This window comes from Martelella alba, from assembly GCF_006516955.1.
In the GTDB taxonomy this organism is placed as follows: Bacteria; Pseudomonadota; Alphaproteobacteria; order Rhizobiales; family Rhizobiaceae; genus Martelella; species Martelella alba.
In genome coordinates, this window is the sequence record NZ_VHLG01000004.1 from 57,672 (window position 1) to 115,342 (window position 57,671).

At 58.1% G+C, this 57,671-nt stretch carries 51 protein-coding genes and 1 riboswitch (2 of these 52 cut by a window edge); of the genes, 13 read left to right on the forward strand and 38 right to left on the reverse strand.

Going from position 1 to position 57,671, the window contains the following annotated elements:
* Nucleotides 1–386: the 5' portion of a carbohydrate ABC transporter permease gene (locus FJU08_RS08980; protein WP_407943698.1), read on the reverse strand. It extends 595 nt beyond the left edge of the window; 386 of the gene's 981 nt are visible here — the first part of the coding sequence; it begins with the start codon at nt 384–386; its stop codon lies beyond the left edge, outside the window.
* Between the two features lie 167 nt (nt 387–553).
* Nucleotides 554–1,915: an ABC transporter substrate-binding protein gene (locus FJU08_RS08985; RefSeq protein WP_141148672.1), complete on the reverse strand. Its 1,362-nt coding sequence runs from the start codon at nt 1,913–1,915 to the stop codon at nt 554–556.
* A 291-nt stretch (nt 1,916–2,206) separates the two neighbouring features.
* On the opposite strand from FJU08_RS08985, the gene FJU08_RS08990 reads away from it, so the two are divergent.
* Nucleotides 2,207–3,229: a LacI family DNA-binding transcriptional regulator gene (locus FJU08_RS08990; protein WP_141148673.1), complete on the forward strand. Its 1,023-nt coding sequence runs from the start codon at nt 2,207–2,209 to the stop codon at nt 3,227–3,229.
* 39 nt (nt 3,230–3,268) lie between these two features.
* Here FJU08_RS08990 and FJU08_RS08995 read toward each other — a convergent pair whose 3' ends face one another.
* Both FJU08_RS08995 and FJU08_RS09000 read right to left on the reverse strand, forming a co-directional pair.
* The gene (locus FJU08_RS08995; protein ID WP_141148674.1) at nt 3,269–3,523 is read right to left on the reverse strand and encodes an ArsR/SmtB family transcription factor; all 255 of its coding nucleotides are present in this window, start codon (nt 3,521–3,523) and stop codon (nt 3,269–3,271) included.
* Nucleotides 3,524–3,583: 60 nt separating this feature from the next.
* Nucleotides 3,584–5,176 carry a peptidoglycan L,D-endopeptidase MepK gene (locus FJU08_RS09000; protein WP_181409791.1) on the reverse strand — a complete coding sequence of 531 codons (1,593 nt, stop codon included), beginning with the start codon at nt 5,174–5,176 and terminating at the stop codon, nt 3,584–3,586.
* 335 nt (nt 5,177–5,511) lie between these two features.
* Between FJU08_RS09000 and FJU08_RS09005 the strand changes: the two genes are divergently transcribed.
* Together FJU08_RS09005 and FJU08_RS09010 are read left to right on the forward strand one after the other, a co-directional pair.
* Nucleotides 5,512–7,359 (forward strand): M3 family oligoendopeptidase, encoded by a 1,848-nt coding sequence (locus FJU08_RS09005; protein ID WP_141148676.1) that lies wholly within the window; start codon nt 5,512–5,514, stop codon nt 7,357–7,359.
* Nucleotides 7,360–7,508: 149 nt separating this feature from the next.
* Nucleotides 7,509–8,420, forward strand: a complete 912-nt coding sequence (locus FJU08_RS09010; RefSeq protein ID WP_141148677.1) for a heme-dependent oxidative N-demethylase family protein — start codon at nt 7,509–7,511, stop codon at nt 8,418–8,420.
* On the opposite strand, the gene FJU08_RS09015 is transcribed toward FJU08_RS09010, so the two are convergent.
* Nucleotides 8,405–9,382 (reverse strand): hypothetical protein, encoded by a 978-nt coding sequence (locus tag FJU08_RS09015; protein ID WP_141148678.1) that lies wholly within the window; start codon nt 9,380–9,382, stop codon nt 8,405–8,407. The two genes, FJU08_RS09010 and FJU08_RS09015, sit on opposite strands and share 16 nt — an antisense overlap.
* Nucleotides 9,383–9,693: 311 nt before the next feature.
* Here FJU08_RS09015 and FJU08_RS09020 point away from each other — a divergent pair, with 311 nt between their 5' ends.
* Nucleotides 9,694–11,139: a homospermidine synthase gene (locus FJU08_RS09020; RefSeq protein ID WP_141148679.1), complete on the forward strand. Its 1,446-nt coding sequence runs from the start codon at nt 9,694–9,696 to the stop codon at nt 11,137–11,139.
* 277 nt (nt 11,140–11,416) lie between these two features.
* On the opposite strand, the gene FJU08_RS09025 is transcribed toward FJU08_RS09020, so the two are convergent.
* Nucleotides 11,417–12,514: a 2'-deoxycytidine 5'-triphosphate deaminase gene (locus FJU08_RS09025; protein WP_141148680.1), complete on the reverse strand. Its 1,098-nt coding sequence runs from the start codon at nt 12,512–12,514 to the stop codon at nt 11,417–11,419.
* Between the two features lie 70 nt (nt 12,515–12,584).
* Nucleotides 12,585–12,662, forward strand: a riboswitch (SAM riboswitch).
* A 35-nt stretch (nt 12,663–12,697) separates the two neighbouring features.
* Between FJU08_RS09025 and FJU08_RS09030 the strand changes: the two genes are divergently transcribed.
* Together FJU08_RS09030 and FJU08_RS09035 are read left to right on the forward strand one after the other, a co-directional pair.
* Entirely contained in the window at nt 12,698–13,882 is a 1,185-nt protein-coding gene (locus FJU08_RS09030) for an O-succinylhomoserine sulfhydrylase (protein WP_141148681.1), read from the forward strand.
* 149 nt (nt 13,883–14,031) lie between these two features.
* Complete coding sequence (locus FJU08_RS09035; protein WP_141148682.1) at nt 14,032–14,427, forward strand: ApaG domain-containing protein; 396 nt, start codon at nt 14,032–14,034, stop codon at nt 14,425–14,427.
* A 344-nt stretch (nt 14,428–14,771) separates the two neighbouring features.
* Here the strand turns inward: FJU08_RS09035 and FJU08_RS09040 are convergent, their stop codons facing one another.
* From FJU08_RS09040 to FJU08_RS09055, 4 genes are all read right to left on the reverse strand, one after another.
* On the reverse strand, nt 14,772–16,169 hold the full coding sequence (locus FJU08_RS09040; RefSeq protein WP_141148683.1) for an NAD(P)(+) transhydrogenase (Re/Si-specific) subunit beta: 1,398 nt from the start codon (nt 16,167–16,169) through the stop codon (nt 14,772–14,774).
* Between the two features lie 12 nt (nt 16,170–16,181).
* Nucleotides 16,182–16,595 (reverse strand): proton-translocating transhydrogenase family protein, encoded by a 414-nt coding sequence (locus tag FJU08_RS09045; protein WP_141148684.1) that lies wholly within the window; start codon nt 16,593–16,595, stop codon nt 16,182–16,184.
* Entirely contained in the window at nt 16,595–17,746 is a 1,152-nt protein-coding gene (locus FJU08_RS09050) for a Re/Si-specific NAD(P)(+) transhydrogenase subunit alpha (RefSeq protein ID WP_181409792.1), read from the reverse strand. The genes FJU08_RS09045 and FJU08_RS09050 overlap by 1 nt, the downstream gene beginning before the upstream one ends.
* A 104-nt stretch (nt 17,747–17,850) precedes the next feature.
* Nucleotides 17,851–18,075: an aa3-type cytochrome c oxidase subunit IV gene (locus tag FJU08_RS09055; RefSeq protein WP_141148686.1), complete on the reverse strand. Its 225-nt coding sequence runs from the start codon at nt 18,073–18,075 to the stop codon at nt 17,851–17,853.
* A 416-nt stretch (nt 18,076–18,491) separates the two neighbouring features.
* Here FJU08_RS09055 and FJU08_RS09060 point away from each other — a divergent pair, with 416 nt between their 5' ends.
* From FJU08_RS09060 to FJU08_RS09070, 3 genes are all read left to right on the forward strand, one after another.
* Nucleotides 18,492–19,067, forward strand: a complete 576-nt coding sequence (locus FJU08_RS09060) for a TRAP transporter small permease subunit (RefSeq protein WP_141148687.1) — start codon at nt 18,492–18,494, stop codon at nt 19,065–19,067.
* Nucleotides 19,064–20,836 carry a TRAP transporter large permease gene (locus FJU08_RS09065; RefSeq protein WP_141148688.1) on the forward strand — a complete coding sequence of 591 codons (1,773 nt, stop codon included), beginning with the start codon at nt 19,064–19,066 and terminating at the stop codon, nt 20,834–20,836. The genes FJU08_RS09060 and FJU08_RS09065 overlap by 4 nt, the downstream gene beginning before the upstream one ends.
* A 136-nt stretch (nt 20,837–20,972) precedes the next feature.
* Nucleotides 20,973–21,338: a hypothetical protein gene (locus FJU08_RS09070; RefSeq protein ID WP_141148689.1), complete on the forward strand. Its 366-nt coding sequence runs from the start codon at nt 20,973–20,975 to the stop codon at nt 21,336–21,338.
* 73 nt (nt 21,339–21,411) lie between these two features.
* Here the strand turns inward: FJU08_RS09070 and FJU08_RS09075 are convergent, their stop codons facing one another.
* On the reverse strand, nt 21,412–22,530 hold the full coding sequence (locus FJU08_RS09075; protein ID WP_141148690.1) for a TRAP transporter substrate-binding protein: 1,119 nt from the start codon (nt 22,528–22,530) through the stop codon (nt 21,412–21,414).
* 284 nt (nt 22,531–22,814) lie between these two features.
* Here FJU08_RS09075 and FJU08_RS09080 point away from each other — a divergent pair, with 284 nt between their 5' ends.
* Nucleotides 22,815–23,573 carry a gamma-glutamyl-gamma-aminobutyrate hydrolase family protein gene (locus FJU08_RS09080; RefSeq protein WP_141148691.1) on the forward strand — a complete coding sequence of 253 codons (759 nt, stop codon included), beginning with the start codon at nt 22,815–22,817 and terminating at the stop codon, nt 23,571–23,573.
* A gap of 50 nt (nt 23,574–23,623) precedes the next feature.
* Here the strand turns inward: FJU08_RS09080 and FJU08_RS09085 are convergent, their stop codons facing one another.
* Together FJU08_RS09085 and FJU08_RS09090 are read right to left on the reverse strand one after the other, a co-directional pair.
* Nucleotides 23,624–24,586, reverse strand: coding sequence for a 2-hydroxyacid dehydrogenase (locus FJU08_RS09085; protein WP_141148692.1), 963 nt, complete (start codon nt 24,584–24,586; stop codon nt 23,624–23,626).
* A gap of 122 nt (nt 24,587–24,708) precedes the next feature.
* A complete protein-coding gene (locus FJU08_RS09090; RefSeq protein WP_141148693.1) occupies nt 24,709–25,749 on the reverse strand; it encodes a LacI family DNA-binding transcriptional regulator in 1,041 nt (346 codons plus the stop codon).
* A gap of 323 nt (nt 25,750–26,072) precedes the next feature.
* Here FJU08_RS09090 and FJU08_RS09095 point away from each other — a divergent pair, with 323 nt between their 5' ends.
* Both FJU08_RS09095 and FJU08_RS09100 read left to right on the forward strand, forming a co-directional pair.
* Nucleotides 26,073–27,176, forward strand: a complete 1,104-nt coding sequence (locus FJU08_RS09095) for a CobW family GTP-binding protein (RefSeq protein WP_141148694.1) — start codon at nt 26,073–26,075, stop codon at nt 27,174–27,176.
* Nucleotides 27,176–28,162 (forward strand): WD40 repeat domain-containing protein, encoded by a 987-nt coding sequence (locus FJU08_RS09100; protein ID WP_141148695.1) that lies wholly within the window; start codon nt 27,176–27,178, stop codon nt 28,160–28,162. The genes FJU08_RS09095 and FJU08_RS09100 overlap by 1 nt, the downstream gene beginning before the upstream one ends.
* Nucleotides 28,163–28,172: 10 nt before the next feature.
* On the opposite strand, the gene FJU08_RS09105 is transcribed toward FJU08_RS09100, so the two are convergent.
* From FJU08_RS09105 to FJU08_RS09145, 9 genes are all read right to left on the reverse strand, one after another.
* The gene (locus FJU08_RS09105; protein WP_141148696.1) at nt 28,173–29,648 is read right to left on the reverse strand and encodes a putative bifunctional diguanylate cyclase/phosphodiesterase; all 1,476 of its coding nucleotides are present in this window, start codon (nt 29,646–29,648) and stop codon (nt 28,173–28,175) included.
* A gap of 317 nt (nt 29,649–29,965) precedes the next feature.
* The gene (locus tag FJU08_RS09110; protein ID WP_141148697.1) at nt 29,966–30,367 is read right to left on the reverse strand and encodes a F0F1 ATP synthase subunit epsilon; all 402 of its coding nucleotides are present in this window, start codon (nt 30,365–30,367) and stop codon (nt 29,966–29,968) included.
* A gap of 144 nt (nt 30,368–30,511) precedes the next feature.
* Nucleotides 30,512–31,948 carry a F0F1 ATP synthase subunit beta gene (gene atpD, locus FJU08_RS09115; protein WP_141148698.1) on the reverse strand — a complete coding sequence of 479 codons (1,437 nt, stop codon included), beginning with the start codon at nt 31,946–31,948 and terminating at the stop codon, nt 30,512–30,514.
* Between the two features lie 21 nt (nt 31,949–31,969).
* Nucleotides 31,970–32,854, reverse strand: coding sequence for a F0F1 ATP synthase subunit gamma (locus FJU08_RS09120; RefSeq protein ID WP_141148699.1), 885 nt, complete (start codon nt 32,852–32,854; stop codon nt 31,970–31,972).
* 31 nt (nt 32,855–32,885) lie between these two features.
* Nucleotides 32,886–34,415, reverse strand: coding sequence for a F0F1 ATP synthase subunit alpha (atpA, locus tag FJU08_RS09125; protein ID WP_141148700.1), 1,530 nt, complete (start codon nt 34,413–34,415; stop codon nt 32,886–32,888).
* On the reverse strand, nt 34,415–34,981 hold the full coding sequence (locus FJU08_RS09130) for a F0F1 ATP synthase subunit delta (protein ID WP_141148701.1): 567 nt from the start codon (nt 34,979–34,981) through the stop codon (nt 34,415–34,417). The genes atpA and FJU08_RS09130 overlap by 1 nt, the downstream gene beginning before the upstream one ends.
* A 240-nt stretch (nt 34,982–35,221) precedes the next feature.
* A complete protein-coding gene (locus tag FJU08_RS09135; RefSeq protein ID WP_141148702.1) occupies nt 35,222–35,608 on the reverse strand; it encodes a hypothetical protein in 387 nt (128 codons plus the stop codon).
* 71 nt (nt 35,609–35,679) lie between these two features.
* Nucleotides 35,680–37,890 (reverse strand): primosomal protein N', encoded by a 2,211-nt coding sequence (locus FJU08_RS09140; protein ID WP_141148703.1) that lies wholly within the window; start codon nt 37,888–37,890, stop codon nt 35,680–35,682.
* Between the two features lie 69 nt (nt 37,891–37,959).
* A complete protein-coding gene (locus tag FJU08_RS09145; protein ID WP_141148704.1) occupies nt 37,960–38,871 on the reverse strand; it encodes a GNAT family N-acetyltransferase in 912 nt (303 codons plus the stop codon).
* A gap of 144 nt (nt 38,872–39,015) precedes the next feature.
* On the opposite strand from FJU08_RS09145, the gene FJU08_RS09150 reads away from it, so the two are divergent.
* Nucleotides 39,016–39,951 (forward strand): tyrosine recombinase XerC, encoded by a 936-nt coding sequence (locus FJU08_RS09150; protein WP_141148705.1) that lies wholly within the window; start codon nt 39,016–39,018, stop codon nt 39,949–39,951.
* A 258-nt stretch (nt 39,952–40,209) separates the two neighbouring features.
* On the opposite strand, the gene FJU08_RS09155 is transcribed toward FJU08_RS09150, so the two are convergent.
* From FJU08_RS09155 to sdhA, 16 genes are all read right to left on the reverse strand, one after another.
* Nucleotides 40,210–40,449, reverse strand: a complete 240-nt coding sequence (locus FJU08_RS09155) for a hypothetical protein (RefSeq protein WP_141148706.1) — start codon at nt 40,447–40,449, stop codon at nt 40,210–40,212.
* Between the two features lie 214 nt (nt 40,450–40,663).
* On the reverse strand, nt 40,664–40,912 hold the full coding sequence (locus FJU08_RS09160; RefSeq protein WP_141148707.1) for a hypothetical protein: 249 nt from the start codon (nt 40,910–40,912) through the stop codon (nt 40,664–40,666).
* A gap of 187 nt (nt 40,913–41,099) precedes the next feature.
* Nucleotides 41,100–41,600, reverse strand: a complete 501-nt coding sequence (locus FJU08_RS09165) for a cytochrome b (protein ID WP_141149015.1) — start codon at nt 41,598–41,600, stop codon at nt 41,100–41,102.
* A 100-nt stretch (nt 41,601–41,700) separates the two neighbouring features.
* Nucleotides 41,701–43,107, reverse strand: coding sequence for a dihydrolipoyl dehydrogenase (gene lpdA / locus FJU08_RS09170; protein ID WP_141148708.1), 1,407 nt, complete (start codon nt 43,105–43,107; stop codon nt 41,701–41,703).
* Between the two features lie 111 nt (nt 43,108–43,218).
* Complete coding sequence (locus tag FJU08_RS09175) at nt 43,219–43,854, reverse strand: LysE family transporter (RefSeq protein WP_141149016.1); 636 nt, start codon at nt 43,852–43,854, stop codon at nt 43,219–43,221.
* Between the two features lie 28 nt (nt 43,855–43,882).
* Entirely contained in the window at nt 43,883–44,497 is a 615-nt protein-coding gene (locus FJU08_RS09180) for a LysE family translocator (protein ID WP_141148709.1), read from the reverse strand.
* A 26-nt stretch (nt 44,498–44,523) separates the two neighbouring features.
* A complete protein-coding gene (gene odhB, locus FJU08_RS09185; RefSeq protein WP_141148710.1) occupies nt 44,524–45,726 on the reverse strand; it encodes a 2-oxoglutarate dehydrogenase complex dihydrolipoyllysine-residue succinyltransferase in 1,203 nt (400 codons plus the stop codon).
* A gap of 111 nt (nt 45,727–45,837) precedes the next feature.
* The gene (locus FJU08_RS09190) at nt 45,838–48,822 is read right to left on the reverse strand and encodes a 2-oxoglutarate dehydrogenase E1 component (protein WP_141148711.1); all 2,985 of its coding nucleotides are present in this window, start codon (nt 48,820–48,822) and stop codon (nt 45,838–45,840) included.
* A 179-nt stretch (nt 48,823–49,001) separates the two neighbouring features.
* Nucleotides 49,002–49,907, reverse strand: a complete 906-nt coding sequence (sucD, locus tag FJU08_RS09195; protein ID WP_141148712.1) for a succinate--CoA ligase subunit alpha — start codon at nt 49,905–49,907, stop codon at nt 49,002–49,004.
* Between the two features lie 18 nt (nt 49,908–49,925).
* The gene (gene sucC, locus FJU08_RS09200) at nt 49,926–51,119 is read right to left on the reverse strand and encodes an ADP-forming succinate--CoA ligase subunit beta (RefSeq protein ID WP_141148713.1); all 1,194 of its coding nucleotides are present in this window, start codon (nt 51,117–51,119) and stop codon (nt 49,926–49,928) included.
* Between the two features lie 58 nt (nt 51,120–51,177).
* On the reverse strand, nt 51,178–52,140 hold the full coding sequence (gene mdh, locus FJU08_RS09205) for a malate dehydrogenase (protein ID WP_141148714.1): 963 nt from the start codon (nt 52,138–52,140) through the stop codon (nt 51,178–51,180).
* Between the two features lie 169 nt (nt 52,141–52,309).
* On the reverse strand, nt 52,310–53,473 hold the full coding sequence (gene zapE / locus FJU08_RS09210; protein WP_141148715.1) for a cell division protein ZapE: 1,164 nt from the start codon (nt 53,471–53,473) through the stop codon (nt 52,310–52,312).
* A 178-nt stretch (nt 53,474–53,651) separates the two neighbouring features.
* The gene (locus FJU08_RS09215; RefSeq protein ID WP_141148716.1) at nt 53,652–54,248 is read right to left on the reverse strand and encodes a protease inhibitor Inh/omp19 family protein; all 597 of its coding nucleotides are present in this window, start codon (nt 54,246–54,248) and stop codon (nt 53,652–53,654) included.
* Between the two features lie 509 nt (nt 54,249–54,757).
* Nucleotides 54,758–56,233 (reverse strand): hypothetical protein, encoded by a 1,476-nt coding sequence (locus FJU08_RS09220; protein ID WP_141148717.1) that lies wholly within the window; start codon nt 56,231–56,233, stop codon nt 54,758–54,760.
* 435 nt (nt 56,234–56,668) lie between these two features.
* Entirely contained in the window at nt 56,669–57,448 is a 780-nt protein-coding gene (locus FJU08_RS09225) for a succinate dehydrogenase iron-sulfur subunit (RefSeq protein ID WP_141148718.1), read from the reverse strand.
* Nucleotides 57,449–57,464: 16 nt separating this feature from the next.
* On the reverse strand, nt 57,465–57,671 hold the end of the coding sequence (sdhA, locus tag FJU08_RS09230) for a succinate dehydrogenase flavoprotein subunit (RefSeq protein WP_141148719.1). It continues 1,635 nt past the right edge of the window; the window shows 207 of its 1,842 coding nt (coding positions 1,636–1,842); its start codon lies off the right edge, out of view; it ends in the stop codon at nt 57,465–57,467.

A 57,671-nucleotide genomic window follows, 5' to 3' on the forward strand; every position in this document is an offset into this window, starting at 1 on the left:
CACCAGATGCGGTCGGTGAGCCAGGCGATAACGAGCCCGAAGAAGGTCGACATGGCCGGCACAAAGACCAGCCACAGCAGATTGTTGATTACGGATTCACGGAATTCGGTATCCCCGAACATCCATTTGTAATTGGCGAGACCGACCCAGTTATTGCCCGAAGCATCGCTCAACGAATATCCGACCGAGGCTACGACGGGATAGACGAGATAGACACCGAGCGAGAGAAGCGCCGGGCCGAGAAACAGCCAGGGGCGGATATAGCCAGAGACACGCAGATTGCGTGCGCCGGTGGCCGGATCGGGCGTGTTCGACGGAAAGATCAGGTCCAGAACCTTGTTGGTGACATAAAAATAGGCCACCGCCGCAAGGACACCCACCACCATCGTCGTTAAGGCAAAGAGGATTTGTTGCACGAGTCTTCAACTCCCTAGGTTCGCCTGCTTTCTTCGAGCGGGAACGACACCCATTTGAAAACCTCGCCAGGCCTGAAGCCAACCGGGCCGGTCGAAACCGGCCCGGGGAATTTCAGCATCCTGACAGAACTAGCAGTTTACTGCTTGATGGCGTCCCAGGACTTCTGGATCTGGTCAGCAACATCTTCGGCACTCTGGCCGCCGACATAGTCTACCATACCCGTCCAGAAAGCGCCCGCACCGATCTTGCCCGGCATCATGTCGGAACCATCGAAGCGGAAGGTCGTGGCCTGTGTCAGGATCTCACCTTCGCCGCGCAGCGTGTCATTGGCATAAGCCTCGGGATTGACACCCTTGAACGGCGTCAGGAAGCCCGACTGAGCCATCCAGACTTCATGCGCAATCGGCGTTTCCAGGAACTGGATGAACGCCTCGGCTGCCGGGCTGTCCTTGGTGATACCGAACAGCGTGCCGGCACCTTCTACAGGCGAACCAAGATCCTTGCTCTCATAGGGCGGGAAGTAGAAGAAATCGGCATCCGTGCCAAGCTCCACATCATCCGGGAAGAAGGACGGGATGAAGGATGCCATGTGATGCATGTAGCACTTCGGCGGCGAGGTGAAGAGACCCTTCGGACTGTCGCGGAAGTCGGTTGCGGCAACGGCTGCCGTACCGCCGTCTACGAACTTGTCGTTCTTGGCGAACCAGCCGAAATCCTTGATCGTGTCAACGACACGCGGATCATTGAAGGGGATTTCGTTGGTGACCCACTGGTCATAGACTTCCGGCGGCTGATTGCGCAGCATCAGATCTTCCACCCAGTCCGTTGCCGGCCAGCCGGTCGCAGCGCCCGAGCCAAGCCCGATGCACCAAGGCGTGCCGCCATCGTCAACGATCTGCTGGGTCAGCGCCTTCAGCTCTTCCATCGTCTTTGGTACTTCATAGCCGGCATCGGCAAAGTTGTCCGGCACATACCAGACCAGAGACTTCAGATCGGCCTTGTAGGGGAACACATAGAGAGCCTTTTTCCCGTCAGGACCGGGATAGGTCGAGAGGCTGACCCAGCTTTCGCCAGCAGCGTAATTGTCCTCTAGGAACTTCGCCGTATCGGCCGGAAGCGGCGTCAGCAAGCCCTTGGCTGCAAGGTCAGCGGCAAGGCCCGGCTGCGGGAACACGGCAATATTGGCCGGGCTGCCCGCCTGGGTATCGATCACGATCTGCTGTTCGAACGAGTCCGAGCCGGCATAATTGACCGTGACACCCGTCGCTTCCTCGAAATAGGCCAGAACGCTCGTGAAGAGGTCCTTGTCAGGACCGAGCCAGGGACCGAAAATCGACAGGGTCTGCCCCTTAAGGTCCTGATGATCTTGCGAAAACTGCGTGAAGCTGTCCCAGTTAAAACGGGAATCTTCACCAGGTGCGAATTTGAGATCGGCGGAATGCGCGGCACCAACAAACAGTGCCAGCGTGGCAGCGCCGGTCAGAAGAACTTTTTTCATGTGATTTACCTCCCATCACATTCAGGCCGAAGGGGCCAAATCTTGTCATTAAACGCTTTCTCCAAAGCGCTTTGACAATAGCTGAGAATTCTCGCCTGCGGCCTCCGAGTCAACCCCTTTCGCGTAAAATGACCATTTTTTTGCCAAACACAGTCCAAAATTGCGGAATTTCCCATTCCTTTGTGATATTTTCCCTTTTCCCCTGCCCCATTCCATTGTTAAAAACTCAAAACGCTTTGAAGAATGCGGGAACGTTGGAGCATCTTCGATAGCGTCAAGGAGGATGTGGGAGTGAACCTTAAGCAACTGTCTTCGCTGCTCGGGCTTTCGCCGACAACGGTGTCGCGCGCACTGAATGGCTATCCGGAGGTCAATACCGCGACGCGCGAGCGCGTTTTGAAGGCTGCGCGCGAGACCGGCTACCGCCCGAACCGCACGGCCCAGCGCCTTGCGACCGGAAAGGCCGGATCCATCGGCCTGTTGATGCCCGTCGGCGCGGATGTCATGTCAGACCTCCATTTCGGCGAGTTTCTGAGCGGCGTCGGCGAAACCGCACGCGAGGAGGATTTTCACCTCGTCATCATGCCGTCCGACCCTGCAGACGAGGTCAGCGCATTGCGCAGCCTTGCGACCAGCGGCAATGTCGACGGCCTGTGCCTGGCCTATATCCGCGAGAATGACTCACGCGTCGACATGATGCATTCTTTTGGCCTGCCCTTCATCGTGCATGGGCGCTTCTTCGACACCAACCTGCCCTATCCATGCCTTGATGTCGAAAATGAGAATGCCTTTTATGATGCGACACGCCTGCTTTTACAGCTGGGCCATCGGCGCATCGGCCTGATCAATGGCGATGAACAGTTCGGCTTTGCCATCCGCCGCCGCGACGGCATGATCCGCGCTCTGACGGAAATGGGGCTGAGCCTGGAACGTGAATTACACATGCCTGTCAAAATGACGGAGGCCGCCGGCCAACAGGCCGCCATGACGTTTTTGTCACTTCCTGACGCCCCCACGGCCATGCTGTGCTCCAGCATGGTCCAGGCGCTTGGCGCCGTGCGGGCCGTCTCGCAGGCAGGCCTGGTGCTCGGCCGCGATGTCTCGTTGATTTCCTACGACGATGTCCTGCCGCTTCTGCGGCCGGAAAATTTCATTGTTCCGTTGACGACCACGCGATCATCGCTCAAGGCCGCTGGCAGGCGCATCGCCGAAAGATTGATCCTTCGGATCAATTCTATTGAAAAGGATGATTTTCAGGAGCTGTGGCGCCCCGAGCTTATTGTGCGGGCCTCAACCGGCCCGGCACCGCATTAAGTCTACCCACGGGCCAGCAAGGGCCCGAGGGCAGCCCGGTCAAAACTGGTGAATCCACACACTCAGCTTGGCAAAGCCTTCGGGGTTTATCGAATAGAACCGCTTTGTGCCGACCGGCGTTACGCTGACAAGATTGCTGTCAAGCAGGGCCTTGAGATGCTGAGAAACAGCAGGCCTGCTGATTGGCAACCCGTCAGAGAGTTCCGTGACGGTTTTCGGTTCGCGCCGCAACGCCATCAGCAGATGGCGGCGGTTTGGATCGGAAATAGCAACAAAAGGATCGAATCGGGTCATGGGGCGCAATTTACGTAAAAAAGATACAACCCACAACTAAAATTTGATCGACATGCAACCTTAGAAACGACCGCTGTCGAAGTTCGTGACAGAAGGTGAGCGACGGGGCACATGGCCCGGATCAAGCACCACAGCCGCCTCGGCCCGTGCCGGCCCGAACAGCTGTCTCTTCGGCGTTGCGACAGGTCTCTCAACGGCGACAACAGCATAATCCGCGTCGCTGACGCGTCCGCCACGGTCGACGTTTACATTTCCACTTTGCAGTGCAGCAAGTGCAACATCAGACTGGAAAACGCTTCGGAAATCATCTGCCTCGGCATTTGCGGCGGCAATATTATCCATCGCATCCAGCTGTTCTGCCAAGGCGACACGGGCAGCGACCCGCGGATCGCGAATCGGCATCGGCACATCTGCAGCGTCGGCGAACACGGCGGTCGCAGTCGGATTGATCGCTGTCCCCGCCTCGTCCCCCACACGCGGGCTTGGCAGTGGCACAGCATCGCCACCACGCATGATCGCGGCGTCGGCAGCAGCCTCGCCTTCATCCAGCAAGGCAACCTCAACCGGTGCCCCGGCATCAATCGTCGTCCCCGACGCAGTTTCAAGCGCAGAGGGCCGCCCCGCCGGCAGCGGCACAGCAGCAAGGGCGGCAACGGCCGGCGCAGCTTCCGATGGCGACGGATCGACCAGCGCCAACGCCGCTCCTGCCCCGGTTTCAACAGAACCCGGACGCGCCTGTGGCACCGGCACATCGATACCATCAAAGGAAACGGATGCGGTCAGCACCTCGACCGGATCAGGCGCGGGCGCGGGCGGCGCAGGCTGCGCTGCGACCGCCGCGGCCGGCTGAGGCCGGCTCTGCGGTGCTGCAGGCTCACTCTTGTTGTTGCGACCGAATAGCCGCGCAATCAGGCTCGGGGATTCATCTTCGTCACCATCATCGGCGCTTGCAACGAGAATGGCACCGGGCGTGCTGACAGAGCCCTTGGCCTTATATTCGGCCAGCGCCTCGGCATAACCTGGCAGCGGCTTTCCGTCGGCCGGCAGATGCAGCGTGTGGCCGTTGGGAAAGAGCTGAACCAGTTCCGACCGGCTCATCCGCGGCCAGGCCCGGACGCTTGCCACATCCAGATGGACGAAAGGCGAGCCCGAGGTCGGATAATAGCCGACGCCACCATCCTGCATTTTCATCGCCGTTGCGCGCAGGGTTTTCAGCGGAATGCCGGGAATGAAGAAATCCATCGCCTTGCCCTGCATATGCTGGCTGTTCTTGGCGACACCCACCGTGGTCTTGCGCAGCATCGAATTGGTGGCCGGAGAACGGTAGGCCGAAACGACGTTGATATAATCCTTGGCGCCGACCTTCTGATAAACTTCCCAGACCAAATCAAACAGGCGCGGGTCCATCTTCGTCGGCTCGTTATGGCGCCAGTCGCGCAGGAACCAGTTGAGCTGCTCGAGCCCCTTCTTGTCATAGCGCCCGTTGCGCTTGAAGGTGATCTCGGCCTTCTCGCCGGTGTGAATATAATAGAGTTTGAGCGTGCGCGTCTCCGCCCGTGCACCGGCTGTTCCGAAACCGCACAGGCAGGCGAGCGCGAGCGTCACGATCGCGAGAAGCCTTGCGTGCGTTGCAAAGAATTTACCGATGAGCAAAACCCAAACTCCCTCTCGGGCGCACCAGACCATCTTCGGTTCCCCACACCGGTACAGTCAGTCTGCAGCCACGAATACGCAGTACAATCTCATTGTTTGCCGTTCCAATGAGGCGCAAACGCGGCAACAAAGCCCCCCATCACTTGTCCCAAGTCGTTATGGTCAACATTGGTTTAACGGCATTAGAGGATTTCTACAATCTTATCCTTTAGTAACCGTTAAACGCCGTGACACGTGTCAATGCTTCGAAACATCCCTTGCGAGGGGAACGCCGAAACCATAAATCTGCCTGACGAACGCAATAACACGTCCGATACAGATGAAAGGCAGATCCGATGATGCACCCACATCCCCCCTTCGCCGCGACTGAAACCTCTGCCGGGGCAGAAACGGAAGAGGCTCTGGGTCAGCTTCCCGTCTGGGATCTCAGCCACCTCTATCCTGCACCTGATTCTGTCGAATTCAAGCAGGCATTCGACAATGTCTCCACTCAGGCGCGAGATTTTTCAGCCCGATTTCGCGGAAAACTCGCTGACGCCGCAACGGCAACGGGTCCGGACGGGCTTGGAACGGCCGTTGCCGCCTATGAGGCGATTGGCGATACGCTCGGACGGATCGGCTCCTTTGCCGGCCTGGCCTATTATGCCAATGCGGCCGATCCGGAATTGCGCAAATTTTTCGGCGACACCTCCGCCCGCATCACCGAAATCTACAGCGACCTGCTGTTCTTCGAACTGGAACTGAACCGGCTGGATGAAGAGGTCGTCGAAAAGGCCCTGAAATCCGATCCCGCCTTCGGCCATTACCGCCCCTGGGTGAGTGATCTGCGTCTGGAAAAGCCGCATCAGCTGGATGACAAGACCGAGCAGCTGTTCATGGAAAAATCCATGACCGGCGCCCAGGCCTTCAACCGGCTGTTCGACCAGACCATGGACAGCCTGCGCTTTGACGTTGACGGAACAGAAATGCCGCTGGAAAAGACGCTAAACCTTCTGACCGACACCAAGGAGCCGGTGCGCCACAAGGCCGCGGATGCGATTTCGAAGACATTGCGGACCAATCTGCCCACATTCGCGCTGATCACCAACACGCTGGCCAAGGACACCGAGATCAACAGCCGCTGGCATGGTTTTGAGGATATTGCCGACAGCCGGCATCTTTCCAACCGCGTCGAACGCGAGGTTGTCGATGCGCTGGCAACCGCCGTGCAGGAAGCCTATCCGCGCCTGTCGCACCGCTATTATGCCATGAAGGCAAAATGGCTCGGCATGGAACAGATGAATTTCTGGGATCGCAACGCGCCGCTGCCGGAAAGCAATGAGCGGCTGATCGGCTGGGATGAAGCCCGCGACACCGTGCTTTCTGCCTATGGCGCCTTTTCGCCCGACATGGCGGCAATTGCGAAGCGCTTCTTCGACGAGCAGTGGATTGATGCCCCCGTACGCCCCGGCAAGCGCACCGGTGCCTTTGCCCATCCAACTGTCCCGTCAGCCCATCCCTATGTGATGCTGAACTATCTCGGCAAACCGCGCGATGTCATGACGCTTGCTCACGAACTCGGCCATGGCGTCCATCAGGTTCTCGCTGCACAACAGGGCGCGCTGATGTGCTCCACGCCGCTGACACTGGCCGAGACCGCCTCGGTCTTCGGCGAGATGCTGACCTTCCGGGCATTGCTGAACCAGACGACAGACAAGGCGACCCGCAAGGCGATGCTGGCGCAGAAGGTGGAGGACATGATCAACACCGTTGTCCGCCAGATCGCCTTCTACCTGTTTGAGCGCAAGGTCCACACCGCCCGCCGCGAGGGCGAGCTGACCGAAGACCAGATCTGCGACATGTGGATGTCGGTTCAGGGCGACAGCCTCGGTCCGGCGATCAAGCTCAGCGAGGGCTATGAGACCTACTGGGCCTATATCCCGCACTTCATCCACTCGCCCTTCTATGTCTATGCCTATGCCTTTGGCGATTGCCTGGTGAACTCGCTCTATGCGGTCTACCAGAATGCCGAGACCGGCTTCCAGGACAAGTATTTCGATCTGCTGCGTGCCGGCGGTACCAAGCATCATACAGAACTTCTGAAGCCGTTCGGCCTTGATGCCTCCGACCCCGCCTTCTGGGGCAGGGGCCTGTCGATGATCGAAGGCTTGATCGACGAAATCGAAGCGCTCGACCGCGCCTGATCACACTTTCCACATCGCCTGCGGCTGGACCGTCAAAATCCGGCCGCTGGCACCCTCCGCCATATTGCGCAGAAGCGTCACTTTGCGCAAAACTCCCCTCACATGATCGGCAGCCTCGCCTGGATGCCGCAAGCAGGGGAAATTCAGAAATGCCCGTCGCCGAAGAAGCAAGCCTGCCCCGCCACATGCCCTATGGTGGCACGCAGAGGCCTTTTTCCATCGGCCTCTCCGCCCTGCCCCCGAGCCAGTGGATCGAGCCCGATCACGAACTTTCACGCTACCTCGATGAGAAACGGCAGCTCCTGCAGCAGGATTTTTCAGGCGTGTTCCGCGCCACGGAAGACAGCCAAGCCGCACAGGCCGAGGCGCTTGCCATGCTGGCCGATCATCTCGCCACCGACCATGCCGACATTTACCGCCGCGATGGCGGCCACATGACCATGGCGGGTCAGACCGTCGATCTCTGCGACAACACCTTGCCGCCTCTGCTGCGAGCCGGGTTGATGGTGCAGGACGATCTGGCAATCCTCATTCGCGATCAGGACAGCTGGCGCCTGGCCGCCGGCTTCGTCGCCTTTCCCTCATCATGGTCGCTGGCCGAAAAGGCCGGCCGGCCGATGGAAGAGGTTCACGCCAACGTTCCGGGCTTTCAGAGCGGCACGCGCAACGCAAAGCTGGTGAACCGGATCTTTGACAATCTCCAGACTGATCTGCCGGCAAGCCGCCTCAACTGGTCTTTCAAGGGATCGCCAAGCCTTGCCATGCCGGTTTCCAAACATCTCCGGGATGATCCCTTCAAGCCGGTCTTTCCAATCGAAAACAACTTCCTGCGGGTCGAGCGCCAGACATTGCGCCGCCTGCCGGAGACAGGTGCCATTCTCTTCACCATCCGCATCTATGCCGATCCGCTGACGGCCATTGCCCGCCACCCGGACAAGAGCGCAATCGCGGCAGCGATGATCGCCAAGCTTGAAAATCTCTCGCCCGAAGAACGCAGCTACAAGGACATGTCCGACAGCAATATCGCAGCGCTGATCGCCTATCTTCAAACCTTGCTCTGAGCCTCTGTCAGGCTCTTCGTCGCAGCGGGATCCACCGCGCCGACAATCCGGCGCAGAAGATCGAACCAGAAGGGCGCGCCAAGCGAAATGGCAACGGCCGTCAGCGTGAGGCCGAATATCTTTCGCAACCCGGCCAGCAGCAATTGCCAGCCCCGGGTGGAAAGAAGCGGATCGCCACGCCAGCCGAGCGAGGCCGGCGACACGGCGGCGAGCATCGTCTCAGCCTGTGCCCTGTAACATTTCATCTGATCCAGGTCGCTGTGAGCCGCCTTCACTGCCGGCGTGGCACAGTGATCTGCAAGCAGCCTGTCATTTCCGGCAAAATCCAGCGCCGCCGTCACCATCGCATCACGCGCTCCGGCATCAATGGAGAGATGGTCCACCATGCCCAGCGTATCGGCATTGAGCGCGGTGGCGAGCCCAAATCCCAGCAGAAAGCAGACGAGACGCTGCCGCCGCCGATAGGCATCAGACAGGCGCGTCATCGTCGCATCATACCAGTGGCCGAGATCCGCCTCGACCGCCTTCATCGTGCCTTCCCCGGTAGCCATAATGGCACGGAGCGCGCTGCCGAGATTTGTCTTCTCCGACACTTTGCTGGCCGCCAGCCGCAGCCGCGCGACTTCTGACCCGGCCCTCTGCCCCTCATCCTCCACCGTTTCCATCAGGGCTGAGAGCAGCGCGCGCGCAAAAAGGGCAGTATCGATAAAGGCGGGATAGTGCGTCGTCCGGCCAGCCTTTTCACCCCCGCCACCTGAGGAAACCCCGCCCGGCACGAGACCACAGCGCATGGTCCGCTCGCGTATCACCGCATCATCAATCATGGCCTCGATAGCGCTTCTCAACATTTTCTCCCTGTCACGCAACACCGCCGACAGAACGGAACTAGCTGAGGTCACAACAAGGCTCAGAACAAGAAAAATGGCAATAATAGAAATCGCGACACCGACGTAAATACCCATCAATCCCCCTCGATGGACATGTATTTTTTTGGAAAAATACTACAAAAATGCAAAACATCATTCACATAAAATCGAATTTAATGGATTTTATGGCAAAAATTCAATCACATGAACCGATAATACTCTCTTCTTGATCCGCATTGTCGCAGACAGCAAAAGAGCATCCCGCATCGTCAAATATGCTTTACTATCGCCCTATAGTGTGGTTCCGCTAAGCCGGAACAGACGGCAGGCGGCTGAGCCTTGTCATTGATTTCGCAGCATGTTCAAATTCACCGGTCATGAACCGGGAAGAGCAGAAGGACAGGGAAATGCAAACAGACTACCCGATCTACGCCGAAATCACCGGTCCCATCGTGATGATCGGTTTCGGTTCCATCGGCCGCGGCACGCTGCCGTTGATCGAACGCCATTTCCGCTTTGACAAGTCCCGCATGGTCATCATTGATCCTAATGAGGAAGCTGCGAGCCTGGCAACGGCCCATGGCGTGCGCTTCATTCATGCCGCCGTCACCAAAGACAATTACGAAGAACTGCTCGAGCCGCTTCTGACCCAGGGGGGCGGACAGGCCTTCTGCGTCAATCTGTCGGTCGATACCTCCTCGCTTGATATTCTGAAGCTGTGCCGTTCCGTCGGGGCGCTTTACATCGATACCGTCGTGGAACCCTGGCTTGGCTTCTATTTCGATACCGAGGCTGGCAATGAGGCCCGGACCAATTACGCGCTGCGTGAAACCGTGCGCAAGGAAAAGCGCAAGCACCCCGGCGGCACGACAGCTGTTTCCTGCTGTGGCGCCAATCCAGGCATGGTCTCCTGGTTCGTCAAGCAGGCACTGGTGGATCTCGCCCGCGAAACCGGCCGCGATTTCATCGAACCCGCCGCCGATGATCGTCAGGGCTGGGCGGCGCTGATGAAAGATGTCGGCGTCAAGGGCATTCACATTGCCGAGCGCGACACCCAGCAGTCGAAATTCTTCCGCCCGACCGGCGTTTTCTGGAACACCTGGTCCGTTGAAGGCTTCATCTCAGAAGGCATGCAGCCGGCCGAGCTTGGCTGGGGCACGCATGAGGAATGGATGCCGAAGAATGGCAAGACCCACAAGAAGGGCTGCAAGGCGGCGATCTATCTGGAACAGCCCGGTGCCAACACGCGGGTGAGAAGCTGGTGCCCGACGCCAGGCCCGCAATATGGCTTCCTCGTCACCCATAATGAATCGATCTCGATCGCCGACTATTTCACCGTCCGCAATGACAAGGACAAGGTGGTCTATCGCCCGACCTGCCATTATGCCTATCACCCGGCCGATGTCGCAGTTCTTTCGCTTGACGAAATGTTTGGCAATGGCGGCAACGCACAACCCGAGCTGAAGGTTCTGGAAGAGCCCGATCTTTTGACCGGTATCGACGAGCTTGGCGTACTGCTCTATGGCCACGAGAAGAATGCCTACTGGTACGGTTCGCGCCTGTCGATCGAGGAAACCCGCAACCTCGTTCCCTATCAGAACGCCACCGCCCTGCAGGTAACCTCGGCCGTACTCGCAGGCATGGTCTGGGCGCTGGAAAATCCCGAAGCCGGCATCGTAGAAGCCGATGAGATGGATTACCGGCGCTGCCTTGAAGTGCAGATGCCCTATCTCGGCCCGGTCGAAGGTCACTACACCGACTGGACCCCGCTCACCGACCGTCAGACCCTTTTCGCCGAGAAGCGCGATGAAAAGGATCCGTGGCAGTTCAAGAACATCCTGGTTCAATTCTGAACCGTCACCGCAGGAATGGATAAAGACCGCCGGACAAGCCCGGCGGTCAGACTGCTGACAAAGCTTTCCAATCCCCACTGGCGTCATATCTGTGCCTGACACAGATATCCAGCAGCCGTGCGTCTGCACGGCGAAAGACTCTTTTAGTCCAAGGCCTCATGAATCTGGATCCCCGTGACAAGCACGGGGATGACGACGGTGGGAGGGGCTATTCTACCTCAACCATGCAATATGAATGGCTTTGTCAGCAATCCGAAGACAGCCGCCAAGGCCAGCCTCACCCTGCCCGAAAATGTTTCGACAGCTTCAGCCCCTGGGCCTGATAATTCGAGCCGAGGCCGGAGCCATAGAGATTTTCCGGCTTGTCCATCATATGCTCATAGACCAGCCGGCCGACAATCTGGCCGTGTTCGAGGATGAAGGGCACTTCGTGGCTGCGCACTTCCAGCACCGCGCGCGCGCCGCTGCCGCCGGCCTCCGCATGGCCGAAACCCGGATCGAAGAAACCGGCATAATGAACGCGGAATTCCCCGACCAACGGGTCAAAAGGCGTCATTTCGGCGGCATAAAGCGGCGGCACATGAACCGCTTCGCGCGAGACCAGAATGTAGAACTCGTCCGGATCAAGGATCAGTTCGCCCTTGCCGCGACCATGGATAGGCTCCCAGAAATCGAGAATATCATAGCCTGCCTTACGATCGACATCGATGACGCCGGTATGATGCTTGCCGCGATAACCGATCAGGTCATCACCGTCCCGGCCTTCAAGATCGATCGAAAGCGCAATGCCGCCGCCGGTGATGTTCGGCACATCGCTGGCCACCAGCATTTCCGCCTCATGCAGCGCCAGAAGCGAAACCTCACTCAAAAGCGCATGACCGGCACGGAAGCGGATCTGCGACAGGCGCGACCCCCGCCGGACAATCACCGGGAAGGTGCGTGGCGAGATTTCCAGGTAGAGCGGCCCCTCATAACCCGGCGGAATGACGTCGAACTCCTGGCCATAGTCGCCCATCACGCGGGTGAAGATATCAAGCCGGCCGGTCGAGCTTTTCGGATTGGTGGAAGCCGACATATCATTGCCGAGCTTCAGCCCTTCCATCAGCTCGACGATATAGACACAGCCGGTCTCCAGCACCGCGCCGTCGGTGAGATCAACCGTATGCAGCGAGAAGCGTGCCAGCTTGTCGGCAACCTTGTGCGCCGGGCCGGGCAGAAAGCTTGCGCGCACGCGATAGGCCCTGGCGCCAAGGCGCAAATCAAGGCTTGCGGGCTGGATCTGATCATCATCCAGCGGCGCCTCGGCGTGAAGCGCGCCTGTTGCAAAAAGCGCGGCAATGGCGGTATCGGCGAGAATTCCGGGTCTCTGGGACATAATTTTGCACCTCTTGGCCGACAAAACCAATCTTTGAGAATTGACGCAAGCACCTGAACGGACTATGCCCGATTTATCCCGTGGTGATTTGGCCGGTCGGCTTGCAGCCACGTAAAACAACTTGCTAAAAGACCGGGTGAAGCCGGTCCGTTCAAGACCGGCTTTTTTTGTTTGGAGAATGATATGAAGAAATCCTGGCGTCCCCAGACCAAGCTCGTTCACGGCGGCAGCCTTCGCTCGCAGTTCGGCGAGATGTCCGAGGGCATCTTTCTGACCCAGGGCTTCCTCTACGACAATTCTGCCGCAGCGGAAGCACGCTTCAAGGGTGAGGATGACGGCTTCATCTATGCCCGTTACGGCAGCCCCACCAATGACATGTTTGAAAAACGCATGTGTGCCGTGGAAGGTGCCGAAGAAGCCCGCGCCACCGCCTCCGGCATGGCCGCCGTCTCGGCAGCCCTTCTCTGCCAGCTCCAGGCAGGCGATCATATCGTTGCCGGCCGCGCCCTGTTTGGTTCCTGCCGCTGGGTGATCGAGACGCTGGCACCCAAATACGGCATCGAATTCACCCTGGTCGATGGCCGCGATCTGAAGAACTGGGAAGCGGCAATCCGCCCCAACACCAAGGTTTTCTTCCTTGAAAGCCCGACCAACCCGACGCTGGAAGTGGTCGATGTGGCAGGCGTTGCAGCACTCGCCCACTCGGTCGGCGCCCGCCTGGTGATCGACAATGTCTTTGCGACACCGCTTTTCCAGAAGCCGCTTGAACTGGGGGCAGACGTCGTCGTCTATTCGGCCACCAAGCATATTGACGGCCAGGGCCGCTGCCTCGGCGGCGTCGTCCTGTCGTCAAAGGACTGGATCGAAAATGTCTTTCAGGACTATTTCCGCCATACCGGCCCGGCGCTCTCGCCCTTCAATGCCTGGCTGCTGCTGAAGGGGCTTGAAACCTTTGCGCTGCGCGTGCGCCAGCAGACAGCCAGTGCTGCAAAAATCGCTGATTTTCTTGCGGCAAGCGACAAGGTTGCCCGGGTGATCTATCCCGGACGCGCCGACCATCCGCAGGCCGATATCATTGCAAAGCAGATGTCCGGCGGCTCAACCCTGATCGCCTTCGAACTGAAGGGCGGCAAGGAAGCAGCTTTCGCCCTGCAGGATGCGCTGGACGTCGTGTCGATCTCCAACAATCTTGGCGATGCCAAGAGCCTGATCACCCATCCGGCGACGACGACACACAAAAACCTCTCTGAAGAAGCCCGTGCCGAACTCGGTATTTCTGGCGGAACGATTCGTTTCTCGGCCGGTATTGAAGACACGGATGACCTGCTTGAGGACTTCGCAGCTGCACTCTCGAAGGTCAAAGGCTGAAAAACACCCCCGCATTCTGCAATTTAGCCTTACCAGCATATTGCATTTAACGAATTGCCAGCTATTCTCGACAACACCGTTAAATAGTTACAATATAAGAACCACAACCAACGGGTAAGCGCTAACCATCAGAATGCGGGGGCTTCTGAATGCTTTTTTGTGCGCGAACACGCGATATCGAAGTGAAGGTAGAGCCGCTTTTCCAGACGGATCTCTCACGACCGCAGGACAATTGCTATGTCTGGTCCTGCTCGGTTGAAGTCATCAATCATGGCGATCGCCGCATCTGTATTGTTGCACGGCACTGGCATGCTGCCGATGAATTCGGTCTGGTTCGTGACTTTGGTGATAGCGCTACCGTGATCGGTCAGCCAGTACTCGATCCAGGTCAGCATTTTCAGTATCGCTCAGCCGGTCCGCTGAAAACGCCAAGCGGCGTCATGTTCGGCCATTGCCTGATGCAGATGGAAGATGGCGAACTGCTTGAGATTGCGCTGCCTGGCTGCTCGCTGGATTCGCCCTATGCCGGGCACAGAATGAACTGAACTCTGGCTGACGTGAGCGTTTGCCTGGCAATCGTGATTTTCTGCAAAGAAAGGGCCTGTCTCGCAACCGCCCCCTCAGACTGCGGACAAACCTGGTCCCCTTTTCTAGCGTCATGCCTGTGCTTGGTCCACAGGCATCCAGCCGACGCGCGTCCACGCGGCGAAAGACTCTGCCTAATCAAAGCCTTATGAAACTGGATCCCCGTGACGAGCACGGGGATGACGACGGAGGGAACGGCATTTCACCCCAAACAGGCAATTTGAATGACGTTGTCAGCAATCCGGGGGCGGCCTTTCGACCGCCCTCGATTTCCGTATCCCGTCTGCCATGACGGCTGAATATCTCAGCCCATGGCCTTGACGATATCTTCCGTCATCTTCTTGGCATCGCCAAGCAGCATCATCGTGCCGTCCTTGTAGAACAGCTCATTGTCGATACCGGCATAGCCGGAGCCGAGCGAACGCTTGACGAAGAGGCAGGTCTTGGCCTTGTCGACATCAAGGATCGGCATGCCGTAGATCGGCGAGGTCTTGTCATCGCGGGCGGCCGGATTGGTGACATCATTGGCACCGATCACATAGGCGACGTCGGCCTGGGCGAATTCGGAGTTGATATCCTCAAGCTCGAACACCTCGTCATAGGGCACATTAGCCTCGGCCAGCAGCACATTCATATGGCCCGGCATACGGCCGGCAACCGGATGAATGGCATATTTGACCTCGACGCCCTTTTCCTTCAACAGATCAGCCAGTTCACGCAGCGCGTGCTGCGCCTGGGCAACGGCCATGCCGTAACCGGGCACGATGATGACCTTGGAAGCATTCTCCATCAGGAAAGCCGCATCGTCGGCTGAACCGAGCTTGACATTGCGATCGCCCTTGTCGGCAGCACCTGCCGCCGCCGCGTCCCCTCCGAAACCGCCAAGAATGACGGAGATAAAGGAGCGGTTCATGCCCTTGCACATGATGTAGGACAGGATCGCACCGGACGAGCCGACAAGTGCACCGGTGACGATCAGCGCCATATTGCCAAGCGTGAAGCCGATACCGGCAGCAGCCCAGCCCGAATAGGAGTTGAGCATCGAGACCACAACCGGCATGTCGGCGCCGCCGATCGGCACGATCAGCAGTATGCCGAGCACCAGAGCGAGGATAACGACCAGCCAGAAGAAGATCGGCGAGGCCGTTACCGTCAGCGCGATGATGAAGATGACCAATAGCGCCAGCAGCACGATATTGATGGCATGACGCATGGGCAGCATGATCGGCTTGCCGGACATGCGCCCGTCAAGCTTGGCAAAGGCGATGATCGAACCGGTAAAGGTGATCGCACCGATGGCGGCACCGAGCGCCATTTCGATCAGCGCGCGAAGGTGAATATCCCCGGCAACGCCAATGCCGAAGCTTTCCGGTGCGTAGAGCGCAGCAGCCGCCACAAGCACGGCGGCAAGGCCGACCAGCGAGTGGAAACCGGCCACAAGCTGCGGCATCGCTGTCATGGCGATGGTACGGGCGATATAGGCACCAATCGAACCACCGATCACAAGCGCCAGCAGGATGAAGACCAGTGCGGTGAAAGAGGGCTGCGCCAGCCATAGCGTGGTGCCGATGGCAATGGCCATACCGACCATGCCGTAGACATTGCCCTTGCGGCTGGTCGATGGGTGGGACAGTCCCCGAAGCGCCATGATGAACAGGACAGCGGAGACGAGAAACAGCAAAGCTGCAAGATTAACGGACATTGCTCAAACGCCTCACTTGTCCTTCTTCTTGTACATGGCCAGCATGCGCTGGGTGACAAGAAAACCGCCGAAAATATTGATCGAAACGAGGATCAGCGCGACAAAGCCGAAGCCGGTCGCAAGGCCGCTCGCCGAAAGGCCGACGGCCAGAAGCGCGCCGACAACAATGACGGAGGAAATGGCATTGGTGACAGCCATCAGCGGGGTGTGCAGCGCCGGCGTGACCGACCAGACAACATAATAGCCGACGAAGATCGCCAGAATGAAGATCGCGAACTGGAAGACGAAGGGATCAATCGTCCCTCCGCTTGCACCATGGGCGAGATTGGCGACCGCGCCGGAATCGAGATTGCCAAGCGCCTGGCGCGCCTGCTCAAGCGAATTCACCGCACTGTCGATGGCCGAATTGACATCAGAAACGGACATTATGCATCTCCTTCAGCAGGGACTGCACCAAATTTTGGATGAACCACGGCGCCGCCATGGGTCAGAAGCGTGGCTGCGACCAGTTCATCATCCTGATTGATGGTCACTCCGCCGGTCTCCTTGTCGACCAGCGTCTGGAAAAAGGTGAGAAGGTTCTTGGCGTAGAGCAGGGTTGCACTGGCGGCGATCCGGCCCGGCAGATTGACATAACCGACGACTGAAACGCCTTCGACATTGGCAATGCCACCGGCTTCAGCACCTTCAACATTGCCGCCACGTTCGACCGCAAGGTCAACGGCGACGGAGCCGAGGCGCATGGAAGCAAGCATGGACCGCGAGACGAGCCGGGGTGCCGGGCGTCCCGGGATCAGCGCCGTTGTGATGACGATGTCCTGCTTGGCAATGTGGGATGCGACCAGTTCGGCCTGCTTGGCCTGGTAGGCCGCAGACATTTCCTTGGCATAACCGCCAGCGGTTTCCGCTGCCTTGAACTCATCATCTTCGACAGCGATGAATTTCGCACCGAGCGAAGCCACCTGTTCCTTGGCTGCCGGGCGCACATCGGTTGCCGAGACGACGGCGCCGAGACGACGTGCCGTCGCAATGGCCTGCAACCCGGCAACACCTGCCCCCATGACAAAGACACGGGCAGCCGGCACGGTGCCCGCAGCCGTCATCATCATCGGCATGGCACGATCATAAACGGATGCCGCCTCAATCACGGCCTGATAACCGGCGAGATTTGCCTGGGAAGACAGAACGTCCATCGACTGGGCGCGCGTGATGCGCGGCATCAGCTCCATGGCAAAGCTGGAGAGCCCCTGTGTCGCCATCGCGGCAAGCGCCTCTTCCTGGCCATAGGGATCCATCATCGCAAAGACTGCGGCACCGGACATATAGGAGGCAAATTCATCCGCCTCCGGCCGGCGGACCCTGAAGACAACATCCGCCGAGGATACCGCTTCCGGCCCGGCGATTGTCGCACCGGCGGCCTCAAAATCGGCGTCACTGATCTGCGAAGCCAGCCCCGCACCCGTCTCGATCACGACGGAAAAGCCGAGACCACTCAGTTTCTTGACTGTGTCGGGTGAGGCAGCGACGCGGGTTTCCGCAAGCGCCCTCTCCTTCGGCACAAAAATTGTTTTGCTCACCATCTACTCCCAAAGCCAGGGTGAAACGCTTGTCGCCGGGACGTGCCCGCCCCGACGCTGCACACCAGTCAAAACCTGATGTGACAGACCGGCAGAAAGACCGGTTAGCGAAAACTATAAAGGCCGATTGCGCTGGCGAATATGAAAAGGATCAAACCGCCAAGAAAACCGAACGGGCCGATCAGGCCCGCCGCCATGCCGAGAAGCAGTGCAATCACCAGCACTGTCAGAACCCGCGTCCCGCGCAGGAACATCCGGTAGGTTCGTTCATGTTCGGCAAAATCATCGTGTTGTGCCACTGCGGCATCATTCATGTCAGCATGCTGCATCAAGTCCTCCACCCATGCATTGCCTTCATCCTGGCGGACCGGTTCTCCCTTTGATCCTTCGCGAAACTACCATAACCGCCAGTGCCCCAACAACAACAGGTTTAGCCGCGCGATGACGACGCCAAACATCCATGTCTGATGGACTAAAATGGAAAAATGCTGAAAAACCCGTTTTCGCGGCCGCTTCGCACCATATTTGTTGCCTTTTTGCCCTTGCAGAGCGCCTGCCGATGGCGCTATCAGCAGCTCCGACAATTTGATTAAGTGAAGGTCGACGCAATAAATGATCGTCCTCCGGCATGTTCGCATACCGAAAACTTCACGAAAATCGTATCTTTCCGGCCGTATAGTACCAAAGGCATGTTGCGCGGCCTTGACAACTTCCGTTAAGGAGGTCGGACGGTTTGGAGGACCCCATGGAATTACTGTTGAAGCTCAGCCGGTTGATCGACCGGGTCAATGAGTTCATTGGCAAATCGGTCTCCTGGCTGCTGCTGGCTGCCATTTTGATCAGCGCAGGCAATGCGATCAGCCGAAAGCTTTTCAGCCTGTCGTCAAACGCCTGGCTTGAGGTGCAATGGTATCTTTATGGTGCCGTTTTCATGCTGGCGGCGGCCTATGCGCTGTTGAAAAACGAGCATATCCGCATCGATATCCTGTCCAGCAACTGGTCGAAGCGGACCCGTGACTGGATCGACCTGATCCTGCACATCTTCTTCCTCGTGCCATTCGCCGCGATGATGGTCTATCTCTCCTGGCCCTGGTTCCTGCGCTCGTTTCTGACGGGCGAAATGTCGACCAATGCCGGCGGGCTGCATCTGTGGCCGGCAAAATTCTTCATCCTGTTCGGGTTCTTCCTGCTGCTATTGCAGGCCTTTTCAGAAATCATCAAGCGTATTGCCGTGATTTCGGGCCGTCTGCAGGAGCGCGATACGCTCTACTCCGATAACAGCCACGCCATGCCCCTTAAGACAGCGGACGACGAAGCATGATCGATCTCATCGCCCATAATCTTGCGCCCATCATGTTCGCTTCCGTGATGGGTATGTTGCTTCTCGGCTATCCGGTTGCCTTCACACTTGCCGCTGGCGGTTTGATCTTCTTTGTCTTTGGCGTCGAGCTTTCATCCTATTCGCCGCAGATCCACCTGTTCTGGCCGCTTTTGCAGTCACATCCGGACCGTTTCTTCGGCGGCATCATGTCGAATGAAACGCTGCTGGCGGTGCCTTTCTTCACCTTCATGGGCATTATTCTTGAACGCTCGCGCATGGCCGAGGATCTGCTGGACACGATCGGGCAGCTGTTCGGACCGGTGCGTGGCGGCATCGCCTATGCCGTCGTGCTGGTCGGTGCGCTTCTGGGCGCCACCACCGGCGTCGTTGCCGCATCCGTCATGGCCATGGGGCTGATCTCCCTGCCGGTGATGCTGCGCTATAATTACAGCCGCCCCTTCGCCACCGGCACCATCGCCGCCTCCGGTACGCTGGCGCAGATCGTCCCGCCGTCACTTGTTCTGATCGTCATGGCCGACCAGCTCGGCCGGTCCGTCGGAGACATGTATGTCGGCGCGCTCTACCCCTCGCTGATGATTATCGCGGCCTACTGTCTTTATGTCTTCATCGTGTCGATGGTCAGCCCGAAATCTGCGCCTGCCATGCCGGCTGAGGCCCGCACGCTCGGCAATGGTATCACCTCGCTTTTCGTGATGATCGCACTCGCCGTTGCCCTTTATTTCCTCGGCTATCATGTGCTATTTACGGCAGCTAATGACGCCTGGCGTCTGGTGGCGGCTTTGTGCTTTGCGGTGGTTGTGGTCTATCTGATCGCGATTGCCAATGAGCGGATGAAGCTCAACATCCTGTCGAAGCTTTCGCAGCAGGTCATCATCGTTCTGGTGCCGCCGCTGGCGCTGATCTTCCTCGTCCTCGGCACCATCTTTCTCGGGATCGCAACCCCGACCGAAGGCGGCGCCATGGGCGCTTCCGGCGCACTGATTCTGGCGCTGGCCAAACGCAGGCTGGATATCAAATCGCTGAAGCAGGCACTTGATTCCACCACCAAGCTCTCCGCCTTCGTCATGATGATCCTTATGGGCGCGCGCGTCTTCAGTCTCACCTTCTACGGTATTAACGGCAATGTCTGGATCGAGGACCTGCTGACCGGCCTGCCCGGTGGCGAATATGGCTTCCTGATCGTGGTAACGATCATCGTCTTCATATTGGGATGCTTCCTGGATTTCTTCGAAATCGCCTTCATCATGGTGCCGCTGCTGGTTCAGCCCGCCCAGGCTCTGGGCATCGATCTGATCTGGTTCGGCATCATTCTCGGCATCAACCTGCAGACATCCTTCCTGACGCCGCCCTTCGGCTTCTCGCTCTTCTATCTCCGCTCGGTCACCCCGGCCGGCGAATGGGTCGACAAGGCGACAGGTGCCAAGATGAAAGGCGTGCCGACCATGTCGATCTACAAGGGCATTATCCCCTTTATCGCCATTCAGGCCATGGCAATCGTTGCGGTCATTTCCTTCCCGCAGCTTGTCACCCACTACAAGGACGAAGCGCCGACGGTGGATCCGGCCTCCGTCACCATTACCGTGCCTGGCTTCGGCCTTGGCGACAGCGGCGGCCTTGCTCCGCTTGATGGCGATGCCAGTGGCAATGACCCCTTCGGCCTGCCGCCGCTTGGCGGAGACCTGGGTGCACCACCGGCGCCGGCACCGGCGCAAAGCGAGGATCTCTCGCAACCGCCCGCCTTCAACTGATCATCACTTCCCGAGAATGGCCGCGTTCACCACGCGGCCATTTTTCTTGCATGTGTGTTGAAGATCGTCCGATGATGACCCGAGCCGTTCGGGCGGGGGTGGAGCCCGGCCAGCGGTGGATCATGAGGAGGATTTTATGCGATTTCTGGCGATCATAGCCGCGGCGCTGCCGCTCCTGGCAACACCTGCTGTATCCGGCGATTTTTTCTGTCCCTCCAATACAAACGGCTATTGCGCCGCGCCGGGCTCACGCGTCTGCGGGCCGGACACGCAATGCGTGGATAAAGACGCCCAGTGCTTCGCCGCCAATACCTGCGACATTCGCGGCTTTGTCTGCAAATCGGACATGATCGAGGTGATTGACGCCTATAATGCGCTTCAGGGCGATCACGATGCGCTGACAGCGCGCTACAATCTGCTGGCCCGCAAGAACAATGATCTGCGCGACTGTGTCAACCGTGCAGGCTCCGCGCTTGAGGCCAGGGCCTGCCTCAGTTTCTGAGGGAATGTCAAAGGCCCCGCCGGTCGGAACCGGCGGGGCCTTCTGCATTTTCAACCAGGGATGTTGATATGCGTTATGCCAGCGGCTTCAGACCACCGGCACGCTGCTGGCGCATCATGAAGGTGTCGTAGCTGTATTCGGCGATCTGCAGCCACAGATAGGCCTCGTTCGAGAAGGTGATCTGATCGTTGTAGATCTTCTTGAAGTCGGCATTCGAGGCGCCGAGATCGGCATAAACCTTGGTGGCGGCATCAAAAGCAGCCTGCATGATCTCTGTGCTGTAAGGCTTGAGCACAGCACCATCAGCAACGAGCTGGCGGATTGCGACCGGGTTTTTCGTGTCGTATTTCGCCATCATATTGGTGTTGGCGAAGGCACAGGCATCCTTGAGTGCTGCCTGATACCCCTTGGGCAGGGCTTCCAGCTTTTCCTTGTTGAAGAAGGCATGGATAACCGGACCGCCTTCCCACCAGCCGGGATAGTAGTAATATTTCGCCACCTTGTAGAAGCCGAGCTTCTGGTCATCATAGGGGCCGACAAATTCGGCAGCGTCGATGGTGCCCTTTTCCAGCGCCGGATAGATATCACCGCCGGCAATCTGCTGCGGTACGACGCCAAGCTGTTCGACCACCTTGCCGGCAAGACCGGCAATACGCATCTTCAGCCCCTTCAGGTCATCCAGCGTGTTGACTTCCTTGCGGAACCAGCCGCCCATCTGCACGCCGGTATTGCCAGCGAGTTCGCCAACGACACCATATTTGGCGAAGAAGTCATTCATCAGCTGCGAACCATTGCCCTGATAATACCAGGCATTGGTCAGCCGCGCATCAAGGCCAAAGGGAATGGCTGTGCCAATAGCAAAGGTCGGATCCTTGCCCCAGAAATAGTAGGAGCAGGTATGGCAGGATTCCACCGTGCCGTTCTGCACCGCATCCAGGGCCTGAAGGCCAGGCACGATTTCGCCGGCAGCATAGGTCTGAATGGTGAAATTGCCGTCAGTGGCTGCGGCAACATGGCTGGCGATATCGTCCGCCCCGCCATAAATCGTATCAAGCGATTTGGGGAACGACGACGTCATGCGCCAGGTGATTTTCGGGTTTTCCTGCGCAATGGCAGGGGCGGCGAGTGCAGTGGCAGCGACAGCACCAACGCTGCCCGTGCCGACCTTCCTCATGAAAGAACGACGGTCCATATTTTCCTCCCAATGTGCCAGTCCGCTATTCCTCCTGAACGGACAGCAAGGTGAGGAAAGCATTTTGCGCCCCGCCTTTCAAGCACGCGCCAGGGTCGAAAACCCTCTTTTGCGTCGCAAAATAGCAAAGCTTAAACCAAGGTATAATGAGCAAATGTCATTTTTTACGGGCGCCAGCCTTACGAAGCGCAATTTGGAGCCGCAACAGGCCGATTGACAGCAGTGCAGCTTCGCGCCAATTTCGCCAGCGCAAATCCCTGTCCCAAGCCTCGAGTCCAACATATATGTCCAGACCCATCATCGCTGTCCCCGCAGATACCTGTGAATTCCAGGAAGCCACCTGGCACGCCGCCCAGCAGCAATATGTCGGCGCAGCGCTCGACGTTGCCGGCGCCATGAGCTTCATCATCCCGGCTTTCGAAAATGGCAATGACATTGAAGCCATTCTTGACCGCGTCGACGGTGTTTTGATCACCGGCGCACGTTCCAATGTCCACCCGTCTCTTTACGGCAAGACGGCAGAAGACAGGGATGGGCCATTTGATCCGGGTCGTGATGCCACCACCCTGCCGCTCATCCGTCGCGCGATTGAACGCGGTATTCCTCTGTTTTGTATCTGCCGCGGCATTCAGGAACTCAATGTTGCGCTCGGCGGTACACTCTTGAGCGAGGTCCAGGACCTGGAAGGCCGTATGGACCATCGCAAACCTGAAACGGATGATCGCGATGCTGCCTATGTAATCCGCCAGACCGTCACGATTGCAGAAGGGTCCTGCCTCGCCGGCGTTCTCGGTCCAGGCGACATTACCGTCAACTCACTGCATCGCCAGGCGATCAATGCATTGGCGCCAAGCCTTCAGGTTGAAGCCATCGCTCCCGATGGAACGGTGGAGGCGGTTTCTGTCATCGGCGCGAAAGCCATGGCCGTCGGCGTTCAGTGGCACCCGGAATACTGGGCGACCACTGACGCGCCATCCCGCAAGCTTCTCGAAGCCTTTGGCGACGCCATCCGCGCCTATCAGAAAGAAGCTGGCCGCGCCTGATACCCCAAGACAGCAAGGGCGGCCTCACGCCGCCCTTTTCTCATTCCCGCTCAGCCCCTCGGCGTGAAGGGCGTCTCCGGCACAGGCGTCAGCGGCGCGCCCTCATTGAACCAGCTGCGAATATTCTCGCCGACCAGATTGCCCATATCCGTGCGTGTCGGCACGGAGGCGGAGGCGACATGCGGCAGCAGGCTGACATTGTCGAATGCCATCAGCGCCTCGGGAACATTCGGCTCATCATAGAAGACATCAAGCCCTGCGCCGCCGATCTCGCCCTTTTCCAGCGCAGCAATCAGATCATCCTCATTCACGGTCCAGCCGCGGCCGACATTGATGATGACGCCGGTCGGGCCGAGCGCCTTCAGAATCGCAGCATCAATGGTTTTGTGGGTTGCAGGCGTCTTCGGCACAATGGCGATCAGCGTGTCGACAGCCTCGGCCATTTCAGCCAGCGAGGCGTAATAGGTGTAGTCGACGCCGTCCTTTTTCGAACGGGTATGATAGGAAATCTCCACCTTGAAAGGCTCAAGCCGGCTGGCGATTTCAAGGCCGATGCGGCCAAGACCATAAAGTCCGACCTTGCGGCCCTTCATCGAAAACGGCGACAGTGCGAAATTGCCGTCGCTGGCCCACCTTCCATCACGCACCCATTTCTCCGCACTGTAAAATTTGCGAACAGTGTTCAAAAGCAGCGCGATCGTCGTGTCAGCCACTTCGTCATTCAGGACATTCGGCGTGTGAGTAACAATGATCCCTTTCTTTGCCGCATGAGCCGTATCGATACCGTCATAGCCAACGCCGGGACAGGCAATGATTTCAACATTCGGGAAGGCGTCCATCAGCGCTGCGGAAAACCCGCCAAAGGCAACGACGGCACGAATGCGCGCAATCGTTTCAGCCGCAAGCCCCGAAGGTCCATCTTCCGGCATGGCAATCAGATCGAAATCGTCACGCAGTGCGGCCTGGACGAATTCATTCAAATTCTGCGACAGCAGAACGGCAATCCTGGACATGATGTCTCCTGAAAAGGCAAAAGAAACGCGGGTCCAACCGGTTTAAAAGAGAATGCCACGCTTGAAAACCATCAAACGCGTGCAAATTGGCCCGCCAGGCCATCGCTGAACTTTCGGACAGATCAGATTGCGTAACGGCTCTCCGCCATCTCGCGATGCGGGCCGGTGGACTGGCGGATCCGCATTTCCGGCTTGATCAGATGCATGCCGTTCGGCGCATCGGAACCGGCCAGCTTGTCGAGCAGCGCCCGCGCCGCCAGCCGTCCAACCTCGGCCTGCCCATTCCAAACCGTGGTCAGCGATGGCGTTGCGATCGAGGCCTCCTCCAGATCATCATAGCCGGTAACAGAGATATCGTGACCCGGCACCAGCCCCGCCCGCGAAATGCCATTCATCAGACCGATGGCAACCAGATCATTCCAGCAGACCGCTGCTGTCGGCTTTTGCTGCAGCGACAGAAAATGCACGGCTGCTTCGAAACCGCCCTGTTTGGTGCGGGGGCCGGGAATGCGCAATGCCGGATCGATCTCTATCCCTGCCTTGCGCAGCGCATTGACATAGCCGGAATAGCGATCACGCCCGGTGGACGTCTGATCCGTGCCGCCGATCATGGCAATGCAGCGATGGCCGAGGCCGATGAGGTGATTGGTCGCGAGTGCGATGCCATAGCTGTCATCACCGCGATAGGTCGGGATATCGAGTTCTTCCATCGAGCGGGCGACGAAAATCGCCGGCATGCCATTATCCTCGGCAAGCATGACATCTTCCGGCGGGGTGCCGATGGCGGGCGACATGATCACCCCGTCACCGCCAAGCTGCAGCAGGGTTTCAATGAAGTTGCGCTGCTTTTCCACCGAGTCATAGTGATTTGAGAGAATGAAGGTATGCTGGTTGCGGTCGAGTTCACTCTCGATCGCCTTCAGGATCTCACCGTAAAACGGGTTCATGATATCATGAACGACAACGCCGATAATGCCCGAACGCGATGTCCTGAGCGAGGCCGCGCGGCGATTATAAATATAGCCGAGTGCGCGCGCCTGCTCCTTGATCCGCTCCCGCGTCGTTGCCGCAACAAGCGGACTGTCCCTGAGCGCCAGCGATACGGTTGCCGTGGAAATTCCAAGCGATTCCGCGATCGTCGAAAGTTTTACCTTTTGCGCCATGCATTCCGCTCCTCAGAGACTTGAACTCATATCCGGTGACGGTTTCGAGCGCCGACACCTAATTAAAATTTTTAAATCAGTTTTGTCCAAAATTTCAACATAAAAGTCCTTTTCGCATGAAATGAACGCGGTTCGGCAGGCTTTTCCACCGATATGCCAGTTGGGATGACGAAATTTCCGAAATCCGCCGTGATGGAACGGAGCCGGACCGGAATCCGCCGGACCGCAAAGCAAGACAAGATCGGAGCGGCAATCCCTTACACTGCCTTGCCCCCAGGTTCGCCACTTCTTATATAGGTTTTCAAAATCTCAAGGAATTTGCCATGACAGACACGCAAACGACGTCGCCCATTCCGGTCACGGTTCTGACCGGTTATCTGGGCTCTGGAAAGACCACGCTTCTCAACCGCATCCTTTCCGAAAACCACGGCAAACAATATGCCGTCATCGTCAACGAGTTCGGCGAGATCGGCATTGATAACGACCTGATCGTCGAATCCGATGAAGAAATCTACGAAATGAACAATGGCTGCGTCTGCTGCACGGTGCGCGGCGACCTGATCCGCGTTGTCGAAGGCCTGATGCGCCGGCCGCGCCGTTTTGACGGAATCATCATTGAGACCACGGGGCTTGCCGATCCGGTTCCCGTTGCGCAGACATTTTTCATGGATGATGACGTGCGCACCAAGACCGCGCTCGATGCCGTTGTGACGCTGGTCGATGCCAAGCACCTGCCCCTGCGTCTGAAGGACAGCCGCGAGGCCGAGGACCAGATCGCCTTTGCCGATATCGTGCTGTTGAACAAGACAGATCTTGTGACCCCGGAAGAACTGGCCAATGTCGAAAGCCTGATCCGTGCGATCAATCCTTCGGCACGCATTCACAAGACCGAGCGCTCCAGCATCGATCTTTCCAGGGTTTTGAACCAGAGCGCTTTCGACCTGAAGCATGTTCTGGAAAACGACCCGCATTTCCTCGACCATGATGATCCGGACCATATCTGCGGCCCTGACTGTGATCACCATCATCACGATCATGACCACCATGACCACCATGACCATGATCACCACCATCATGATCATCAAGAGCATGACCATCATCATCATGGCATGTCGGACCACCACGACATCACCGTGACCTCGGTATCGCTTCGCGCCGGTGAACTCGATCCGAACCGCTTCTTCCCGTGGATCCAGTCGGTCACCCAGAATCAGGGACCGAATATTCTCCGCCTCAAAGGCATTCTTGCATTCAAGAATGACCCGGAACGCTATGTGGTTCAGGGCGTTCACATGATCATCGAAGGTGATCACCAGCGCGCCTGGAAGGATGGCGAGCGCCATGAAAGCCGGCTGGTCTTCATCGGTCGCGAACTGGATGCCGAGAAGCTCGAAAAGACCTTCCATGCCTGCGAGGCCGCGCACTGATGGCCAGTGTCGCGCCTTTTGATCTGGACGATCACATCGTCGCCGCCCATTTCGTCGGCGACGTTCCCTTCTTTGCCGGTGCCAGCGGCGCCATCCATCGCCTCGATGACGGTGCAAAGGTGACAGAAGCCCATGATGGGCTTTTGACCTGTATCCGCGATCCTTTCAGCCCCAGCCTTGTCACCGGGGGAGAGGATGGCCGGGTCCTGCGCATCAACGCCGACGGCTCGCTCACCGGGATCGCCGAGCAGCCGCGCAAATGGATTTCCGTTGTTGCGGCTGGACCGCAGGGCGCCGTTGCCTATGGCCTCGGCAAGGAAAGCCACGTCGTTCTCGATGGCCAGGAGCAGGTCTTCACCGAGGAGCGCAGCGTCGAGGCGATCGCCTTCGCGCCGAAAGGCTTAAGAATTGCCGCTGCCCGATACAATGGTGCCTCGCTGCACTGGGTCACCACCAGCGCCCCGCCGGTCGATCTCGACTGGAAGGGCGCGCATATCATGGCCTGCTTCTCACCTGATGGCCGCTTCCTTGTGACATCAATGCAGGAAAATGCCCTGCATGGCTGGAAGCTTGACGTCAAGCCGGGAACCGAAGCACGCCATATGCGCATGTCGGGCTATCCCGCCAAGGTGAAGTCCTGGTCCTGGTCGCCACGCGGCAAATGGCTCGCCACATCCGGTGCGCCCGCCGCCATTGTCTGGCCCTTTGCCGGCAAGGATGGCCCCATGGGCAAGGCGCCTCTGGAGCTGGGGACCCGCGCCGACATCATGGTCACCAGCGTTGCCTTCCACCCGGCAGACGAGGTTCTGGCGATCGGCTTTGTCGATGGCATGGTGCTGGCAGTCCGGCTTGCCGACGAAAAGGAAGCCCTGATGCGCCGTCCCGGCAAGGGCGCCATCACCGGCATGTCCTGGGATCAGAGCGGCAAGCGCCTGGCCTTTGCCTCCGAAGCCGGCGATTGCGGTATTATCGACCTGTCAGCCTGAGAAAGACGCTTCAGCGCGATTGTTGCTTGTCCAGAAACGCACCGATTGACTGCGCCGCAACCGGGCGGGAATAGAGATATCCCTGCCCGGCAACACCACCCTGATGGCGGATCCAGTCAGCCTGATCTTCTGCCTCAATCCCCTCTGCCACGGTTGGCAGGCCGAGTGCGGCACAAAGGCCGAGCATCGAGCGAACGATCTTTTCGCTCTCCGCATCATGCCCCAGCCCGGTCACGAAGGAACGATCGATCTTGACCCGGTCAAAGGGGAAATCACGCAAGTGCCTGAGGCTTGAATAGCCAGTTCCAAAGTCATCGAGTGCAATGCGAACACCGATATCCCTGAGCCTGGAAATATTGGCATGCGCCATCTCAATATCCTCGACAAGAGCAGTTTCCGTGACCTCAATCTCCAGACGTGCGGGCGGCAGACCCGTTTCATCGAGAATTGCGATTGTCTTGTCGCTAAGCGCCAGGTTCCTAAGCTGGCTCGGCGCCACATTGACCGCGATCGGAACCTCAGAAGGCCACGTCATCGCATCACGACAGGCCGCCGTCAGCACAATCATATAGAGGTCGTCAACCAGACCGGCATCCTCTGCGACGGAAATGAACTGCCTCGCCTCAAGCAGGCCAAGCCGCGGATTTTGCCACCGCGCCAGAACCTCGACCGCCGACACTGTTTCGTCAGCAAGGTCAACGATCGGCTGATAGAACGGCACGACTTCGCCACGCACCAGTCCTTTGCGCAATTCTTCCTCAAGTGTCAGCCGCTCACGGATCCGGACATCAAGCACAGCGTCGAAATAGGCGCAGCGATTGCGGCCCGCCGATTTGGCCTGATACATGGCGATATCCGCCCGCTGAACCAGTGTCTGCCAGTCTGACGCATCCTGCGGGTACATCGCGACGCCGAGACTGACCGTCGTATCGATTGCCCGGCCGCCAGCAGCAACCGGCCGTGCCACCGCCGCAAGGATACGCTGGGCAAGACCGGCAACAAGCTCGTCATCGACATCTTCGTCCATGATGATGGCAAACTCATCGCCGCCGAGACGTGCAACGAAATCATAGGGTCTCAATGCGCCCGTCAGGCGTTCTGCCAGTGCCTGCAACAGCTGATCACCAACGGCATGACCGAGATTGTCATTCACCTGCTTGAAGCGATCAAGATCGAGAAATATCAGCGCCATCACATGACCGCGCCGCCGCGCCCTGAGCATACGGCGCTCACACTCCTCCTCAAACAGCCTGCGATTGGCAAGGCCGGTCAAGGGATCATGGCGCGCCATCATCGCAGCCTTGCTTTCGGCCAGTCGCCGACGTTGGACTTCACGCCGAAGCGTTCCCGCGCGGATAATCAACTGAAATGCCAGCGCGAATGAGGCGACCATCAATGCCGTGAAGAATTCATCGAGCTGCCAGTTCTCATGCGCACGGGAGAACTGATAGAGGCGCTCGAAGGAATCAATGGACAGAAGCAGCACAAAAATGCCGAGCGACGCAGCCGTTATGAATAGATAGGGCCAACCGCCCCGCCTGAATTTTCGAAAGAGTAGCCTGTTCCGTCGATGCCGCGGCAACACCTGCCCCACTTCCCATTTGAGGCGCTGACTCCCTCCGCCAGCACCGGTAAAAATACAAATTTGGTCGTAATTTAAACCAGTTCAGCAGATTTCCAAACAAAGAACCGTCAAACCAGCCCCGTTCGCATCATCGTTTCCGCCGGCCCGTCGCTCCAGAGGCAAAAAAACCGCTGCCAGACAGCAGCGGTCTTCATATTCGCCAGTTCATTCGCCCAAAATCAGGCTGGCAGAACCGTCTTGTTCAGCTGCGTCAACTCACCCAGCAGCTGTTCAATCGCGCTCTTCTTTTCATGCTGGGCATGTTCCAGATCAGCGCGCAGCTGCTTGATGCGCTTTTCAATCGCATTGCTTGCTTCGCCGACGGGAACCGCCGATTCGGCCAGCACTGTGCAGTTTTCGCCCTGGATATCGGCAAAGCCACCAAACACCAGAAACTGAACCACATCACCTTCCGGCTTGCGGAACTTGACCATGCCAGCTTTCAGCGTTGTCATCATCGGCGCGTGGTGTGCCATCACGGTCACTTCGCCTTCGCTTGCCGGAATGACCACAGAGCTGACCTCCGCCGAAGCAAGAAGGCGTTCCGGGGAAACAAGTTCGAAAATCAGCGTGTCAGCCATTGTGCTCTCGTCTCTTGTCTGTTTTCCCGTCGACAAACGCGTTCGGCTTCAAGGCCGTCAGCGCAATGACCCTTATCATTGTCGTCCGGGCGCGCGGTCCGCGCCAACCAGAACCTGTCCGGTCGGCGCAGCACCTTGTTCAAATCAGGCGGCAGCCGCGAGCTTCTTGGCCTTCTCAACCGCATCTTCGATCGTTCCGACCATGTAGAAGGCGGCTTCGGGAAGGTGGTCATATTCACCTTCGACCAGTCCCTTGAACGAACGGATCGTGTCTTCAAGCGGAACAAGCACGCCCGGCGAACCGGTGAAGACTTCAGCCACGTGGAAGGGCTGCGACAGGAAGCGCTCGATCTTGCGGGCGCGGGCAACCGTCAGCTTGTCTTCTTCGGAAAGCTCGTCCATGCCAAGAATGGCTATGATGTCCTGCAGTGACTTGTAGCGCTGCAGCGTCGACTGAACGGCACGGGCAACTTCGTAATGCTCTTCACCGACAATCATCGGGTCCAGCATACGCGAGGTCGAATCGAGCGGGTCGACGGCCGGGTAAATGCCCTTTTCAGCGATCGAACGGTTTAGCGTCGTCGTTGCGTCAAGGTGGGCAAAGGAGGTGGCCGGTGCCGGGTCGGTCAAATCGTCGGCGGGCACGTAAATGGCCTGGACCGAGGTGATCGAACCCTTGGTGGTCGAGGTGATACGCTCCTGCAGGGCACCCATATCGGTCGCCAGCGTCGGCTGATAGCCAACGGCCGAAGGAATACGGCCAAGCAGAGCCGAGACTTCGGAGCCGGCCTGGGTGAAGCGGAAGATGTTATCAACGAAGAACAGAACGTCCTGGCCCTGATCGCGGAACGATTCAGCAATCGTCAGACCGGCCAGAGCGACACGCGCACGGGCGCCCGGAGGCTCATTCATCTGACCGTAGACCAGAGCGCATTTGGAACCGGCAGCAGAGCCGTTGTTCTTGTGCGGGTCGACGTTAACATTCGACTCGATCATTTCGTGATAGAGGTCGTTGCCTTCGCGGGTACGCTCACCAACACCGGCAAATACCGAATAACCACCATGGGCCTTGGCGATGTTGTTGATCAGTTCCTGAATGAGAACCGTCTTGCCAACGCCGGCGCCGCCGAACAGGCCGATCTTGCCGCCCTTGGCGTAAGGCGCCAGAAGATCGACGACCTTGATGCCCGTTACCAGGATCTCGGCTTCGGTCGACTGTTCGATATAGGGCGGTGCTTCCTGGTGGATGCCGCGGCGCTCGGTGGTTTCCACCGGTCCGAGTTCATCAACAGGCTCGCCGATCACGTTCAGGATACGGCCAAGCGTTGCTTCACCGACCGGAACCGAAATCGGAACCCCCATATTGGTTACCTTCTGACCGCGAACGAGACCTTCGGTCGCATCCATGGCGATGGTACGGACTTCGTTCTCGCCGAGGTGCTGTGCAACCTCGAGCACGAGACGATGACCGTTATTTTCGGTTTCAAGCGCATTCAAGATCTTCGGCAGCTCACCGTCGAAAGCTACGTCCACGACGGCGCCGATGATCTGCGTTACTTTACCGACAGAGGCCTCAGCCATGTCAAAACCCTCTTTTTAGTGTCAGAGCGCCTCGGCGCCCGCAATAATCTCAATCAGTTCCGTGGTGATCTGTGCCTGACGCTGACGGTTAAAGGACAGCGTCAGCTTGTCGATCATCTCACCGGCATTGCGCGTCGCATTGTCCATCGCCGACATCTTGGCGCCCATCTCACCGGCCACATTTTCGAGCAGTGCCCGAAAAATCTGCACGCGGATATTGAGCGGCACAAGCCGGGTCAGAATGCTTTCCGCATCCGGCTCGTATTCATATGGCGTCGTCGCTTCACCGCTCGCCGCTTCGGCCGTTTCAGGCGCTGCAGCCGGGATCAGTTGCAGGCCGGTCGGCACCTGGGAAATGACCGACTTGAATTCAGCATAAAACAGCGTGCAGACGTCGAAATCGCCATCGGCAAACATCTTCATGATGCGATTGCCAATATCCTCGGCATTCGAAAAGCCGATCTTGCGGACTTCGCGCAGATCCGCGCGTTCCACCACCAGCTCGCCAAATTCGCGTCGCAGCGCATCATAGCCCTTGCGGCCAACGCAGAATAGCTTGACCGTCTTGCCCTCGGCAATCAGCTTGCGGGCATGATCGCGCGCAAAACGCGCAATCGAAGAGTTAAAGCCACCGCAAAGTCCGCGTTCTGCGGTGCAGACAACGAGAAGATGGACATTGTCCTTGCCATTGCCCTTCATCAGGGCGGGCACATCCTCGCCATTGCCGACAGCAACCGAAAGGTCAGCCATCACCTTGCTCATGCGCTCCGAATAGGGCCGCGCATGCTCCGCCGCCTCCTGAGCACGACGCAGCTTCGCCGCGGCGACCATCTGCATCGCCTTGGTGATCTTCTGCGTCGCCTTCACCGAGGCAATGCGAAGCTTCAGATCCTTCAATGAAGCCATGGATTCACGATCCTCGCTCTAGCACCCGGTTTCAGGAGAAGTTCTTGGCGAATGCTTCAATAGCCGCCTTGAGCTTGCCCTTCAGTTCATCATTCAGTGCCTTCTGGGTGCGAATGCCCTCCAGAACGTCACTGGCCTCACCGCGCAGATAGGCCAGAAGGCCCTGCTCGAACTTGCTGACCTGATTGACCGGCAGCTTGTCGAGATAGCCGTTCACGCCGGCATAAATGACAGCAACCTGTTCTTCGGTCTTCAACGGCGAGAACTGCGGCTGCTTCAAAAGCTCGGTCAGACGCGCACCGCGGTTCAGCAGACGCTGGGTCGCGGCGTCAAGGTCGGAGCCGAACTGGGCGAAGGCCGCCATTTCGCGATACTGAGCAAGCTCACCTTTGATCGAGCCGGCAACCTGCTTCATCGCCTTGATCTGAGCCGATGAACCAACACGCGACACCGACAGACCAACGTTAACGGCCGGACGGATACCCTGATAGAAAAGGTCCGTTTCAAGGAAGATCTGGCCATCGGTGATCGAGATCACATTGGTCGGAATGAAGGCCGAAACGTCGTTACCCTGGGTTTCAATAACCGGCAGAGCCGTCAGCGAACCGGCACCGCGATCTTCGGAAAGCTTGGCAGCGCGTTCCAGAAGACGCGAATGCAGATAGAAAACGTCGCCCGGATAAGCTTCACGGCCCGGCGGGCGGCGCAGGAGCAGCGACATCTGGCGATAGGCCACAGCCTGCTTGGAAAGGTCATCATAAGCGATCAGGGCATGCATGCCATTGTCGCGGAAATATTCACCGATCGCGCAGCCAGCAAAGGGCGCGATATACTGCATCGGCGCCGGATCGGACGCGGTAGCGGCGATCACGACCGAATATTCCAGCGCGCCACGCTCTTCGAGCACCTTCACGAACTGGGCAACGGTCGAACGCTTCTGGCCAACGGCGACATAGATGCAATAAAGCTTTTCCGAATCCGGGCCGGAAGCATGGATCGGCTTCTGGTTCAGGAAGGTATCGAGAATGATCGCGGTCTTGCCGGTCTGGCGGTCGCCAATGACGAGCTCACGCTGGCCGCGGCCGATCGGGATCAGCGCATCCACAGCCTTCAGGCCGGTCGACATCGGCTCATGCACCGACTTGCGCGGAATGATGCCCGGTGCCTTGACGTCGACACGCGAACGCTGATCGGCAACGATCGGCCCCTTGCCGTCAATCGGGTTGCCCAGCGCGTCAACAACGCGGCCGAGCAGGCCCGGACCAACAGGAACGTCAACGATGGCGCCGGTGCGCTTGACGACGTCACCTTCGCCGATATCACGGTCAGAACCGAAGACAACCACACCAACATTGTCTGCTTCCAGGTTCAGAGCCATGCCCTGCACACCAGAGGAAAACTCAACCATTTCGCCAGCCTGAACGTTGTCCAGACCGTAAACACGGGCAATACCGTCACCAACCGAAAGGACCTGGCCGACTTCCGAGACTTCAGCCTCCTCGCCGAAATTTTTGATCTGCTCTTTCAGAATTGCGGAAATTTCCGCGGCCCGGATATCCATCAGCCAACCTCTTTCAGTGAAAGCTTAAGTTTGGAGAGTTTCGTACGCAGGGATGTATCGATCTGGCGTGCACCGACCTTGACGATCATGCCGCCGAGAAGCGAAGCATCCTCGGTGAGGGAAAGGCTTACATCCTTGCCCGTGACACCTTTCAGCGCCGTCTTCAATTCTTCCTGTTGTTCATTGGTCAGCGCATGCGCGACCGTCACCTCCGCCGTGAGTTCGCCGCGCTTTTCAGCCACAAGCGACTTATAGGCGGCTATCATGCCCGGAAGGGCAAAAAGCCTGCGGTTTTTGGCGACCAGCTTGACGAAATTGGCAGCCAAGCCTGAAACGCCAGCCTTATCAAGCACAGCCACGATCGCGCGGGACTGTTCGTCAGCGCTGAATACGGGACTTGCGACAAGCCGGCGGAAATCCGCACTTTCCTGGTAAAGCGAATCGATGTTCTGAAGCGCAGCGCCGGTCTCATCGATGCTGCTGGCTTCTTCAGCAAGCTCGAATAGCGAAACGGCGTAACGCCGCGCCACGTCGGAAACGGGTTGCGATGCGTCTGTCACAGGCACTTAATCCCCTCAAACCTAAGGCCACCCTTACCCCGCTCCCCATGCGGACAAGTGACCTGTAAACGATCAGAATATCCTCGAGAAACAGCAAAAAACAGCCTTGCTCTTTCAATAGTCGGCCTCCGTCTAGCACAGGAAACCCGCCCTCGCAACACAGGTTTAGCCGCTTTCAAGGCCTCTGTGAGCTTTCTCGGACATAAGTAGAATATGGTCAAAAACAGAGCGCAAAAAGAGCGCCTGTCAGAACCAGCCCAGACCGTAAAGCAGCATGAACACGCCACCGACGATCTGAAGAACCAGAAAGATGCCACCCCTGACCGAACGATCCTTGAGCGTTGCCATCCACAAAAGCCGTGTCAGGAAACCGAAAATCAGCGCCAGCCCGATCGTGCGATAGACCATCTGCTGATTGAAGAGCAGCGCCATCAGCGAAAGGCCGGCATAGGCGCCGCCGATGAATGAACGCACCTGAACGCTCTGGATATTTTCTTCACGCAGACCGGAAAAGCCGACCATGGCAAGCATGCGCAATGGCGCAAGCGCAACAATCAGCCCCCAAACGAAAATCACGATCGCCATGAAAAGCGCAATCTGTCCGACAAAGCTGTCAGGCCAGTAAAGACTCATCATCTCCTCCACACCATTACACATCCTGTGCCGGGCGAATGTCGAGGCGACCGGCATTTTATCCTTATTAGTTAGAGGAAGCTTTGGGGATCAATGTCAAGCTGAACATGAACGGAACCCCGCTCTTTTGGCCCATTCGCGATCATTGTCCCGAGATAAGTCTGAATATCATCCGCCCGGCGTCCATGCACCAGCAGGCGGAAACGGTGACGGCCGCGTATCAGCGCCAGCGGCGCCTCCGCTGGCCCGAGTATGGCAATCGTGGCCGAGAAGGGGGCTGCTGAACGAAGGCCGCGCGCATGCTGCTCGGCATCCTGGCGCGTATCTGCCGAGACAATCACCGAGGCAAGCCGGCCAAAGGGCGGCAATCCGCCCTTTTCCCGCTCATTGATCTCGCGCTCGTAAAAAGCCTCGGCGTCGCCCGAGACAATGGCCTGCATCACCGGATGCATCGGCTGATAGGTCTGGATGAGACCAAGGCTCTTCCGCCCCGTACGCCCTGCCCGGCCGGTCACCTGCGACAGGAGCTGGAATGTCCGTTCGGCCGCACGGGGATCTCCGTTGGACAGACCGATATCGGCATCGACAACCCCGACAAGCGTGATCAGCGGAAAATTATGCCCCTTGGCGACCAGTTGCGTGCCGATAACGATATCCGCCTCGCCTTTGGCAACCGCTTCAAGCTCCAGCCTGAGCCGCTTGACCCCGCCCGCCAGATCCGATGACAGGATGATGATCCGCTTTTCGGGAAAATGCTTCTCCGCCTCCTCGGCGATGCGCTCCACACCCGGACCGCAGGCGGCCAGATGATCAAGCGTGCCGCATTCCGGGCAGGCTTCCGGCACACGCTCGGCATAGCCGCAATGATGGCACATCAGCTGGCCGCGAAAGCGATGCTCCACCAGCCAGCTGGCGCAGTTCGGACACTGGAAGCGATGGCCGCAGACGCGGCACAGCGTCAGCGGCGCATAGCCGCGCCGGTTCAAAAACAACAGCGCCTGCTCGCCGCGCCCGACGGTCTTGCCGATTTCCTCCAGCAGCACGGGCGACAGAAAGCCGCCGCGCGCCGGCGGATGACGCCTGAGATCGACGGTCTTGAGATCCGGCAGCGCCGCTTCGCGATAGCGCCCCGGCAGGTGGATCCGCTCATAACGACCGGCCAGCGCATTGACCTGACTTTCCACCGAAGGCGTCGCTGACACCAGAACCACCGGAAAGCCGCCAATACGCGCCCTGACAACAGCCATGTCACGGGCGTTGTAGAAAACCCGGTCTTCCTGCTTATAGGCAGGATCATGCTCTTCATCGACGATGATCAGTCCGAGATCGGCAAAGGGCAGGAACAGAGCCGAGCGCGCGCCTGCCACAACCCGGATTTCGCCCTCCGCAGTCTGCCGCCAGACCTTTTCACGCATGCGCGGCGGAAGATCGGAATGCCATTCACCGGGCTTTGCGCCGAAACGATCCTCGAAGCGTTCAAGAAAAGCGGCCGTCAGTGCAATCTCCGGCAGGAGAATCAGCACCTGCTTGCCCCGTTTCAGCGTCTCGGCAATTGCTTCGAAATAGACCTCGGTCTTGCCGGAACCGGTGACACCATCGATCAGCGACACGGAAAAGGCGTGTTGTGCGGCAGCATGACGCAGGGCCTCACCCGCTTCAAGCTGGTCACCGGCGAGATCTGCCGGCGCGTGATCAGGATCAGGGGTTGCGACAACCGGCGGCGGCGGCAAAAACTCCGTATCGAAGACACCGGCCTTCATCAGCCCGTCAACCACGCCAGGCGTAACGCCAGCAGCGCGGGCGAGGCCAAGCCGCGTCCAGCCGGTGCCATTTTCGGCAAGTTCCAGAACACGCGCACGCGCCGGTGTCAGCCGCTCCGGGCGCGCATCCGTCAGCACCAGCCCCTCGACCATCGGCTCCGGCTCAAGCGCTGCCGGTGCGCGCATCGCCATGCGGGCAATCAGACCCGGCGGTGACAGCGTGTAGGCCGCCACCCAGTCGATAAACCGGCGCATCTCATCTGAGACCGGCGGGCAGTCGAAAACATGGGTGATCGGGCGCAGCTTTTTCGGGTCGACGCCATCGCCATCGCCCTGATCCCAGACAACGCCGATCAGCTGACGCGGGCCGACCGGCACCTGAACGATACTGCCCGGCCCAACGGCCATGCCCTCCGGCACGGCATAGGAATAGGGACCAGCGACCGGCAGAGGCACCAGAACAGGCACCGTGCGCTTCAACACCGGCACCTCACCGAAAAGATCAAGCAGTTCGTTCGTCATTGGCCCTGGAGATTGCCTGTCACGACCCCGAAAGTGAAGCGGACGCTTCACGAACGGGCGCTACCCGCCTCAAGCAGCGGATTTGAAAGAGAAGACAGCGTCCGGATTATCCGCCAGCGCGTGGACCGTGTGATATTCCAGCGCCGCCGTTGCAGCCTGCGGATCACCATCCAGCTGATCCGGCATGATCATATTGCCGATGGTGAAATCGAACCGATCGCCCTTCTTGTTCAGCAATTCATGAAACACGGTCATGTCACGAAGCTCGGTCGACCATTTGGCGAACCAGTAGAACAGGCCGGAATTGCGTGCCTTCAGGTTCACCGGCAGCACCGGCAGATTATATTTGCGCGCGAAGCCAACAGCCGAGGTTTTCCACGGGCGTTCATTGAGCTTGCCATTGGCCCAGTAGGCAATGCGCCCGGAGGGAAACAGCACTGTGGCCTTCTCCTCCTTGATCGCCCGATTGGTGACCTGCAGCGTCTCGCGCGCCTTGAGCTTGCTCTTGAACTCCTCGCGCCACTCCACCGGAATCACCATCTCGACAAGGCGCGGATTGACCCGGACCGCATCCCGGTTGGCGAAGAACATCATATCCGGCCGGCGTTCCTTCAGCAGATCGAACACCGCCACACCGTCAGCGATCCCCGTGGGGTGGTTGGAGACCATCAGAAAACCGCCGGTTTCAGGAATCCGCTCGCGCTGCTGGCAATAGATATTCAGCTTCAGCTTGTTGCTGAGATATTCCATCACCTGATAACCGCCCATGGACTGGGTGTCATTGGCAAACTCGATGGCACGCCCATAACCGAGCATGGCATAGAGAAACGGCCGCATCACCGGCCAGAAAGGGCTGTGGACAATCTGCTGGCCGCGCTCGGCAATCAGGGTATCAACGATATGACCGGGCCGCCCCTGAGACACCAGGGCAATCGCCTCGGCGAACTGCGTCAGGGCTGATGATGACTCACGACGCGCCATTGGAATTCCCGCATCCTCCGAAGGATTCGCATGTTATTTCAATGTGAAAGAACAATGACACCTCCCTCTGATCCGTTAGTCTTTTGCTAACACACTTTACTGCAAAATCGTCAACCGGCAAGAAATTCCTTGGACGGACAACGTATGGAAAGATTTCTCATTCCCGCTGATGCGGCATTGAATGCGCTTCGTCAAGACTGGCTGTCATCGCTAACGGAAGAACGAAGGCTATCCGACAACACGATGATTGCCTATGAGCGTGACACGCGGCAGTTTCTCCAGTTCCTCTGCGGCCATCTGGCCCACCCTGTCCGCCTTGCCGATATTGCAGCACTCAGACCTGCGGATCTGCGTGCCTATCTTGCCTTTCGCCGCAAAGGCGGCGTGGAGGCACGAACACTGGGCCGCGACCTGGCGGGTCTGCGCTCTTTTCTGCGTTGGCTGGAAAAAAAAGACCTCGCCAATGCTGCAGGCGCACGCGCCATGCGCTCGCCGCGCCAGCCGAAATCGCTGCCAAAACCACTGGCACGCGATGAGGCGCTTCTGGTGACCCAGGCGACCGCCCAGCGCGCCGAAGAACCCTGGATTGCCGCCCGCAATGCCGCTATTTTCTGCCTGCTCTATGGCGCGGGCCTGCGCATTTCCGAGGCGCTGGCGCTGACACCTGACGATTTTGCCGGCCGCCCGACCTCGCTGCGCATCCGCGGCAAGGGCAACAAGACACGACTGGTACCGCTGCTCGAAATCGTGCTGGACAGCGTTGAGGATTATATCAGGCTCTGCCCCTATGCGCCCGGCCCTGATGACGCATTGTTTCGCGGGCAAAAGGGCAAGCCCCTGCAACCGGCCATCATCCAGCGTGAGATGCAGGCCATGCGCGGCGCGCTCGGCCTGCCGGACACAGCCACGCCGCACGCGCTGCGTCATTCATTCGCCACGCATCTGCTGGCCGCTGGCGGCGATCTCAGAACCATACAGGAACTGCTTGGCCATGCCAGCCTTTCGACAACCCAGATCTATACCGGGGTCGACACAGGTCACCTGCTCGATATCTATGATCGCGCCCATCCACGCGCTTAAAGCGCCGATCTGAAAGAAGCAGATCGGCGCTCGATCCAGTTGTTTTCGCCGCACGATCCTGTCGATCCTCGCTTCGCTCCGGTCGGATCAAACGCGAGATATGGGCTTTCGGAATCTAATTGGCGGCTGGTTTCGTGAGCCCGATGGCAAAGCCGGGAAGCTGGAACATCGGAGAAAACCTCACCTGTCGAGAACGCCAGACGCAAATGAGCCTCGCGGCAAAGCTGCCAGGCTCATGTCACCGGACAATGACAACGGTCAGTGCCTCTTATCATGCATGTCAACCAGCTTGAACGTGCCGGAAGGCCCGACGCGATAGGTTTTCACGACATCCTCGTCCATGATTCCCTTCCCCTCAACCGACACAAGATCGCCGACCTTTGCATGCTTTTCAAGCGCGACCTCGGCAACGCTCCTCTCCGGCTCCGCCTCGCCAGCAAAGCCGGTACCGGCACTGGCGGCACAAACGAGAACCGACAGCGTGATCAATTTCCTCATGTTCATTTCCTGCATAACTATTTTCAGATCATGCTGAGCGTGGATTGCTCACTGTCATTATTCGAACCTATTCAATTTATAAAATGATATATCAGTATATAATATATATATAATTATAATTTACATGAATCCACGTAAACACAGACAAAATTAAAGAACCTCCGCAGACATATTCTGCGGAGTCTCCCTGTAAAACAGATATACTCGGCCTGTTTTAATGCGCAGAGTCGAGACGCTGCTGATAATCAACCAGCTTGAACGTGTTATTCGGGCCAACGCGATAGGTTTTTGTCATCGGCTTGCCGACAATGTCCGTGCTCTCGACGGTAACCAGCGAACCAACAGCGGCCTGCTGCTCGGCGGCAACCTGGGCCGGTGACTGTTCGATCATCGGCTGCGCAGCAAAAGCTGCGCTGGTGCCGGCGATCAGAGCGATAGCGGATGCTGCAATAATCTTCTTCATGTCTGTTTCCTTGGATGTATTTTTACGCGACCTTCTTGGTCGTCTGAGTTTTATTTAGAAAACAGATAGGTATTATTCAATAAAAAATACAACAAAAAGAAAATAAAGTAATTATATTAATTATTTCTTATATCGAAAAAGCAATAAATAATAGTAATACTTTGATTCATCCGCCATGTCAGGCAACTCAGCCGCGTGTCATGCGCTTCAACACATCCGTTTTCCACCAGTATTGATGCACGACCACAGCCGCGACATGGGCGACGATCAGCGCCCAAAGCAGAACCTTCAGCGGTCCGCCATGAACTTCACCCGCGATATCGACACCGCCGTAATAGGCCAGAATGCCACTGATCGGCATCAGGAAAAACAGGATGTAAAAGGTCCAGTGTGCGATTCGGGAGGCGAGCTGTAGAACCGGCGGTTCTTCTGCCGGCTCTGCCGGTACGCCCTCAGTCAATCTGAGCGCCAGCCGAAGCAAGGCGAGGACGAGAATCGCGATGCCAACATAAGCATGGATATTGGCTGAAGATATCTCGTCAGGCGTCGGCGTCTGCCCCTTATAGATCAACCGGGACCAGTGTTCCATGCCGTCGGAAAAGATAAGATTGAAGAAAATCAACAGCATCATCACCCAGTGAAGGATGCGTTGTGACACTGAGAAGGAAAGTGGAGTAGCAGACACTATTTTTCTCCGATTTTTCAATTAGATAGACGTGTCGCCAGTAAATAAAAATGCGGCCCGCAAAGCAAGCCGCATTTTCGTCTTCACTAATTTAGCCGTCTGATTACATATGGATCGGCTTGAAGAAAGTCGCCATGGCCGCTTCCTTGACGGCTTCCGACATGGTCGGATGCGCGTGGCAGGTGCGTCCCAGATCTTCCGACGAGCCGCCAAATTCCATCAGAACCGCAGCTTCGTGGATCATCTCGCCAGCGCCGAAGCCGACGATGTGAACACCAAGCACACGATCGGTTGCCTTGTCGGCCAGAACCTTAACGAAACCGTCTGTCACTTCCATGGCGCGCGCACGGCCATTGGCCATGAAGGGGAACTTGCCAACGCTGTAAGCAATACCAGCAGCCTTCAGCTCTTCTTCGGTTTTGCCGACGGCAGCCACCTCCGGCTGGGTGTAGACAACGCCCGGAATCACATCATAGTTCACGTGACCAGCCTGGCCGGTCAGGATCTCGGCCAGAGCGACGCCCTCATCCTCGGCCTTATGCGCCAGCATCGGGCCCTTGACGACATCGCCAATGGCATAGATCCCGTCGACATTGGTCTTGAAGTGATGGTCGATCTCAACCCGGCCGCGCTCATCAAGCTTTACACCGGCTTCTTCGAGACCAAGGCCAGCCGTATAAGGCTTGCGGCCGGTCGCAACGAGGACAATATCGGCTTCCAGCGTTTCCGCGTCACCGCCCTTGACGGGTTCAAAGGTCACCTTGGCACCCTTCTCGGCCTTTTCAACGGCGGTCACCTTGGCAGACAGCTTGAAGTCCAGACCCTGCTTGGCCAGCATCTTCTGGAACTGCTTGGAAACCTCACCGTCCATCGGGCCGAGGATCTTGTCGAGATATTCGACAACCGTGACCTTGGCACCAAGCCGCGACCAGACCGAGCCGAGTTCCAGGCCGATGACACCGCCGCCGACAACGACGAGCTTTTCCGGTACGGACTTCAACGCGATAGCGCCGGTGGAGGAGACAATCGTTTCCTCGTCAATATCAACGGCAACACCGGGAATGCCAGCCACATCCGAACCGGTGGCAATGACGATATTCTTGGCTTCGAGCTCCTGAACCGCGCCGTCTTCAGCCGTCACGGAAACCTTTCCGGCCGAAACAATCTTGCCCGTTCCCTGGAAGGCATCGATCTTGTTCTTCTTGAACAGGAAGGCCACACCGTCGACATTCGACTTCACGACGCTGTCCTTGTGCGCCATCAGCTTGCCGTGATCAAGTTCGACACCGGCAAGCTTCACACCCAGGCTCTCCATGCCATGCGCCGCATGGGCATAGGTCTCCGAGGCATGCAGCAGGGCCTTTGAGGGGATGCAGCCGACATTGAGGCAGGTTCCGCCATAGGTGGCGCGCTTTTCGACAACAGCCACCTTCAGCCCGAGCTGCGAGGCCTTGACCGCGCAGACATAGCCGCCAGGGCCGGACCCGATTACAACAACATCATATGCCATGGAACTTCCTCTTCTTATCCCGGTGAACCGGACCGGCCTGACGCTTTCTGCGCCGCCCGATACCATGGTCCACCCGTTTGAAAAACAGTTAAACCAAACCTTCCCCGACCATCAGCCCGCCTTCTCGGTGGCAAGCTTCAGCCCGAAGGCAATGAACACGGCGCCGCTGGCGCGGTTGATCCACGTGCTGGCCCGCTCAAAGCCTGCCCGCATCTGCGGCATCGTCAAAAACAGCGAAACGCCGACAAACCACGCGATCAGGCAGCTCGCCATCACCATCCCGTAACCGAATTTCACCGCCGAGGGCGTCGACAGGCTGACGACGGCGGAGAAAATCGAAAGGAAGAAAATCACCGGTTTCGGGTTCAGCGCATTGGCCAGAAAGCCAAGCAGAAAGGCGCGTCTGGCGCTTTGATGGGCGGCCGGCACAGCGGAAACATCCTGCTGCAGCGACACCTTTCCGGCCCGCAGCGACTGAATGCCGAGAAAGATCAGGTAGGCCACGCCGAGCCATTTGACGATATTGAACAGCAGGATCGATTTCGAGATGATCAGCCCAAGACCAAGGATCGTGTAGCTGACGTGAAACATCAGCGAGGTGCCGATGCCGAAGCTGGTCAGGATGGCCGCTTTACGCCCGTGCAGCACCGCCTGGCGGATCACCATGGCCGTATCGGCACCCGGTGCGACAATGGCAAAGGAAAACACCGCCATCAATGATGCCAATTCGATCAGATACTGATGCAGCACGCTCTAAACCTCCGACTGGACCCTGTCACTGCCGCGCGAGCGCAAGCTTCAAACCGAAACCGGCGAAGGCGAGCGCCACCGAACGGCGCATCCAGACCATCACCGCCTCGCTGGAAAGAACGCGGTCGCGCATCAGCGCCGACAGCTGACCATAGATGACAAAGACGACGAATGTCATCACCATGAAGGTCGCAGAAAGCGCAAGCATCTGCAAAAGCGCATCGCCGCGCCCGGCGTCGATGAACTGCGGCAGAAAGGCGAGAAAGAACACCGACAGTTTCGGGTTTAAAATATTGAGCAGAAAACCGTCGCGCACGACGCCAAACACGCTGCGCGTCTTCATGCCGGAAGATGAGACCGCCATGGTGCCACGCTCTTTCAGCGTCATCCAGGCAAGATAGATGAGATAGGCGACGCCGGCGATCTTGACCGTCTGAAAGGCGATCGCGCTGGTGTGAAACAGGGCAGCGAGGCCGAAGATCGACGCGGCAATGGCCGGAACAATGCCGAATGTACAGCCAAGGGCGGCAGCGATGGAAGCGCGCCGCCCTTGTGAGAGACCAATGGCAAGGGTGTAGACGACACCCGTGCCGGGGATAAGGACCACGACCAGCGCAGTGATGAGAAATTCGATGCTCATGGTCCTACCCCCAATGCGACCAGCTTTTAGAGATCGAGAACCAGACGTTCCGGATCTTCGAGGCTCTCCTTGACGCGAACCAGGAAGGTCACCGCTTCCTTGCCGTCGACCATGCGGTGGTCATAGGACAGCGCGATATACATCATCGGGCGGATGACGATCTGGCCGTTGACGACCATCGGGCGTTCCTGGATCTTGTGCATGCCGAGAATGCCCGACTGCGGTGCATTCAGGATCGGCGAGGACATCAGCGAGCCGTAGATACCGCCATTGGTGATGGTGAAGCTGCCGCCCTGCATGTCGGCCATCGAAAGCTGGCCATCACGGGCAGCCTTGGCGAGGCGGGCGATATCGGCTTCAATCTCGGCGATCGACATCTGGTCGGCATCGCGGACAACCGGAACAACCAGGCCCTTGTCTGTGCCAACGGCAACGCCGATATTGCAGAAGTTCTTGTAGATGATGTCGGTACCGTCGATCTCGGCGTTGACAGCAGGCAGCTCCTTCAGCGCGTGGGTGACGGCCTTGGTGAAGAAGCCCATGAAGCCGAGCTTCACATTGTGCTTCTTGAGGAACAGGTCCTTGTACTTGTTGCGCATGGCCATCACGGCCGTCATGTCCACCTCGTTATAGGTGGTCAGCATGGCTGCAGTGTTCTGGGCATCCTTCAGACGCTTGGCAATGGTCTGGCGCAGGCGGGTCATCTTGACGCGTTCTTCGCGGGCGGCGTCTTCAACCGAAGACGGTGCGCGCGGCGCGGCAGCGGCAGGCGCAGCAGGTGCGGCCGTGCCCTTGGCAACGGCGGCAATAACGTCGCCCTTCAGGATCTGGCCACGCTTGCCCGAACCGTCAACATCACCGGCAGCAATGCTCTTTTCGGCCATCAGCTTGGCAGCAGCCGGTGCAGCCGGCATTTCGCCCGATGCAGCAGCAGGGGCTGCGGCGGGTGCAGGCGCCGCGGCGGCAGCCGGAGCGGCGGCGGCAGCGCCAGCACCTTCGGCGATCTGACCCAGCAGCGCGTTCAGCTCAACCGTGTCGCCTTCGTTGGCAACGATCTCGCTCAGCGTGCCGGCTGCGGGTGCCGGAACTTCGATGGTCACCTTGTCGGTTTCCAGTTCCAGGATCGGTTCGTCGACAGCGATCGCGTCGCCGACCTTCTTGTACCAGGTGCCGACCGTCGCTTCAGTAACGGATTCGCCCAGAGTGGGAACACGGATTTCAGTAGCCATTGTTTCAATCCTGAATTGACTGTTCGTTTTAGCAGCGTCTTCCCGCCGCTGCAGAAAGACCGAAAGCATCTAAAGGACGGCCCCGGCATGATTGGCCGGGACCACTCTATATCAATCGCCGAGCGCGTCGTCGAGGAAGGCGGCAAGCTGCGCCAGATGCCGCGACATCAGACCCGTCGCAGGCGATGCGGAAGCCGGGCGTCCGGTATAGCGAACGCGGGTGTGCTTGGCATCGATATGGGTCAGCACCCATTCCAGATAGGGCTCGATGAAGGACCAGGCACCCATATTCTTGGGCTCTTCCTGGCACCACACCATCTCGGCATTCTTGAAGCGCGACAGCATGTTGATCAGCGCCTTGGCCGGGAACGGATAGAGCTGTTCGACACGCAGCAGGTAGACATCGTCAATGCCGCGCTTCTCGCGCTCTTCGAACAGATCGTAATAGACCTTGCCCGTGCACAGCACGACGCGACGGATCTTGGCGTCCTTTTGCAGTTTGATCGGACCGTCCTGCTCGACGGCATCATCCCAGAGCAGGCGATGGAAGGCGGTTTCGCCTGCCATATCGGCCAGCGTCGACTGGGCGCGCTTGTGACGCAGCAGCGACTTCGGCGTCATCAGGATCAGCGGCTTGCGGAAGTCGCGCTTCAGCTGACGGCGCAGAATGTGGAAGTAGTTAGCCGGCGTCGTGACATTGGCAACCTGCATGTTGTCTTCCGCGCAAAGCTGCAGCCAGCGCTCCAGACGGGCCGAGGAATGTTCCGGACCCTGACCTTCATAGCCATGCGGCAGCAGGCAGACGAGACCGGACATGCGCAGCCACTTGCGCTCACCCGACGAAATGAACTGGTCGAAGACCACCTGGGCGCCATTGGCAAAGTCACCGAACTGGGCTTCCCAGAGCGTCAGCGCATTGGGACGGGCCAGCGAATAGCCATATTCAAAGCCAAGGACGGCTTCTTCCGAGAGCATCGAATTGATGACCTCATAGCGGCCCTGACCGGAACGGATATTCTGCAGCGGGATATAGCGCTCTTCGCTTTCCTGATCATAGAGAACCGAGTGACGCTGCGAGAAGGTGCCGCGCTCGCAATCCTGACCGGACAGACGAACCTTGAAGCCCTCATAGACCAGCGAACCAAAGGCAAAGGCTTCCGCCGTCGCCCAGTCGATCCCCTCGCCCGTCTCAACCATATGAGCGCGGTTATCCATGAAGCGCTTGATGGTCTTGTGGGCGTGGAAGCCTTCCGGAACCTCGGAAAGCTTCTTGCCGATTTCCTTGAGCGTCTTCATCGGCACGGCCGTCTTGCCGCGACGCTGCTCATCGGCATTGTCGGCGGTGCGAAGACCGGACCATTCGCCATCCAGCCAGTCGGCCTTGTTCGGCTTGTAGGACTGACCCGCATCGAATTCCTGATCGAGATAGGCCCGCCAGTCGGCCTGCATCTGATCGAATTCTTCGCGCTTGATCAGGCCTTCGGCGATCAGCCGTTCGGCATAAAGCTCGGTGACCGTCTTGTGGCCGCGGATGACCTTGTACATCTTCGGCTGCGTGAAGGCGGGCTCGTCACCTTCATTGTGACCGAAGCGGCGATAGCAGAACATGTCGATAACGACAGGCTTGTGGAACTTCATGCGGAATTCGGTCGCAACCTTGGCCGCGTAGGTCACCGCTTCCGGATCATCGCCATTGACGTGGAAGATCGGCGATTCAATCATCTTCGCAACATCCGAGGGATAGGGCGAAGAGCGCGAGAAGGCCGGATTGGTGGTGAAGCCGATCTGATTGTTGACGATGAAGTGAACCGTACCGGCGACGCGGTGGCCGCGCAGACCGGACAGGCCGAGAATTTCGGCAACAACGCCCTGGCCGGCAAAGGCGGCATCGCCATGCAGCAGCATCGGCATGACCTTGGCGCGCTCGTCCAGCGGCACGATCTCGCCTTCGCGACGCGTGGCAATGATGTCCTGCTTGGCGCGGGCCTTGCCCATGACAACGGGGTCGACGATTTCCAGATGCGACGGGTTCGCCGTCAGCGACAGGTGAACCTTGTTGCCATCGAATTCGCGATCGGAAGAGGCGCCGAGGTGGTACTTGACGTCGCCCGAACCTTCCACTTCATCGGGTTTGAAGGAACCGCCCTTGAATTCGTGGAAAATGGCGCGGTGCGGCTTGGCCATGACCTGGGACAAAACGTTCAGACGGCCGCGATGCGGCATGCCGAGCACGATTTCCTGAAGGCCAAGCGATCCACCGCGCTTGATGATCTGCTCCATCGCCGGGATCAGCGATTCACCGCCATCAAGGCCGAAACGCTTGGTACCCTTATATTTGACGTCAAGGAACTTTTCGAAGCCTTCCGCCTCGATCAGCTTCTGCAGGATCGCCTTCTTGCCGTTTTCGGTGAAGAAGATGCCTTTTTCCGGGCCCTCAATGCGCTCCTGGATCCAGGCCTTCTGCTCCGGATTGGAAATATGCATGAACTCGACACCGAGCGTCGAGCAATAGGTGCGGGTCAGAATGTCGACCATCTCGCGGATGGTGGCATATTCGAGACCAAGAACATTATCGATGAAGATCGGACGGTCGAAGTCGGCCTCGGTAAAGCCATAGGCCTGGGGCGACAATTCGTTGTAATCGTCATCGGCCATGCCGGCGAGGCCGAGCGGGTCGAGATTGGCATGCAGATGGCCGCGCATGCGAAAGGCGCGGATCATCATGATCGCGCGAACCGAATCGCGGGTGGAGCGCAGCAGGTCTTCGCTCGAAAGCTTGCTTCCCGCGGCGGCGGCCTTGTCCTTGATCTTCTTCTCAACGGTCTTTTCAACCGTACCCCAGTCACCGTCCAGCGCCGCCGTCAGGTCATCCTTGGGCGTGACGGGCCAGTTGGCCTTTTTCCAGGAAGCACCGGCGGCAGACTTCTTCACTGCAGCCGGGTCGTCACCGAGCGACTTGAAGAAATCGCGCCATTCCTCGGAAACGGAGTTGGGGTTGTCCTCATAGGCCGCATAGAGCTGCTCGATATAGGTCGCATTGGCGCCATCGAGAAAGGACGTGAGGAGAAATTGTTCGTTGGCTTCCTGTCTTGCCATGTGCACCTTCGCGGACCAAACCGTCCGCCTCCCGCTTCAATTCGCTTTGCCGGCTTCATTGCCGGGCAAAACGGCGTGGGTTGAAAAAACCCGTTTTCCGGACCGTGCTTCAAATCCCGGAAAAAACGGTAAATGCATGGCGGAAATCATTCCGCCATGCCTCTTATTCACAAAATGGTTCAGCCCTTGAGAACTTCAACCAGGGTCTTGCCAAGACGTGCCGGGGAAGGCGAAACCTTGATGCCGGCCGCTTCCATGGCCGCGATCTTCGATTCTGCATCGCCCTTGCCGCCGGAAACGACAGCACCGGCATGACCCATGGTGCGGCCCTTCGGGGCAGTCCGGCCAGCGATAAAGCCAGCCATCGGCTTGCTACGGCCCTTCTTGGCTTCGTCGATCAGGAACTGGGCTGCATCTTCTTCAGCCGAACCGCCGATTTCACCGATCATGATGATCGATTCGGTGGCATCGTCTGCAAGGAACATTTCCAGCACGTCGATGAATTCGGTGCCCTTGACCGGGTCGCCGCCGATACCGACAGCGGTGGTCTGACCGAGACCTTCATTGGTGGTCTGGAACACGGCTTCGTAGGTGAGCGTACCCGAACGTGAAACGATACCGACCGAACCCTTGCGGAAGATCGAGCCCGGCATGATGCCGATCTTGCATTCTTCCGGCGTCAGGATACCCGGGCAGTTGGGGCCGAGCAGGCGCGACTTGGACTTTTCAAGCTTGGCCTTGACCTTCACCATATCCATGACCGGGATACCCTCGGTGATGCAGGTGATGAAGGGGATCTCGGCTTCAATCGCCTCGATGATGGCAGCCGCAGCGCCCGCCGGGGGAACATAGATCACGGACGCATCGGCGCCGGTCTTGTCCTTGGCTTCGGCAACGGAGGCGAAGATCGGCAGTTCCGTGCCGTCAACGCCCGAGCTCCAGGTCTCGCCACCCTTCTTGGGATGAATGCCGCCGACCATCTTCGTGCCGTAATAGGCAAGTGCCTGTTCGGTATGGAAGGTGCCGGTCTTGCCGGTGAGGCCCTGAACCAGAACCTTGGTGTCTTTGTTTACGAGAATAGACATATATCAGGTCCTTCCAGATTAGCCGTTGATCGCCGAAACGATCTTCTTGGCTGCGTCGTCGAGATCGTCAGCAGCCGTAATCGCAAGGCCGGATTCGTTCAGGAGCTTCTTGCCGAGGTCGACATTCGTGCCCTCGAGGCGAACGACGAGCGGAACCTTCAGGCCGACTTCCTTCACAGCTGCGATCACGCCTTCGGCGATAACATCGCAGCGCATGATGCCGCCGAAGATGTTGACGAGGATGCCCTCGACCTTCGGGTCAGCGGTGATGATCTTGAAGGCCGCAGCCACCTTCTCCTTGCCAGCGCCACCGCCGACGTCGCAGAAGTTTGCCGGCTCCTTGCCGTAAAGCTTGATGATGTCCATCGTCGCCATGGCGAGACCGGCACCATTGACCATGCAGCCGATATTGCCGTCGAGAGCAACGTAAGCGAGATCCCACTTGGAAGCTTCGATTTCCTTCGAATCTTCTTCCGTTTCGTCGCGCAGCGCCCGCACGTCATCGTGACGGAACAGCGCATTGCCGTCGAAGGAAACCTTGGCGTCGAGAACGCGCAGACGGCCATTTTCCATGACGATCAGCGGGTTGATCTCAAGCAGGCTCATGTCCTTTTCGACGAAGGCCTTGTAGAGGATCGGGAACAGACGCTCGGCGTCGTTCACGGCTTCACCTTCAAGCTTCAACGCTTCGCAGAGCGTCTTGACATTCGAAGCCGTGACACCGGTTTCCGGGTCGATCGCAACGGTGACGATCTTTTCCGGGGTCTCTTCGGCAACAGCTTCAATATCCATGCCGCCTTCGGTCGAAACGACAAAGGCAACCTGGCCGACCGAACGGTCCACCAGCAGCGAGCAGTAAAGCTCGCGATCGATATCGGCGCCATCTTCGAGATAAAGGCGGTTGACCTGCTTGCCAGCCGGACCGGTCTGCTTGGTGACCAGCGTGTTGCCGAGCATCTCGTCAACGAAGGCCTTGACCTCATCGACCGACTTGGCCAGGCGAACGCCACCCTTGGCATCGGGACCAAGTTCCTTGAACTTGCCCTTGCCGCGACCGCCGGCATGGATCTGGCTCTTGACCACGTAGAGCGGGCCCGGAAGCTTGCCAACGGCAGCTTCGACCTCGTCCTTGGTCAGGATGGCAACACCGTCAGCGACCGGTGCGCCGTAACCCTTGAGCAGGGCCTTGGCCTGGTATTCATGAATGTTCATACGATATCCGTCCTCTTAGAAAGGGATTTCGGCAATCACTTGGTGTTTGGAGCGGCACTTATTTCAAAGCGGGCGCAATTTCCATGCAGGCGTCGCAAAGGCCCTTGACGGCCTCGACCGACTTATTAAAGCCAGCCTTGTCTTCGCCCTGAAGATCGATCTCGACGATGCGCTCAACGCCGCCTTCACCGATGACGATCGGAACGCCGACATACATGCCGTCAACGCCATACTGACCGGTCAGGTGAGCGGCAGCAGGCAGAACGCGTTTCTTGTCCTTCAGGTAGCTTTCAGCCATGGCAATGGCGGAAGCAGCCGGAGCGTAATAGGCCGATCCATTCTTCAGCAGGGCAACGATCTCGCCGCCGCCCGAACGGGTGCGGGCGATGATGGCGTCGAGCTTTTCCTGGGTGGTCCAGCCCATCTTGACCAGATCGGGAAGCGGGATACCGGCAACGGTAGAATACTGGGCAACCGGAACCATGGTGTCGCCATGGCCGCCGAGAACGAAGGCGGTGACATCTTCAACCGAAACGTTGAACTCTTCCGACAGGAAGTAGCGGAAACGGGCCGAGTCAAGCACGCCGGCCATACCGACAACCTTTTCGGCCGGGAGACCGGAGAACTTCTGCAGAGCCCAGACCATCGCGTCGAGCGGGTTGGTGATGCAGATCACGAAGGCATTGGGAGCATACTGCTTGATGCCAGCGCCAACAGCTTCCATGACCTTCAGGTTGATGCCGAGAAGATCGTCGCGGCTCATGCCCGGCTTGCGCGGCACGCCAGCAGTGACGATGCAGACATCCGCGCCTTCAATGGCGGAATAGTCGGATGCACCGGAAAGCTTGGCATCGAAGCCATCAACCGGGGACGACTCGGCGATGTCGAGCGCCTTACCCTGCGGCAGGCCATCAGCGATGTCGAAAAGAACGACGTCTCCCAGTTCCTTCAGCCCGGCGAGATGCGCGAGCGTACCCCCAATCATTCCGGACCCGATAAGTGCGATTTTATTGCGCGCCATGAATGTATCCTCTGAAAAGTCATCCTAGACGAACGTCAATGTCCGCCAGTTTCGAAATGGGGGATACATGCTCTTGTCAGAAAATTCAACCGATTTTTCTGACATTAATAAATTCAAACGGTTAGATGTATTTTAGTTTACGTACACGTCAATTAACATGAAATAACTGTCATGAATTGACATATTTTTCATTGTGCAGCGCAAGATAATCAGAACTTCTCATTTCGAAAAGACGCGAGACCGTACGGTCAAATTCGAAGCCCTCCCTGCCCTTGCGTTCTGTCAGGAGATCCTCCGGCATGACCTCTGCAGAAATGACGGTGCGGATGGTGCGGTCATAAAGCGTATCGACCAGAATGATGAAGCGCTTAACCTCGTTTCGCCGGTCGGCGGAGAAAACCGGCACATGCTCTATAAAGACCGTCGTGAACCGCTCGGTGATGGCCATGTAATCCGACGCGCCAAGCGGCTTTTCGCAAAGATCGGCAAAAGAAAACCGCGCGATCCTGCCAACTGCATGTGGCACATGGACTTTTCGCCCCTTCATCTGAATTTCCACGGCGCCGCCTTCGCGTCCGCCGGTCAGAAAATGCCAGCCTGCCTCGATCTGACGATCGGTTTCCGGCCCCAGCGGCGTCAGGTAAACCGGCCGGCCTTCGAACTTTTCCATACGGTAGTCGGTATCGGAATCGAGCGTCGTAACGGCCACATTTTTCTTCAATACGGCGATGAAAGGCAGAAAAAGCCCGCGATTGAGGCCGTCCTTGTAAAGATCATCCGGCGCAACATTGGAGGTCGCCACCAGCACGCAGCCGCGCTCGAACAGGGCTGAAAACAGCCGTGAAAGGATCATCGCATCCGCAATATCGGTGACCGTGAATTCATCGAAGCACAATAGCCGCGTTTCGGCGATAATCTGGTCGGCAACGGGGGGAACCGGGTCCGTTTCCTTTGTTTCGCCGCGCTTCAGCTTCTGGCGATGGAGATTGATGCGATCATGCACATCGGCCATGAATTCGTGGAAATGCGCCCGCCGCTTGTCGCGGACCGGCGCCAGTTCAAAAAACATGTCCATCAGCATGGTCTTGCCGCGCCCGACACTGCCATAGACATAAAGCCCGGGCGTCACCGGCCCTTGCGCCTTGCGGCTGGCGCGAAACAGCCGCTTCAGTGCGCTGCCGGATTTCTTTGGTGCAGCCAAAAGCCCCTTCAAAACTGCGTCCAATTGCGCGGCAACAGCCAGCTGGGCTGGGTCGGCCTTCAGCGCCCCCTCTTGTGTCAGGGCTTCAAGGCGTAGCAGAACCGTATCCTGGGTTCGTGAGGCTTCAGTCATGCGAAATCCGTTCACGTCTCTCGGCGCGTGCCGAGACGATGCTGGCCGCACTGCGCAAAGGCTGATCCCGACGGGTTGCCTCCCACCCGCCATTCACATCCGGATCATCGCCCGGCGGCAGCCCTTGACATATTCAAACAGGAAAGCCCCATCGTAAAGACGGGGCCAGGAATCAAGCTCAGCGTGAAAGCGTCAGTTGCTGGCCGGTACTGGAAAGGCCGCTGACAGCATTGGCCGCCGTCATATAGAGCCGGCCGATCACATAGCCATTGGCATCCTTGAGAATAACCTGATCGCCGTTAATGCCCCAGGATTTCATCGACGTCAGCGGACCGGAACAGCCGCGCGTTCCGCCACGCTGTCCATCGCCCAGATTGGTGAGCGTCAGGAACATGTCGCAGGTTCCACCGCCATTATCCACCTTCCAGCTGCCGACGAGCGCAGAGGCTGAAACCGGCAGGGCACCGGGTGGTGGCGTGATGTTGTCCATGTCACCAGCTGCGGCGACTTCCGTCGGCGCAGAGGGTGCGGAGGGGAACTGGGTGTTGGGATCGACCGTTGGCGAACCGCCTGCCGTATTATTGTAGGTCCCGTCTCCATAGGTTCCCGACGTCGTTCCGGGCGGCGGCAGGGAGCCGCTCTGAACCTGACCAACCGGCTGAGCTGCCAGCGGCGGTGGCACATAGGCGGCATTGTTCTGATAGGACGTTCTCTGGCAACCACTGGCGGCCAGAACCAGGCCAAAAGCCGAAGCGACCCAAATCTTGTGAACCATATCAACGAAACTCCTGGCTGCTAATATAAGAGGCCAATATTTTTCAATCTGACGGGCGGACATTTCTTCAGGGCGCAGGTTCTTTACCCTTTTCGCCCTTCTAGATAGCGAGAAAAGCCGCAAACGGAAAGCCATAGGCCAAAAGAAAAACTTCAATCTTTGCACGATCTGTGATTGTTTTCCTATGGCTTTGACTGATAGAGCCACCATACGCAAGACGCACAGGCAGACCTGATTGGACGGCTCCTTCCCCAAATGCCACAGGAATATGAAGATATGCAGCGCCAGATGAAAATACTTTTGGTTGCAATTGCACCGGCGCAGACCTTGCCCAGGCCAACGCTGCCGCGCCGGCCGGATCAGGCCCCAGACCATCTGGCGACCCACCTGAATCGCCCGATGGCCTGGAGCCTGACTTGACGCATCGGTTTACCGATTAACCGGCAACCACTTTCCAGCCCTATGCCCTACGCATCGTCCTTTGTGCATCTGAATGGATGCACGGCGCTCTAGAAACGGGCGTTGAGGTCAGTTTCATTTTCTTCGGATAAAGTCGTCATGCTAGCCGGAGACGAAGTGCTGCCTGATGTCGAGGCCAGGGTCATAAGCCCCGCACTCTGCCCCTCGGCATCAATGCGGGCCGCAACAGACGCATCCTCATCTACGGCTTCATGGATGGTATGCTGCCAAAGCTCCAGGAGCTCATTCCTCATCTCATGCGCCACCTGCCCGATCTGAGCCGAATCCGTTGACAATCTGTCCAGCGCCTCGACCTCGCTTTGCAGGGTGCGGATAAGATCACGCGCCAGTTCAGCAGAATCTTCTACCCGGTTCCGCCGGATCATGCGGTTTTTCAGCGTCACTTCATCCAGCAGGCCGGGACCAGCCAGCAGCGCATCGAGCTTGCGCAATTCGTTGCGCGCAGTCAAGTTGCATTTGGCCTGCTCCTCTTCTGGCGGGGCCTTCTTGTCACGCGCACGGTAGATTGCCATTTCCGCTACCTTCTTGCCCAGATTCACCAGCAAGCCGTAGCCCAGGATGTCAGCAACATAGCCGCCGCCATCCCAAGCTGCACGGATGGCCTGCTGGGTCACGCCACCGACGACAAGCTGCGCTGCCTGCTTGCTGAAATATCTGGCGTGCTCGCTTGCATTCGGCATAGCTCTGTCACGCAGCAGATCAATACCGCTTTCGATCACCGTTCCCGAGAAGTGAATTGAAACCGCGCGCGCCAGACTTTCAAGCCACGGAACCTGGTGGGCAACATTGGTCACGAAATCAATTGTGGCACCGAGCGCCGCCGTCGCGCTATGGATCCCCAGCACGATCGCAACATTCAGCATATGGGAGAGTTCCTGACCACTCATACTCTGCTGCTGAAGCCGCCGCTCGTTAAAGGCCCCGAGCGCACTGCCCAAGACGCCAGGTGCAAAGTTAATGGCGAAATCACTTCCCAGAGCAGCCCCCGCCGGCGTACCAGGCGGCAAATAGGCGCTCTGGATCTGGTCGGCGGCCGAACAGCCCGTCATCTGTCCCGTCGCTGTCTCATTATAGTGATTGCTGGCGGCATCGCCCCCCGCCCCTTCACATCCTGTCGACTGAAAAGAGGCAAATGCGATCTGGCTCAGCATCGCTATGGTCGACGCCCACAGAGCACAAGCCACAGCACGCATCATCTCGGAACTAATCGCATTCTGTTTGGCCAGATGATAGGAGAAATTCATACAATGTTTGAACTTGTCGAATTCCTTCTCCACGAGCAGCCCCTTCAGCTTGGTCTGCTCGGTCTTCGATTTTTCGATTTTTTTGCTGAAATTCGTATAATACTTGTTCAGGCTCGCCTTGAGCTTGCTGCTGGACTTCAGATTATCAAGAATCAAGGCCACAAGTTTTCTGAGCTCATCGCCTTCCGCCATCTGGAACGCCTGAAGGCGGCGACTGATCAGCTCTTCCCTCAGCGTGGAAATCTTCACCAGTTTGAGCATTTTTTCAGTCGCTTCCCGCGCCTCATCGCTGGTTGCCGGCACAGGATCGCGACGTGGAAACTCAGCAGCGTTGGCTCGCAAAAGTTCCGAAACCGAAGGCCGCTCCCTTGTAAGTGCTGTGCCTTCACTTCTGCCGCTGAGATTTCGGTCCACATTCGGCGGTGCTGCGCCGAGAGATGGCGCGCTCAGCGATGGCGGCAAGGCCCCGGCCCTGTGGCGGAGTGTTCCCGAATTTTCCTGGATTAGCACAGATATCCCCCCTTTATTCTGATCTTTTAGTGCTGTTCACCTCTCTATTCCTACATGTGATGCAATCGATAATATCATCGAAAAAACAAAATATTGCCGTAGTTCGCCATAAGCAAAAAGCGCGACCCAAAGGCCGCGCTTCAACGCTTGTCAAATCAAGGTTTTGCAAAAACCTCTTTTGTCTGATCACACCGCGCGTTCGACCAGCATCTTCTTGATGCCGGCAATCGCCTTGGCCGGGTTCAGCCCCTTCGGGCAGGCCTGGGTGCAGTTCATGATCGTGTGGCAGCGATAAAGCCGGAAGGGATCTTCCAGATTATCGAGACGCTCGCCGGTTGCCTCGTCACGGCTGTCCATCAGCCAGCGATAGGCCTGCAGCAGAACAGCGGGACCGAGATAGCGGTCACCGTTCCACCAATAGGAGGGACAGGAGGTGGAGCAGCAGGCGCACAGAATGCATTCATAAAGCCCGTCGAGCTTCGACCGGTCATCATGGCTCTGCTTCCATTCCTTGGCCGGGGCCGGCGACACCGTCTGCAGCCACGGCTCGATCGAACGATGCTGGGCGTAGAAATTGTTGAGGTCCGGAACCAGATCCTTCACCACCGGCATATGCGGCAGCGGATAGACCTTGACGGTGCCCTTGACCTCATCCATGCCCTTGGTGCAGGCCAGCGTGTTGGTGCCATCGATGTTCATGGCGCAGGAACCGCAAATACCCTCACGGCAGGACCGCCGGAGTGTCAGCGTCGGATCGATCTTGTTCTTGATATACAAAAGCGCATCAAGAATCATCGGTCCGCAGTCGTCAACATCGATATAATAGGTGTCGATGCTGGGATTTTCGCCCGTATCCGGGCTCCAGCGATAGATCCGGAACTCGCGAAGATTCTTGGCACCCTCCGGCTTCGGCCAGGTTTTGCCTTCCTTGACCTTCGAGTTTTTCGGAAGTGTGAATTCTACCATTTCCTGTTCCTCTCGATCAGTAGACGCGTGCCTTGGGGGCAATCTTCTTGATATCGATGCCATCGGCAATGAGGTCGGTGTGAACCGGACGATATTTCAGCGTCACATCGCCTTGCGGGCTGACCCAGGACAGCGTGTGCTTGCGCCAGTTCTCATCGTCACGGCCAGCGAAAGGACCATCGACATAATCTTCACGCGCATGCGCGCCACGGCTTTCCTTGCG

Bases quoted from the DNA above. Each gene is read 5' to 3' on its own strand.
- FJU08_RS09085 (WP_141148692.1), bottom strand. From the start codon at position 24,586: ATGTCCAGGATTGCCGTTCTGCTGTCGCAGAATTTGAATGAATTCGTC.
- FJU08_RS09150 (WP_141148705.1), top strand. From the start codon at position 39,016: ATGGAAAGATTTCTCATTCCCGCTGATGCGGCATTGAATGCGCTTCGT.
- atpD (WP_141148698.1), bottom strand. From the start codon at position 31,948: ATGGCTGAGGCCTCTGTCGGTAAAGTAACGCAGATCATCGGCGCCGTC.
- atpA (WP_141148700.1), bottom strand. From the start codon at position 34,415: ATGGATATCCGGGCCGCGGAAATTTCCGCAATTCTGAAAGAGCAGATC.
- FJU08_RS09215 (WP_141148716.1), bottom strand. From the start codon at position 54,248: ATGGTTCACAAGATTTGGGTCGCTTCGGCTTTTGGCCTGGTTCTGGCC.
- FJU08_RS09060 (WP_141148687.1), top strand. From the start codon at position 18,492: ATGGAATTACTGTTGAAGCTCAGCCGGTTGATCGACCGGGTCAATGAG.
- sucC (WP_141148713.1), bottom strand. From the start codon at position 51,119: ATGAACATTCATGAATACCAGGCCAAGGCCCTGCTCAAGGGTTACGGC.
- FJU08_RS09010 (WP_141148677.1), top strand. From the start codon at position 7,509: ATGCCCGTCGCCGAAGAAGCAAGCCTGCCCCGCCACATGCCCTATGGT.
- zapE (WP_141148715.1), bottom strand. From the start codon at position 53,473: ATGACTGAAGCCTCACGAACCCAGGATACGGTTCTGCTACGCCTTGAA.
- FJU08_RS09145 (WP_141148704.1), bottom strand. From the start codon at position 38,871: ATGGCGCGTCGTGAGTCATCATCAGCCCTGACGCAGTTCGCCGAGGCG.
- mdh (WP_141148714.1), bottom strand. From the start codon at position 52,140: ATGGCGCGCAATAAAATCGCACTTATCGGGTCCGGAATGATTGGGGGT.
- FJU08_RS09040 (WP_141148683.1), bottom strand. From the start codon at position 16,169: ATGTCCGTTAATCTTGCAGCTTTGCTGTTTCTCGTCTCCGCTGTCCTG.
- FJU08_RS09080 (WP_141148691.1), top strand. From the start codon at position 22,815: ATGTCCAGACCCATCATCGCTGTCCCCGCAGATACCTGTGAATTCCAG.
- FJU08_RS09035 (WP_141148682.1), top strand. From the start codon at position 14,032: ATGCTTTTTTGTGCGCGAACACGCGATATCGAAGTGAAGGTAGAGCCG.
- FJU08_RS09190 (WP_141148711.1), bottom strand. From the start codon at position 48,822: ATGGCAAGACAGGAAGCCAACGAACAATTTCTCCTCACGTCCTTTCTC.
- FJU08_RS09100 (WP_141148695.1), top strand. From the start codon at position 27,176: ATGGCCAGTGTCGCGCCTTTTGATCTGGACGATCACATCGTCGCCGCC.
- FJU08_RS09095 (WP_141148694.1), top strand. From the start codon at position 26,073: ATGACAGACACGCAAACGACGTCGCCCATTCCGGTCACGGTTCTGACC.
- FJU08_RS09030 (WP_141148681.1), top strand. From the start codon at position 12,698: ATGAAGAAATCCTGGCGTCCCCAGACCAAGCTCGTTCACGGCGGCAGC.
- FJU08_RS08995 (WP_141148674.1), bottom strand. From the start codon at position 3,523: ATGACCCGATTCGATCCTTTTGTTGCTATTTCCGATCCAAACCGCCGC.
- FJU08_RS08985 (WP_141148672.1), bottom strand. From the start codon at position 1,915: ATGAAAAAAGTTCTTCTGACCGGCGCTGCCACGCTGGCACTGTTTGTT.
- FJU08_RS09055 (WP_141148686.1), bottom strand. From the start codon at position 18,075: ATGCAGCATGCTGACATGAATGATGCCGCAGTGGCACAACACGATGAT.
- odhB (WP_141148710.1), bottom strand. From the start codon at position 45,726: ATGGCTACTGAAATCCGTGTTCCCACTCTGGGCGAATCCGTTACTGAA.
- sucD (WP_141148712.1), bottom strand. From the start codon at position 49,907: ATGTCTATTCTCGTAAACAAAGACACCAAGGTTCTGGTTCAGGGCCTC.
- FJU08_RS09120 (WP_141148699.1), bottom strand. From the start codon at position 32,854: ATGGCTTCATTGAAGGATCTGAAGCTTCGCATTGCCTCGGTGAAGGCG.
- FJU08_RS09045 (WP_141148684.1), bottom strand. From the start codon at position 16,595: ATGTCCGTTTCTGATGTCAATTCGGCCATCGACAGTGCGGTGAATTCG.
- FJU08_RS09110 (WP_141148697.1), bottom strand. From the start codon at position 30,367: ATGGCTGACACGCTGATTTTCGAACTTGTTTCCCCGGAACGCCTTCTT.
- FJU08_RS09220 (WP_141148717.1), bottom strand. From the start codon at position 56,233: ATGCTCAAACTGGTGAAGATTTCCACGCTGAGGGAAGAGCTGATCAGT.
- FJU08_RS09140 (WP_141148703.1), bottom strand. From the start codon at position 37,890: ATGACGAACGAACTGCTTGATCTTTTCGGTGAGGTGCCGGTGTTGAAG.
- FJU08_RS09075 (WP_141148690.1), bottom strand. From the start codon at position 22,530: ATGGACCGTCGTTCTTTCATGAGGAAGGTCGGCACGGGCAGCGTTGGT.
- FJU08_RS09135 (WP_141148702.1), bottom strand. From the start codon at position 35,608: ATGAGTCTTTACTGGCCTGACAGCTTTGTCGGACAGATTGCGCTTTTC.
- lpdA (WP_141148708.1), bottom strand. From the start codon at position 43,107: ATGGCATATGATGTTGTTGTAATCGGGTCCGGCCCTGGCGGCTATGTC.
- FJU08_RS09015 (WP_141148678.1), bottom strand. From the start codon at position 9,382: ATGGGTATTTACGTCGGTGTCGCGATTTCTATTATTGCCATTTTTCTT.
- FJU08_RS09155 (WP_141148706.1), bottom strand. From the start codon at position 40,449: ATGAGGAAATTGATCACGCTGTCGGTTCTCGTTTGTGCCGCCAGTGCC.
- FJU08_RS09005 (WP_141148676.1), top strand. From the start codon at position 5,512: ATGATGCACCCACATCCCCCCTTCGCCGCGACTGAAACCTCTGCCGGG.
- FJU08_RS09090 (WP_141148693.1), bottom strand. From the start codon at position 25,749: ATGGCGCAAAAGGTAAAACTTTCGACGATCGCGGAATCGCTTGGAATT.
- FJU08_RS09225 (WP_141148718.1), bottom strand. From the start codon at position 57,448: ATGGTAGAATTCACACTTCCGAAAAACTCGAAGGTCAAGGAAGGCAAA.
- FJU08_RS09020 (WP_141148679.1), top strand. From the start codon at position 9,694: ATGCAAACAGACTACCCGATCTACGCCGAAATCACCGGTCCCATCGTG.
- FJU08_RS09180 (WP_141148709.1), bottom strand. From the start codon at position 44,497: ATGAGCATCGAATTTCTCATCACTGCGCTGGTCGTGGTCCTTATCCCC.
- FJU08_RS09065 (WP_141148688.1), top strand. From the start codon at position 19,064: ATGATCGATCTCATCGCCCATAATCTTGCGCCCATCATGTTCGCTTCC.
- FJU08_RS09160 (WP_141148707.1), bottom strand. From the start codon at position 40,912: ATGAAGAAGATTATTGCAGCATCCGCTATCGCTCTGATCGCCGGCACC.
- FJU08_RS09070 (WP_141148689.1), top strand. From the start codon at position 20,973: ATGCGATTTCTGGCGATCATAGCCGCGGCGCTGCCGCTCCTGGCAACA.
- FJU08_RS09025 (WP_141148680.1), bottom strand. From the start codon at position 12,514: ATGTCCCAGAGACCCGGAATTCTCGCCGATACCGCCATTGCCGCGCTT.